A 57,671-nucleotide genomic window follows, 5' to 3' on the forward strand; every position below is an offset into this window, starting at 1 on the left:
GGCCGTGAGAACAACCCGCTGGCCAACGGTGGTGAGAAAGGCTACCGCTACGTCAAGCTCAGCGGCGCCACGCCCAGCCGTGCTGCGCTGATCGCCGGCGAATACGACTTCGCCGTCGAAGCCTCGATGCAGTGGGCCAAGAGCGGTGCCGCCAACGCCCCGGCTGCCGACGTGCTGGCGCTGCTCAGCAAGCTGCGCGCCGAGCTGGGCAAGGCATCCATCCTGCAAGGCCTGGACCCGGATCTGCAGAACGGCCTGGCCGCCCTGCCGTCCACCGTCTCCGGCGCCTGGGCTGACCTGGATGCCACGACCAAGAGCTACACCTCGCACACCAACCGCATCAGCGCCAACAGCTGCTCCTTCGTGCGCATGACGAAGTAAGGCTGCCTCCCTGGCCGCAGCCGCGGCCAGGGCCCCTCTCCGCCGGAAGCGTTGCGCTTCCGGCGGCCTCGTTTGACGAGTCCTCCGCCATGCCCGCGATCACGCATGCCGGCATCGCCGAGTGCTCCCCACGCCCCGACTCCAACACCCCGACTGCCATGATTTCTTCCCGCCTGACCCTGGCCCTGCTGACGACCTCCCTGACCCTGGCGCTGCCCAGCGCGCACGCCGACATCATGGTGGGCGATGCCACCGCCGCCAGTGCCGGTGCCGGCACCAACCTGCCCGAGCTGCTGCTGGTGATCTGGGATCCCGTCGCCAAGGTGTCGTATTCCAAGGACCTGGGCGTGCTCGCCTATTCCAGCCAATACGCCGCGGGCGACACCAGCAAGAACCTGTTCGTCCACGGCCAGCAGGATGCGGGCTACCAGAAGCTGTTCTCGCCGCTGAACGCCGATCCGCTGTTCCAGCAATTCATCGCGCAATCGGGCGGCGCCAGCCAGCAGATCTGGGGCATCCTGGGCGTGCAGACGGATGCGGAACTCGAAAGCCAGGGCGGCTTCAGAACCGCCTTCATGACGCTGAACACCGGCACGCAGGCCTCCGGCGTACGCAACCCGAACTACTCGACGCTGGTGGGCATCGACGAGAACGGCAATGCGCTCAATCCCGGCGCCATCTTCAACAACAGCGAGCTGGGCGACTCCGTCGGCAACTTCACGGCCTATGCCGCCAACCTCAACGCTGGCGGCGGCAACGCCAACAACACCCACCAGTGCGCGGCGGCCCCAACGCGTTGCACCGGCGCGAACGCCCCGCTCAAGGACGGCTCGAGTTTTGACACGATCGCGTCACCCGGCTATGCGGCCGTCATGTTCCAGGCCGGCGGCGCCATGGTGTCCAACGGACACGCGAGCATCATGAACCCGGTCGGCAAATCGTCCTGGTTCTACAGCGTCACAACCAGCAGCGACGTCAGCGACGTCGCCCCCGCCGTCGATGAGTTCGACAACGGCACCCTGGCTGGCGGCCACGATGCCTACTGGGGCCTGGGTGTGGCGCCGAACGGCGACTACATCCTCAGCTACACGCTGGAGGCGTCGATGACCCAGCCGCAAACCGCCGCCGGCTCGCTGCTGCGCCTGCGCACCGACTTCGCGGCCAGCTACGGCCGCGCCCGCCTCATCGCTGTGCCCGGCGGTGACACGCTCAACCTGGGCAGCAACATCAGCCCCGTGCCGGAGCCCGCGACCTGGGGCTTGATGGGCCTGGGCCTGGCGGCGCTGGCCCTGCGCGCGCGCCGACGCTGCTGAGCGACGCTCGCCGATCTCGGCGAAATCGACGCGATTGCGGTCGCCTTTTCACGACCGCTTCACCCGCCCTCGGGACACTGTTTTCATGGATGCCGGTTCGATGCGCGCCCGCCTGGGGGCGCGCTGCCTCTTGTTGTTTGCAATCGCTGTGGCGCTGTGTGCCGGCAGCCTGCCCGCCGTTGCGCAGAACGCCACGCAAGCGGCCCTGCGCTTCGACATCCTCGAGTTCGAGATCGAAGGCAACACGCGCCTGAGCGCTCCCCAGGTCGAAGCCGCCGTCATGCCGTTCATGGGCGAGGGCCGCGACATGGCGGCCATCGAAGGCGCGCGTGCCGCGCTGGAGAAGGCCTACCAGAGCGCCGGCTTCCTGACCGTCTTCGTCGATGTGCCCGAGCAGCGCATCGACGCCGGCCTCGTGCGCCTGACGGTGCTGGAAGGCCGCGTCGACAAGCTCTACGTGACCGGCTCGCGCTACTTCGACCAGGGCCGCATCCGCGCCGTCGCCGCCGAACTGGCCGAGGGCAAGGTGCCCAACTTCAACGTCGTGCAGCAGCAGGTCGCCGCGCTCAGCCAGACGGCCGAACGGCGCGTCCAGCCGGTGCTGCGCCCGGGCCGCGAGCCGGGCACGGTGGAGGCCGAGCTGAAGGTCAGCGACCGGCTGCCCTTCGGCGGCAGCGTCGAGATCAACAACGCGGCGGCCGCCGGCACCGAGCCGCTGCGCGCCGCCGTCAACCTGCACTACGACAACCTGTTCCAGCGCGACCACTCGCTGTCGCTGACCGCACTGACCGCGCCCCTGCAACCCAGCCAGTCGCAGGTGCTGGTGCTGAACTACCTCGTGCCGCTGGACGACGGCGCATCGCTGAGCTTCAGCGCCGTCAACTCCAGCAGCGACGTGGGCAGCCTGGGCGGCACGCGCGTGCTGGGCGAGGGCTCGACGCTGGGCTTTCGCTACGGCCTGAACCGCGTCGACACCCACGCGGCGCACGGCCTGTCGCTGGGCCTGGACATCAAGGACCTGAAGGAAGACGTGCACACCAGCGCCGGCACCATCGGTTCGCCGCTGCGCTATGCACCGCTGCAGGCGGCCTACAACGGCAGCTGGTGGGGCGAGTGGGGCCAGCAGCAGCTCAGCGCCAACGCCGTGTTCGGTCTGCGTCCGGTGTGGCGGCAGACCCGCACGGACTGCCAGCTGGCCGACGGCAGCTTCGGCGTGGCCGACCAGTTCGCCTGCAAGCGCCGAGGCGCCGATGGTGGCTTCACGACCTTCAAGCTCGACTGGCGAGGCAGCCGCCGCATCGGCCTCACCGAATGGGCGCTGCGCATCGGTGGCCAGCTGGCCAGCCAGCCGCTGGTCAGCGCCGAGCAGTTCTCGGTCGGCGGTGCCGACTCGGTGCGCGGCTATGCCGAGGGCGCCGTGTCGGCCGACTACGGCGTGCTGGCGTCGTTCGAGCTGCGCAGCCGCAACCTCGCGCCGGCGCTGCTGAAGGCCTTTGACGGCGCCAACCTGCCGCCGTTCACCGAGCTGGTCGTGTTCGGCTTTGGCGACGTGGCCCGCGTGGCACTGATCGAGCCCGAGCCCGGCCAGCCGCACCGCAGCACGCTGCTGGGCACCGGCGTGGGCGTGCGGCTGGGCCTGCAGCCGGGCTTGAGCCTGGCGCTGGACTGGGCGCGCCGCCACCGCGATGTCACGGGCCGCAGCCTGCCCACCGAGCGCGTGCACGTGCGTGCCGCACTGCGTTTCTGAGGCCGACGACCATGACGACGACCACCGCCCGCTGGATGCTCCGCCCGCTCGTCGCCGCCCTTGCGGCCTCGCTGCCGCTGTACGCGCTGGCGCAGTCACGCGTGACGGCGCCGCCCCCGCCGCCGCCCAAGACGCTGCCGGTGCCCGCCGCCGGCTGGCGCGTCTACACGAACAAGACCGAGACGCAGGCATTGCCTGGCATCAGCGCGGATGGCCGCGCGATGCTCATCCAGCAGAACAGCAGCCGCGCGATCTATGCGTGGCAGAGCTTCGACATCGGCGCGGACGCGTCGGTCACCTTCGACATGGCGCAGGCCGGCTCCAGCGCGCTCAACCGCATAGCCAGCGTCAGCCCCAGCCTGATCTTTGGCCAGCTCAAAGCGACCAACGGCGGTGAGATCCTGCTCTACAACCGCAACGGCATCCTGTTCGGCAAGGACGCGCGCGTGGACGTCGGCGCGCTGCTGGCGACGACGCTGACGCCCAGGGACGCCGACTACGCCAACGGCTTCGTCACCAACATCACCGGCGGCAGCCCCGCGCTGCGCTACGACGGCGCGGCGGCCGACTATGTCGACGCGAAGAACTTCATCCGCGTCGAACCCGGCGCCGAGATCAAGACCGGCGAAGGCGGCCGCATCCAGCTCTACGCCAAGCGCGTCGAGAACGCCGGTGCGCTGACCGCACCCGGCGGCCAGGTCGTGCTGGGCGCGGGCGCCGAGGTCTTCTACAAGCTGCCCACCGCCGAACCGCTGTACGCGTCGGAAGCCAACCCCAACGTGCCGGCGCTGCGCGGCCTGCTGGTCGAGGTGGGCCGGGCCGACATGACCACCGGCGCCGGCTCGGTGGAGCACAGCGGCAGCATCAGCGTGCCGCGCGGCAACGCGACGCTGGTGGGCCTGGCCGTCAACCAGGCCGGCCGCATCAGCGCCACCACCAGCGTGTCGCAGAACGGCTCCATCCTGCTGCTGGCGCAGGGCGACGCCGGCACCACCGACATCGACAGCGGCGCGGTGCTCGTGTCCGGCCAGAAGAATCTGTACAAGCAGGCCGTGCGCAGCGGCGTGCTGACGCTTGGCGCCGGCAGCACCACAGAGATCACCGCGGACAACAACGGCGCCGACGGCAAGCCGCTCACCAGCGATGACACCGCCACGTTCACGCGCTCGCGGCTGGACCTGGCCGGCGGCCAGATCACGCTGGCCCCCGGCGCCAAGGTCGTCGCGCCCGGCGCGGTGGCCGAACTGCGGGCACTGGACAAGCCGGCGCCGCTGGGCGACCTGCTCGGCAAGGACAACCCGCTGACCGCGACAGGCGGACGCATCGTTCTTGGCGCCGGCGCCAGCATCGACCTCTCCGGCACCACGGACACGACGGTCAGCGTCGCACGCAACTTCGTGACCACCGAGCTGCTCGGCAGCAACGACCTGAAGGACGCACCGCTGCAGAAGGACGGCCTGCTCTACCGCAACAAGGTCACGCTGGACATCCGCGAAGCCTCGCCCATCCTCGGCGACCTCGCCAGCTACCGCAACGCCGTGCAGCGCAGCGCCGGGGAACGCCTGGCCAGTGGCGGCAGCCTGAAGCTGATCGCCGGCGAGGCGGTGCGGGCCCAGGCCGGTTCCCGCCTCAGCGTCGACGGCGGGCAGGTCACCTACCGCGAAGCCTTGGTCTCGCCCACGCAGGTCTACAGCAGCGCCGGCACCGCCTACACGCTGAACAACGCACCCAAGGATCTGGGCTACACGGCCATCACCAACGCCGGCACCAGCAAGGCCCTGTTCGACCGCTGGGGGCCGGTGGTGAGCTACGGCACGGTCAGGCCCGCACGCCAGGAAACCGGCTATGTCGACGGCCAGGCCGGTGGCAGCCTGACGCTGGTCGCGCCGGTCGTCGTGCTGGACGGCAGCCTCAGCGGCGCGACCGTGCAGGGCCAACGCCAGCGCCTCGGTCGCGACGCGCTGGCGGCCGCCGGCCGGCTGGCGGTCGGTGCGGCCCGGCATGGCACCGACTTCGGGCTGACATCCGCCTATCTGGGCGCCGTGCTGCGCGGCTTCGAGCTGTCCGACGCCAACACGCCCAGGCTCGGCGGCGACGCCGCCTCGGGCATGTCGCTCGACGCGCTGCGCCAGTCAGGGTTCGGGTCCGTCGCCATCACCGCGACGGGCGACGTCAAGCTCGACGGCAATCTCTCGTTGCCAGCCTTGGGTTCGTTGCGCCTGCAGTCGGAAGACGGCACCGTGACGGTCGCCGGCAACGTGCAGGCCACCGGCGGCCAGGTCACGCTGCGCAGCCTGCGGGGCAGCGTCTCGGTCGCCGAGCCCGTGACGCTGGATGTGTCCGGCGCCTGGGTGAATGCCGCGCTCGATCCGCTGCTGGCCACATCCGCCCCCGCCGTCGCGATCACCGGCGGCAGCATCACGCTGCAGGCGGGTGCCGCGGTAAATCTGGCCCACGGCAGCATGCTGGACGTGTCGGGCGGTGGCCTGGTCGGCAGCAGCCCCGCCATCACAGGCGGCGCAGCCGGCAGCCTGAGCTTGTCGGCCGGCACGACGACATTCACCGCCGGACTGTCGCCGCTGGCCGGCGTCGAGCTGCGCGGCTACTCGTTGACGCAAGGCGGCAGCCTCAGCATCGCCACGCCCAACGTGCGCTTCGGCGACGCGACGCCCACCGCGGTCGATCCGCCGGGCATGCTGCGTCTGAGCGCCGACGTCCTGAACCGCGGCGGCTTCCAGACCTACAGCTTCGACGGCCGCGATTCGCTCACCGTCGAAGCCGGTACCACGCTGGCACCCCAGCTGCAGCTGTGGCAGGCCACCGCCGCCAGCCGCTTCCAGGCCAGCGGCAGCGCCACCTGGCGCGACAGCCTCGGCCTGGGCGCGCCGCTGCTGGGCTACGCCAGGCCAGTCAACCTCAGCCTGAGTGCCAGCGGCGTCAACGCGGCGAGCCCGCAGGGCCGGCTGACCATCGCCGAGGGCGCGACGATTTCGCTGGCGCCGACCGCCCGCCTCAGCCTCACAGCACGCAACCGGCTGACGATGGACGGTCGCCTCATCGCGCCGGGCGGCCAGGTCAGCCTCAGCCTGACCAGCAACGAAGGCGACGCCAGCCAGGCGCGCTACCTCTGGCTGGGCGGCCGCAGCGGCATCGACGTGGCGGGCCTGCGCCAGCTGCAGGTCAGCAGCGACGGGCTGCTGACCGGCCGCGTGCTGGCCGGCGGCAGCGTCAGCCTGGACGCCGGCGTCACCAGCGGTGCCGGCAGCTCGGCCTTCGCCACCAGCCTCGTCGTGCAGCGCGGCGCCCTCATCGACCTCGACGGCGCCGCCGGCCTGCTGGACGTGCGCGAACGCGCCGACGGTGGCGACCGCGTCAGCCGCCAGTTGATCGGCAGCGCGGCCGGGTCGCTGTCGGTGCGCGGCAACGGCACGGTGCTGCTGGAGGGTGAGCTGCAAGCCCACGCTGGCACGGCGGACCAGAGCGGCGGCAAGCTGCAGGTGCGGCTCGACGCCGGCTACGCCGACGTCAACGCGCTGCCGCCCATCCAGAGCCTGGTGCTCGCCGCGACCGATGGCCAGCTCACGAGCGCACTGAGCTCCGACCAGCTCGTCCGCAGCAACGTGACCCCCACGGCGCGCGTCGACGCGCCGTGGCTCGCCCGCTCGGGCGTCGCCGAACTGAGCCTGAGCGCCCGCGAGCGCATCGCCGTGGAAGGCGGCGTGGCGCTGGACCTGGGCCGCGCCATCGGCCTGGACACGCAAGCGCTGGCGATGACGCCGCTGAGCGGCCAGACGTCGGCACGGCTGTCCGCACCGATGCTGAGCTGGGCCAACACCCAGATCGCCGTCACGCAGGGCAACACCCTGCAGCGCGCACCGGCCACCACCAGCGGCGGCACCGGCGCCCTGACGCTGCAGGCCGGCGAGCGCCTGGACGTCAGCGGCCAGGTCGTCAGCCAGGGCATGGCCCAGCTGAACCTCGCGAGCGCCGGCGACCTGCTGCTGCAAAAGCCCAGCGCCAACGTCGCCGGCGACGGCCGCCTGAGCACCGCGGCCGACCTGCGGCTGACGGCGCGACAGGTGTTCCCGGCGACCGACACGGCCTTCGTCATCGACGCCACCGGCCAGCGCGTCGACATCGCCCAACCTGACAGCGCCGCGCCCGACCTGCCCTGGAGCGCCGGCGGCCGGCTCACGTTGCAGGCCAAGACCATCGTCCACGGCGGCCGCCTGCGCGCACCCGAAGGCAGCCTGACGCTGAAGGCCAGCGAGTCCCTGCAGCTGCTGGCCGGCAGCGAAACCTCGGTGAACGCCGATGGCCGCAGCTTCCTGTTCGGCAGTTGGAACGGCGAGCGCTGGCAGGCTCCGGGCAGCACGGCCGGCAGCGTCATCAGTGCAGCGCCGGCCAAGGCCGTCGTGCTGGACGCGCCCAGCGTCAACATCGCGCCCGGCGCCAGGCTGGACCTCAGCGGCGGCGGCCAGCTGCTGGGCTGGCAGTTCGTCGCCGGCCCCGGCGGCTCGACCGACATCTTCAGCGCTGGCGACGGCAGCTATGCGCTCATTCCCGGCGTCAGCAGCAGCGGCGCGGCCGACAACTCGCTGCCCGGCCTGCCCGCGCCGGGCCGCCAGATCCACTTCGGCAGCGCCGGCCTGACGCTGTCCGACGGCACCGTGCTGCGCGGCAGCTACACGCTGCTGCCGGCGCGCTTCGCGCTGCTGCCGGGCGCGCTGCTGGTGCGCCCCGCCGGCGGTTCTGCGCTGGCACTTGGCCGCAGCATCACGCGCGAGGACGGGAGCCTGCTGGTGGGCGCCAGGCTGGGCCAGGCCGGCACGTCCATGCTGGACGCGCTGACCAGCAACTGGCAGCTGCTCAGCCCGAAGCAGGCGCAGCGCTACAGCGAGATCCGCCTGGCCGGCGCCGACGCCTTCTTCAGCGCGCTGGCCGTGCGCAACGACACCGGCACGCCGGCGCTGAACCGCGACGCCGGCGCGCTGGTCGTCGCGGCACAGCAGGCCGACATCCGCGGCGCGCTGCGCTTCGCCGCCGCCAAGGCCACGACCGGTGAGGTGGGCCAAGGCGGCAGCGCCTATTTCGGCGCGGCCGATATCCAGGTCGGCGCTGGCCCCGCCGCCAGCGGCGGCCTGCAGCTCAGCGCCGCACAGCTCAACGCGCTGGGCGTCGACCACCTCGTGCTGGGCGCCGTGCCCACCGACCTGCAACACCCCGGCAACCTCGATGTGCGTGCGCAGAACCTGCGCGTCGGTGCCGAGCCCGGGCAGGCGCTCACCGCGCCGACGCTGCTGCTGGCCGCGCGCCAGCAACTGGACATCGCCGCCGGCGCCGCGTTGCAGACCCGGCCCGCCACCGCGGCCGGCGCGGGCACCTGGCAGCTGAACGGCGACGGCGCCGCCGTGCTGCTCAGCGCTCACACCGGCACCCAGCTGCAACGCACCGGCGCCACGCTGGACGGCGGGCGCCTGGTCATGGGCGACGGCGCGTCGCTGCAGGCCAGCGGCGGCCGCGTGCAGCTGGATGCCACCGGCAGCACGCAGCTCGCCGGCAGCACCGTGCTCAACGCCAACGCCTTGGGGCTGGGCGTGCCGCGCCTGCAGCTCGGTGGCAGCGAGGCGCTGGCCGACAACAGCCTGCTGCTTGGCGGGCCGCTGCTGGCCCAGCTCGGTCAGGCCAGCGAGCTGATGCTGCGCAGCTATTCCAGCCTGGACCTCGTCGGCACGCTGGCCTTCGGCGGCAGCAGCCTCGGTCGGCTGACGCTGGACACGCCCGCGCTGCGCGCCGCCGCGGCCACCGACGACGCGCGCATTGCCGCCCAGTCGCTGGTGCTGGGCAACAGCACCGGCCGCAGCGCCGTGGACGCCGCTGCGAACGGCCGGGTCACGCTGACCAGCGCCGGCACGCTGCAGATCACCGCCGGCAACCAGGCCTGGCAGGCCGGCCAGGTCGACCTGGCCGCGCCGGGCGGCGTGGTCATTGCCGGCAACAGCCAGCTGTCCGCCGTCGGCAACTTGGCGGCCACGGCCAGCGCCGTCACCGCCAGCGCCACGGGCACGGCGCCGGCCCGCAGCCGGTGGACCGTGCAGGGCAGCCTGACGCTGGCCCCGGCGCCGGCCACCGGCACGCCCGCGTCGGGCGCCGCCGCGCAGTTGCAGCTGAATGCGCAGCGCATCGCCATCGCCACCGACATCCTGCTGCCCGCCGGCCAGCTCGGCCTGACGGCGCAGGGCAACGTCGACCTCAGCGGCAAGCTCAGCGTCGCCGGCCGCAGCGACAAGATCGGCAGCGGCGACACCAGCGTCACGGCCGACCTCGCCGCCGGCCGCCTCAGCGTGACCAGCAGCGGCGGCAGCATCGCGCTGGCGCCAACGGCCACGCTGGACGTGTCCGGCGCCGGCCGAGGCGATGCCGGCAGCCTGAGCCTCAACGCGCCGCAAGGCAGCCTGACGCTGGGCGGAAGCTGGGTCGCCGGCGCCGCGGCGGGCGCCACGGCCGCCAGCCTCAGCCTGGACAGCCTGCAGCCGGTCGACCTGGCGGGCTTGTCCCACCAGATCGCCGCGGCCGGCCCGCGCGCCTTCGAGCAGCGCATTGCCGTGCGCAACCGCGGCGGCGACCAGTGGTTGCAAGCCGGCGCCCACCTCAGCGCGCAGGCGCTGGAGCTCAGCGCGGACGCTGGCTCGCTGACCCTCGCCGGCTGGCTCACCGCCCTGCCTGGCACGGCCGGCGGCGGCCAGATCAGCCTCAACGCGGGCCGCGACCTCGTCATCGCCGACGGCGCGCTGCTGCAGGCCTTGAGCGCGGGCACTGCCGGCGACCTCGACGCCAGCCGCATCAGCCTGAACAGCCTCAACACCAGCGCCGACGCCGATGCGCCGGCCAGCCGGCTGCGCCTGCAAGGCGGTGTCATCGAACTCGGCGGCGGTGAACTCAGCCTGCGCGCCGCACGCGATGGCCAGGACGTGGCCATCGACGCGGTGCAGACGCGGCTGTCCGGCGTCGGCAGCGTCGACGTCGAAGCGGTCAAGGTCTACAAGGACATCAGCGAACTCGTCGGCGGCCTGGTGCCGGCGCCGCCGGCGCCCACCCCAGGCCCGACACCCAGCCCCGCACCGAGTCCCACGCCCAGCCCGTCCCCGAGCCCGGTGCCTGCGCCCAGCCCCGTGCCGGCGCCGAGCCCGGTACCGTCGCCAGCACCGGTACCTGCGCCGTCGCCAACGCCAACGCCAACGCCAACGCCGACTCCGACGCCCTCCCCGACACCCGGGCCGGCGCCGGTTCCGACACCGACACCGTCCCAGCCCGCCCCCGGCAACGGCCCGTCGACCGGCGGCAACCAGCCTCCCGCGCCACCGCTGACGCCGCCGCCCAGCCCGACCGGCCCCGCCACGGGCAATGGCCCGAGCACGGGCAACAACCAGCCACCGGCACCCCCGACATCCGGCACGCCGCCTTCGCCAAGCCCGGCACCGACGCCCGGCCCGACGCCATCGCCATCGCCATCGCCGACGCCCTCACCCACGCCCGGCCCGTCGCCGACCCCGTCTCCTTCCCCGGCCCCCTCGCCTTCGCCCAGCCCCGTTCCGTCGCCGTCGCCTGGGCCGGCGCCGACACCCACGGACCCATCCACCGGCAATGGCCCGTCGACAGGCGGCACGCAGCCGCCCGCACCGCCGATGCCTCCCGGCCCGGCGCCAGCGCCCACGCCCGCGCCAACGCCGTCACCCAGCCCGAGTCCGGCGCCTGCGCCGGAACCCGCCCCCTCTCCCGCACCAGTACCAGCACCATCGCCTAGCCCGGCCCCCGCCCCAAGTCCAAGCCCGGCCCCCGCGCCCGTGCCGGCCCCGGTGCCTGCACCTGCCCCCGTTCCGGCACCTGCACCCGTTCCCGCGCCAACGCCAACGCCAACGCCAACGCCAACGCCAGCGCCTGTCCCTGCACCGGTGCCTGCACCCGCACCGGTCCCAACGCCCGCACCCACGCCGGCACCCAGCCCGACGCCGGCGCCCGCGCCGTCCGGCCCCTCCACCGGCAACGGCCCATCCACGGGGGGCTCGCTGCCGCCGGCACCGCCGATGCCGACCAGCCCGGTGCCCGCGCCGCCGACCACACCGTCCACCGGCAATGGCGCCAGCACCGACGCTGCGCTGCCGCCCCCGCCACCACTGGCATCGTCCGGCACCCCTGCCAGCACCGGCGGCACGACGTCGCTGCGCGCGCTGGACGCGGCGACCGGCCCGTCCACAGCGCCCGCCACAGGCAACGGCCCCAGCACCGGCAACACGCAGCCGCCCGCACCGCCGACCGCCCCGGGCACCGCGCCGACGCCAGCCCCCACGCCAACGCCAACGCCAACGCCAACGCCCACACCGGCACCGACGCCAGCGCCGACACCCGCACCGGCCCCGAGCGGCGCGCTGGGCATCGGTCGCGTCATCGCCGACAACGAGGCCTTCATGGGCAGCGGCCAGCAGACGGCGGCCAGCATCGTCGCGCGGCTGTCGGGCGGCGATGCAGCCACCGCGGCGCTGGTGCGCGTTCGCCCCGGCGTGGAGGTGCGCGCCAACGGCGACCTGACGCTGACGTCGGACTGGCGCCTGCCGACGCTGACGGCCGCGCAGACCGCCGCCGCACCACATGCGGCGGAAGCCGCGCTGACGCTGCGCGCCGCCGGCGACGTGCGCATCCAGGCCCACCTCACCACGGGCCTGCGTGAATCGCCGCTGAATGCCGGCGACTGGGTCGCCACATCCAACCGTGCCGGGGCCATCCGCATCGCCGCCGGTGCCGACCTGGCGGCCGCCCAGGCGATGGCCGTCAGCACGGACACCGCTGCCGGCTCGGTGCTGCTCGGCACGGCCGATGCCGATGCGCCGGCCGTGCAGGTGCGCAGCAGCGTGGGCCGCATCGAACTGGCGGCCGCGCAGGATATCCAGTGGCTCAGCGACAAGGCCACGGTGGCCACGCTGGGCGTGCCGGTCGGCCTGCCCACGCCCACGCCGCCTGCCGCGCCGGCCACGCTGGTGGCGCCCAGGCCGACGATCTCCGCGGTGACCACGCTCGACGCGGGCGACGGCAGCATGCCTGCGACCGGCAATGGCAACACCACCGGCAACACGCAGCCGCCCGGTCCGCCGGTGGAGCCTGGCGTGACGCCGACGCCGACGCCCACGCCTGCCCCGACGCCAGGGCCCACGCCTGCGCCTGCGCCCACACCATCTCCGGCGCCGGCACCCGGCCCCGCCACGCCGGACCCGCTGCCCGACGCCGCCTTCCCGTCGCTGCTGGAAAGCCTGGCACCGGCGCTGGACACCTCCGGCTTGCTGCCGTTCACGACGCAGGGCGGCAGCATCCGCGTCACGGCCGGCCGCGACGTCGTCGGGCAGGCGCCCAGCGCCTCGCAGCTGTACGCGACGAACTGGCTGTGGCGCGCCCAGGGCAGCCTGGACAACACGGTGGCCTGGTTCGCCCGCAGCGACCTGTTCTCGCAAGGGCTGGCCACGTTGGGCGGCGGCTCGGTGCAGGTGCAGGCCGGCCGCGACGCGGTGCAGCTGCATGCCGCGGCGGCCGGATCGGGCTTCCTGGCGCCGGCCGGCAACACCAGCGGCCTGCCGACGACGCTGCAGCAATTCGGCGGCGGCAGCCTGTCGCTGCAGGCGGGACGCGATGTGGTCAGTGGCCAGCTGATGGCTTCGCGCGGCATCGCCGTGACCGCGGGAGGCGCCATCCAGCGCCCGGCCGACGCCAACGTCAACAACGACCCCGGCCTGCAGCTCATCTACCAGGACGGCGCGCTGCGCGTGCAGGCCGGCGGCGACGTGACGCTGGCCAGCGTGCGCAACCTCGGCTTGAGCCTGCCGTCCAAGGCCAATGTGGAGGCGCTGGGCGAAGGCGTCGCCACGCCCCTGCTGGACCGCAACGCCAGCCTGCTGGTGCAAAGCGCCGGCGGCTCGGCCACCTACCTCGGCGCGGATCAGCCGCTGGAAGTGGGCAACAAGGGCGAACGCGCGCCGGGCCAGGTCGTGCCCGTCGACGTGCGTCTGCTGGCGCCGCAGGGCGGCGTGTCGGCCGCCAACCTGTTGCAGTGGAGTTCGGTGGCCGAGCCGGCCGACGTGCGCAGCTGGATGGCCGGCCGCGACACGGTCAGCGTGAACAACCTGCAGGTGTTGGCGCTGAGCGCGGCGCAGGCGCCGGCCGCGACGTCACTGGTCGAGCTGGCCACCGTCACATTGCCCGAGGCGCAGCGCCAGTCGCGCAATGCGCTGGGCCAGGCGCAACTGGACCAGAGCGCACGCGCGCCGGTGCTGCTGGTCTCCGGCGCGGCCGACGTGCTGCTGAACAACATAGCCTCGACGCGCCCGCTCACGGTGGACGCGGGCCGTGATGTGGGCGTGTCGCTGGTCAGCATCCAGCAGCAACCGGCAGCGGCGGGTCAGCCCGGCGAGGTCTCGCTGCTGCAGGCCGGCCGCGACATCCGCTTCGGCAACGGCAACGGGCTGGAGATCGCCGGCCCCGGCGACCTGCTGGTGCTGGCCGGCCGCGACGTGGACTTGTCCACCAGCACCGGCATCGTCGCGCGCGGCAACTTGTCCAGCAGCGCGCTGCTGCCCGACGGCGGCGCGCGGCTGACCGTCGTCGCCGGTCTGGGTGCCGAGGGCGACGACTATGCACGCGCCAGCGCGGCAGGCTTCCAGGTGCTGGGCGCGTCGGGCCTGTTGAACAAGCGGGGCCAGGCCTGGGTGCTGCTGGGCGGCACGGGCACGGCCGTGGCCTTCGACGCCGCGACACCCACACAACAGCTGGACTTGCTGCGCCAACGCTTTGGCGCGGCCACAGTGGACCGGCTCGTGGCCGAACAGGTGCGTGCGCAGCCGGCGCGGGCCGAAAGCGTCGACCAACGCACCCGCCAGGCGGCGCTGCTGGGCAAGCCGGTGGACGACCCGGCCGTGACCGCGGCGCTGCAGTCGCAGACCAGCCTGCTGCAGCCGGCCTGGTCCGCACTGGGCGACGCGGCCGCGCTGCAGCAGCTCGACAAGCTGAGCACCGCGCAGCAGTCGCTGCTCGTCAGCCGCGTGCTGATGAACGGGCTGGCCACGCAGGCCGCGCCGGCCCGCGCCTCGGCGCTGGCCCAGCTCGCCGCCTCCGCCGATGTCGCCAAGCTGGGCGACTATGTGGCCTTGATGAGCGGCCAGCGCGGCGTGGACGCGGCGGACACGCTGCGCCGCTTCGACGCGTTGCCGCTGGCGCGCCAGATCCCGTGGCTGAACCGCGTGCTGGTCGGCGAGCTGCGCAGCGCCGGCCATGCCGCCGCGGTGCTGGAAGCCGACGAGCGCTGGGCCGCCTATGCGCGCGGCTACCAGGCCATCAACCTGCTGTTCCCCATTGGCGCCGACGGCGCGGACCGCGCGGCGGCGCAGGTGCGCATGCCCACCAGCCAGATCAAGACGCTGCAGAGCGCCGACATCACGCTGATCAACCCCGGCGGCGGCGTCAACGCCGGCGAGGTGACGGCCGGCAGCAAGGCGCCGACGGAGCTGGGCATCGTCACCGTCTACGGCGGCGACGTGTCGGCCATCGTGCGGCAGAACTTCGACGTCAACCAGTCGCGCGTGTTCACGCTGGGCAAGGGCAACCTGCTGATGTGGTCCTCCGCCGGCAACATCGATGCCGGCCGCGGCGCCAAGACGGTGACCGGCGCGCCGGCCCCGGTGTTGCGGCTGGACGCCAACGGCAACCTGGTGTTCGACACCTCGGGCTCGTTCAGTGGCTCCGGCATCGCCGTGCTGTCGGCCGGCAACGACCTGGACCTGTACGCCCCCACCGGCGAGATCAACGCCGGCGAGGCGGGCATCCGCTCCAAGGGCAATGCCTTCCTGGGCGCGGAGCGGCTGGTCAACGCCAACGACATCCAGGTGTCGGGCACGCGCGCCGGCGCGACCGCCGATGTAGCCATCAGCGTGCCCATCGCCGTGCCGGTGACGCCCACCGGCGCCGCCCAGGCCGCCGCGGCCGCCGAGACCGACAAGGACAAGGACGAGCGCCGCCGCCGGCGCCGCAACCTGCTGCTGGAGTTCCTGGGCTTCGGCTCCTCGTGATTCAAGAAAGACGACCATGCGCAAAGCCCTCACCGCCCTTCTCCTGGCCGCGCTGCTGCCGGCCACCGCCCACGCCTGGTGGAACGCCGACTGGAGCGAGCGCGCCAGGATCACGCTGAACACGTCCAGACAGGGGCTGGAGACCAGGGAGGCGGCCAGCGGCGTGGCCGTGGCCGTGCGGCTGCACTCCGGCAACTTCGACTTCACCGCGGCCAAGGAAGACGGCAGCGACCTGCGCGTGGTGGCCAGCGACGACAAGACGCCGCTGAAGTTCAGCATCGAGCGCTTCGACTCGGTCAATGAACTGGCCGTGCTGTGGGTGCAAGTGCCCAGCGTGCTGCCGGGCAGCGACAAGAACCAGTTCTACGTCTACGGCGGCAACGCCAAGGCAGCGGCGGAAGGCGAAGGCAACGGCTTCGACGCGGCCACCGTCATCGCGCTGCATTTCAGCGACAAGCCGGCCGGTGCCGATCAGCTCGGCGCCGTGAAGCCGCAGGGCACGCTGGTGACCGAACCGAACGGCCTGCTCGCGGCCAGCGCCAGGCTGAACGGCGAGGCGGTGGTCTACGCGCTGTCCGACAAGCCGGTCGTCGACGCCGGCAACCAGCTCACCGTGAGCCTGTGGGTCAAGCTGGACGACGTGCAGCGCGCGACGCTGCTGAACTGGGGCGGGCTGACGCTGAGCCTGAACGGCGGCAAGCTGGCCGTGCGCGCGGACAAGGCCGAGGTCGCCGGTGGCGAGGTGCCGGCGGCACGCTGGACGCTGGTCGCGCTGCGGCTGGGCCTGGGCAAAGCGACGCTGTTCGTCAACGGCGCGCAGGTGGCGCAGGGCGACCTCGCCACGCCGGCGCTCGGCAACAGCCTGCGCCTGGGCGAAGGCGCGCGCGGCCTGATGGACGAGGTGCAGGTGGCCGCCGCGCTGCGCAGCGCCGACTGGATCGCTGTCGCCGCCGGTGCGCAAGGCGCCGAGAGCAAGCTGGTCGCGTCCGTGCGAGAGGCCAAGGATGCCGCCGAGGCCGACGGCGAGAGCCACGGCTACATGGGCGTGCTGGTCAAGAACCTGACGGTGGATGCCTGGGTGGTCATCGTCATCCTGGGCATCATGTTCGCCATCGCCTGCTGGGTCATGGTCAGCAAGGGCCTGCTGGTCACCCAGGTCGCCAAGGCCAACCGCAGCTTCGTGCTGAAGTTCCGCGAGGCCAGCGACGACCTGCTGCACCTGGAGACGCACGCGCCGCATCCGCAGTCGCCCATCTACCGGCTCTACCAGGCGGGCATCCGCGAGCTGGCCAAGCGCAAGGTCGGCGAAGTCGGCGCCAAGCCGCTGTCGGGTGCGTCGCTGGATGCGGTCAAGGCGTCGGTCGACGCCGACTACGTGCGCGAGAACGCGCACCTGAACTCCGGCATGGTGCTGCTGACCATCGCGATCTCGGGCGGGCCCTTCCTCGGCCTGCTGGGCACGGTGGTGGGCGTGATGATCACCTTCGCCGCCATCGCCGCGGCGGGCGACGTGAACGTCAACGCCATCGCGCCGGGCATCGCGGCCGCGCTGCTGGCCACGGTGGCCGGCCTGGGCGTCGCGATCCCGGCGCTGTTTGGCTACAACTACCTGGCGGCGCAGATCAAGAACGCGACGTCGGACATGCAGATCTTCATCGACGAGTTCATCACTCGCGTGGCTGAACTCTACGGCGCGCCCTGACCATGTCCGCCGACATCAAGGGCGACAACCAGCCCTACGACGACATCAACGTGACGCCCATGCTGGACCTGGCGTACGTGCTGCTCGTCGTCTTCATCATCCTGACGACCGCATCGGTGCAGGGCGTCAAGGTGAAGTCGCCCGAGACGCAGGCGGCCAACAACCTGGCCAAGCCGCAGACGCGCGCGATCACGATCACCGCCGACGGCGGCGTCTATCTGGACGCCTACCCGGTGGACATGGAGCAGCTGCGCACGTCGCTGGCCCAGTACAAGTCCGCCAACCCCAGCCTGCCTGTCGTGCTGAAGGCCGACGCGGCGGCGCAGTACGACAAGGTCATGCAGGTGCTGGAGGTGGCCAAGAAGCTGGACATCACCGAGATCGGCCTCGTCACCAAGCGCGCGGGGAGCTAGGCGATGCAAGTCAACCAGGACGCCAAGCCCTACGACAGCATCAACGTGACGCCGATGCTGGACCTGGCCTATGTGCTGCTGGTGGTCTTCATCCTGATGACGACCGCCTCCGTGCAGGGCCTGAACATCAGCATGCCCAAGCCCAGCAACAAGCCCAGCACCGAGAAGCACGAGCTGAAGATCGTGCAGGTGATGCCCGACGGCGGCGTGCTGCTGAACGGCGTGGGCGTGAGCCTGGCCGAGCTGGAGACGCAGCTCGGCGCCGCCAAGGCGCGCGACGCGCAGATGTCCGTCGCCATCAAGGGCGATGCGCGCACGCAGTACGCCAGCGTCATCGCCGTCATCGACCTGTGCAACAAGCTGCAGGTCAACATGGGCTTGGTGACGAGTCGGATCGGCACCTGATGAAGACCAGCCACATCAAGGCCCTCGTCGTCGCCGCCTGCCTGCTGCTGGGCGCGGCCGTGTGGTGGGCGGTGAAGAACATCAAGCCCGACGCGCCCAAACGCCAGGTGGCCAAGATCTCCATCCTGCCGGACACGCCGCCGCCCCCGCCTACTCCACCCAAGGACGAGAAGAAGCCCGAGCCGCCCAAGGACGAGCCCAAGCAGGTGATGCGGGAGGAGCAGATCAAGCAGGTCGAAGCCCCCAAGCCGGCGGAGGCCATCAAGATGGAAGGCGCGGCCGGCGACGGCCCCAGCGCCTTCGCGGCCGGCAACGTGGCCAAGGACTACGCCGGCGGCGCGCCAACCACGGGTGCCACCGGCGGCCCCGCGGGCACGCAGGCCGACCGCGCGCAGGAGCGCTTCTATGCCAACTCCGCGCGCCAGCTGCTGCAGGGCGAGATCGAGCGCCATCTGAAGGCCGATGCCGAACAGCTGACCGCGACGTTCGCGATCTGGCTGGATCGCGATGGCGCGATCCAGCGCTTCGAGCTGACACCCAGCGGCAACGACGCCAACGACACCGCGCTGCGTGCCGCCCTCGACGAAACCCGCCGCCAGTTCAAGTTGCCGCCGCCACCGGCGCTCGCGCTGTCGCAGCCGATGCGCTTTCGGCTCAGCGTGCGACCCCAAGCCTGATTCCGATTCCATCGCGACGCCATGAAACCCATCCTCACCCTGCTGCTCGCCAGCCTCATCGCGGCGCCCGTCAGCGCCCAGACTTCCGACAAGGAAGAGCTCGCCCGCCTGCGCGCGACGACGCAAGCCCTCATCGACGCGCTCGTCGCGCAAGGCCTGCTGACGCGTGACAAGGCCGAGGCCATCCTGAAGCAGGCCCAGGTCGCGGCCACGACGCCAGCGCCGCAGCCGCAGGCCGATGCGGCGGCGCCCAAGGTGCTGCGCATCCCCTACGTGCCCGAGACCGTGCGCCAGCAGATGCGCGACGAGATCAAGGCCGAAGTGCTGGCGCAGGCCAAGGGCGAGCGCTGGGGCCAGGCCGATGCGCTGCCGGACTGGGTCGGCCGCATCCGCATCAGCGGCGACCTGCGCGTGCGCGGCCAGAGCGAGTTCCTCGACAAGGGCAATGTGCCCGCCGAGGTCTACCGCGCGCAGACGGCCTCGCCCGCCTGGTCGCCCGACGTGGCCAACACCACCACCGACCGCCAGCGTCTGACGCTGCGCGGCCGCCTCGAAGTGGATGCCAAGCTCAGCGAGCAGGTGCTGGCCGGCGTGCGCTTGGCCACCGGCAGCACCGGCAACAGCGCCACGTCGACGTCGCAGACGTTGGGCAACGACTTCAACCGCTACACCATCGGCCTGGACCGCGCCTACCTGCGCTGGCAGCCGCCGCTGTTCACCAACGGCCTGTCCGCCGATTTCGGCCGCATGCCCAACCCCTTCTTCAGCACCGATCTGGCCTGGCCGGACGACCTGGCCTTCGACGGCGTGGCGGCCAAGCTCAGCCATGCCTTCACGCCACAGCGCGGGCTGTTCGCGACCGCCGGCGTGTTCCCCATCGAAGAGCTGTCGCTGAGCGCCAAGGACAAGTGGCTGCTGGGCGCGCAGGTCGGCGGCGAGATCGACCTGGCGCGCGGCGTGCAGTTCAAGCTGGCCCTGGCCGCCTACGACTTCCGCCACATGGAAGGCCAGCGCGAGACCAGCCCGCCGCCCAGCGGCCCGCGCAGCGGCGCGACGAACTACTTCGCGTCGCACTATGCCACCGGCCTGCGTCTGAAGGGCAACACGCTGATCAACCTGAACGACCCGACCAGCACGGCCGCGCCGACCTGGGGCCTGGCGGCCAAGTTCAGGCCTGTCAACCTGACGGCCAGCCTGCAGCTGGACGGCGTGCTGCCGGTACCGGCCGGACTGACGCTGGACTGGATCAAGAACACGGGCTTCGACGTGAAGGACATCGAGGCCCGCGCCGGCGTGCCGCTGGCGGACCTGCGCGAGAAGACCACGGCCGTGCAGGCGCGCTTGCAGGCCGGCGCGCCCAGGCTCTCGCGCCGTGGCGACTGGCAGGCCTTTGCCGCCTACCGCCTGGTGCAGCGCGATGCGTGGATCGACGGCTTCACCGACACGACCTGGCACCTGGGTGGCACCAACTACAAGGGCTGGAGCCTGGGCGGCAATGTCGGCCTGGACAGGAACTTCTGGCTCAGCGCACGGTGGACCAGCACGCGCAACCTCGACGACGGCATGCGCTTCCTGGCCGTGCCGGGCGACGCGACGTCGCTGAGCGGCAACCTCAGCAGCGCGCCGCTGCGCATCGAGGTGCTGCAGCTCGACCTGAACGCGAGGTTCTGATGATGAAGCGCCTTGTTCTCGCCCTGATGCTCGTCGCCAGCATCGCTGTTCACGCACAGGACACCAAGGTCTCCAAGGAGCGCGAGGCGCTGCGCCGCGCCCAGGCCGCGCTGCGTGCTGCGCAGGAGCAGCAGTCCGCACTGCAGGCCGACAAGGCCAAGGCCGAAGCCGGCGTGGCCGCCGCACAGAAGGACGCCGCCAGCGCCAAGGCCCAGGTCGCCAGTGGCGCCGCGCGGCTCAAGGCCCGCGAGGCCGAGCTGGACGCGCTGCGCGCGCAACTGCAGGCCGCCAAGGACACACAGCAGCAGGGTGACGCCAAGGCCGTCGAGCGAGAGCAGGCGCTGCAGCAGCAGGTCGTCGCCGCACGCCAGGAGGCCTCCGCCCGCCAGCAGGCCAACCAGGCGCTGACCCAGTTGCTGGAGCGCAGCACCCAGGCCCTGGCCGACGCCGAGGCCAAGAACCGCCAGCTGTACGCGCTGGGCCAGGATCTGGTGCAGCGCTACACCGGCCGCTCCACGCTGGACACCGCGCTGCAGCAGGACCCGGTGCTGGGCCTGACGGCCGTGCGTTTCGAGGATCAGGCAGAGAAGCTGCGCAGCGAACTCGACGCCAAAAGGATCACGCGCTGACGCTGCCGGGAAGCGGTGCCAGCCCAGCAGCGCCAGCTGAGCGCAGGCGCTCTGCAGGCAGGTGCCCTTCGGGCGAGCCGCGTGCCAGCGCACGGTGCCCGCTGAACGCCAGCAGCGCGCGCAACCCGCGTCGCGTTCAGCCTCCGGCGCCGACGACCAGGTGCAGCGTAGACGTCTGCACCCAGCTGGCGCCCTGCTGTTCCAGCACGGCGTAATCGGTCAGCGCGTTGCCGTATGAGTCCGTGCCGGTGGACAGCTGCTGCAGCTGGGTGTCGGCGGCCACGTTGATGACGTCGCCGCTGTCCAGCTTCAGCGTCAGCGCATGGTTGCTGTCGGTGATGCTGGTCAGCCCCAGGCTGGACAGGTCGATGCCGCCGGCGCCGCCATTGCGCAGGTCCAGCGCCTCGACGTTGTGGGCGACGTTGATCAGCGAGGCAATGTCGAAGCTGGTGCCGCTGGTCATGAACTTCAGCAGGTCGATGCCGGCGCCGCCGTCGGCCGAGGTCAGGTCGGCGGGGGACGCGGCGATCAACGTGTCGTCGCCATTGCCGCCCAGCATCGTGTCGGCACCCCCGCCACCCGTCAGTACGTCGTTGCCGTCGCCGCCGCTCAGCGTGTTGGCCGCGGCGTTGCCGGCGATGGCGTTGTCCAGCGCGTTGCCGGTGCCGTTGATGGCGGTGGCACCGGTCAGCGTCAGGTTCTCGACGTTGGTGCCCAGCGTGTGCGTGACCGAGGACTGCACGCTGTCCGTGCCGCCGTTCAGGCCTTCCGTTACCGTGTCGCCGGCGTTGTCGACCCAATAGCTGTCGTTGCCTGCGCCGCCAGCCATCGTGTCGGCACCCGCGCCGCCGTCCAGCAGGTTGTCGCCCGCGTTGCCGGTGAGCTGGTTGTTCAGGCCGTTGCCCGTGGCGTTGATGTTGGCCGAGCCAGTCAGGATCAGGTGTTCGACATTGGCCGGCAGCGCGTAGCTGACGGCCGACTGCACGGTGTCGGTGCCGCCGTTGACGGCTTCGTTGACGAGGTCGCCGGCGTTGTCGACCAGGTAGCTGTCGTTGCCTGCGCCCCCCGCCATCGTGTCGGCACCGGCGCCGCCGTCCAGCTGGTTGTCGCCGGCGTTGCCAGTCAGCAGGTTGTCCAGCGTGTTGCCGGTGGCGTTGAGGTTGGCGATGCCGGTCAGCACCAGGTTCTCGACGTTGGCGGCCAGCGTGTAGCTGACGGACGCGGAGACGCTGTCCGTGCCCTCGCCGGCGGCCTCGGTGATGCTGTCGCCCACGTTGTCGACGACGTAGCCGTCGTTGCCGGTGCCGCCGACGAGCGTGTCGGCGCCCGCGCCGCCATCCAGCGTGTCGTTGCCGGCCAGGCCCGTCAGCGTGTTGGCGGCGCCGTTGCCCGTCAGCACGTTGTCGCCGGTGTTGCCGGTGCCGTTGATGGCCGCGACACCCTGCAGCGTCAGGTCTTCCAGGTTCACGCCCAAGGTGTAGGTGATGCTGGCCTGGACGAGGTCGCTGCCCTCGCTCACCGCCTCGGTGACGGTGTCCGACGCCGAGTCGACGACGTAGATGTCGTTGCCGACGCCGCCGGCCATCGCGTCGTTGCCGGCGCCCCCGTCCAGCAGGTCGTCGCCGTTGCCGCCGGTCAGCGTGTCATTGCCGTTGCCGCCGGACAGCGAGCCGCCGGTACTGGCGATGACGAAGGCGGTCGGCGCGGCGGTCTTGTACGGGTTGGCGGCGGCCAGTTGGCTGACGGTGCCCCACTTCCACGCCAGGTAGCCGTCCAGGCGCTGCTGGTCGGCCGTCGACAGCGTGGTGCCGGTGACGATGACCTCGCTGTAGTCGTTGCTGGCCATCCACTGCCCGCCCCAGCTGTTGCCAATGCTCAGCGAGCCGTTGAAGCTGAGCGCCTGGTTGACGGTGGACACGACGTGCGTGGCCTCGGCGAGCGTCGTGTAGACGTTGGCGCGAGTGTTCCAGGACTGCAGCGTGCCGTCCACGGTCCAGGCGGTTTTCAGGTTGGTGTTGCTGGCGCCGACCACGTCGGTCGTGCCGTCGCCCTGCCCCGCGATCAGCAGCCAGGGGCTGCCGCCCACGCCGGTGGCCAGGGGCATGTAGAAGCTGTCGCCCGACTTCTGTACCCAGTAGATGCTGCCGCCCGAGGCGATGGTGGCCAGGCTGGCGGTCAGACGGTCGTCCAAGCCGTCCAGGCGCACGGTGGGCAGGCCGTTCATGCCGTCCACCACCAGCGTCGGCTCGAAGCCGCCGTTGCTGGCCGTGGCGTCGCGCCCACCGCCGCTCTTGTCGCGCCACACGGCCACGCGGCCGTCGGCGGTCAGGCCGCTCTCGGCCAGGCCTTCGCGCACGCCGTCGCCGTCCAGGTCCGCGGCGTCCAGCCACAGCGCCACGTTGGTCAGCTGGGTGGGCGTCCAGGCCGAGACATTGCCCAGCTTCAGCACGTCGTCGCCGTCATTGCCTTGCAGCGTGCTGCCACCATCGGCCGTGAGGCTGTCGTTGCCATTACCACCCAGCAGCGTGTCGGCGCCGCCACCGCCGATCAGCGTGTCGTTCCCATCGCCGCCGTCCAGCGTGTTGGACGCGACGTTGCCGGTCAACGTGTTGGCGGCCGCGTTGCCGGTGGCGTTGACGGCGGCGCTGCCGGCCAGCGTGATGTTCTCGATGTTGGGCTGGCTGGCCAGCGTGTACGTGACGCTGGACTGCACGGTGTCCGTGCCTTCGTTCGCGGCCTCGACCAGCGTGTCGGCGGCGTTGGTGACGACGTAGGTGTCGTCGCCGGTGCCGCCCGTCAGCGTGTCGATGCCCGCGCCGCCAATCAGCGTGTCGTTGCCGGCGCCACCGTTGAGCGCGTCACCGGCGCTGTCGGTCGCGGCCGGGTCGCCGAAGCTGAACACCGAGGCCGGCACCGACACGAAGGCGCTGGCGCCCGGCGTCAGCCACGACAGCTGCGCCACCGCACCGCCGTTGCCCTCGCTCATCTGCACCATGATGCTGTGCTGGCCCGCGCTCAGGTTCAGCGCCAGCGAGTCGATGTTGGCGAGGTTGACGTAGCCGCTCATGCCGTCGACGTACTGGCCGTCGATGTAGAGCGCCATGCTGTCGTCCTGGCTGATGCGGAAGGTGTAGTTGCCGGCCGTGGCGATGTTGACGTAGCCGGTCCAGCGGACGGAGAAGTTGTCGACATTGACGACGCCGGTGGCCGGCGAGCCATTGCCGTAGTTGCTGGCAATGTTGGCGTCCTGGCGCGTCAGCACCGGCGTGCCCAGCCAGCTCGTGTTGTTCCAGTACTCGGCGCGCAGACCGCTTTGCTGCAGGCCGGCGAAGTAGTTGGGGCGGCTGCCCGAGACCAGCATGTCGTCACCGTTGCCGCCGTTCAGCGTGTCGGTGCCGCCGCCGCCGTACAGCGTGTCGTTGCCGTCCATGCCGGCCAGCGTGTCGTTGCCGCTGTTGCCGACAACGAGGTTGGCCAGCGCATTGCCCGTGCCGGTGTGCGCGCCCGTGTCGGTGAAGCTCAGGCGCTCCAGCGTGGCGGCGAGCGTGTAGCTGGCCAGCGACGTCTCCACGCTGTCCAGGCCGGTCGTCTCGGTGATGACGTCACCCGCGTTGTCGACCACGTAGGTGTCATCGCCAGCCGCGCCCACCAGCGTGTCGGCGCCGGCGCCGCCGTCCAGCCGCTCGTTGGCCTGCGTGCCGGTCAGCGTGTTGGCCGCGGCGTTGCCGTACAGCTTCAGGTTGTTCTGGTTGGCCGCCGTCAGGTTCTCGACATTGGTCGGCAGGCGGAAGTCGATGCTGGCCTGCACGAGGTCGGTGCCCTCGGCGGCGTTCTCGATGACCGTCGTGAACGGCAGGTAGACGTTGTAGGTGTCGTTGCCGGCGGCGCCAGCCATCGACGTCGCGTTGGGATTGCCCGCGTTGGACGGCCCGGTGATGACGTTGTCCAGTGCGTTGCCGGTGACGTTGATGTTGTACGAGGACTGCAGGTCCAGGTTCTCGACGTTGGCCGCCAGCGTGTAGCTGAGGATGGTCGCGCTGTTCGTGGTGCGCTGCAGGTAGACCGTATCCGTGCCCTCGCCGGCGTTCTCGACGACCACCAGGTTGAGGCTGAAGTTGCCGAAGCCGTCGGCCTGCTGGTAGTAGTCGTCGTTGCCGGTGCCGCCGGCCATCGTCGTCGCGATGCCGCTGTAGACGCTGGCGTACAGCGCGTTGTTGGCGGTGTTGCCGGTGATGGTGCCGGCCGTGCGGCCGACGTAGTAGATGTTCTCGACGTTGGCCGACAGCGTGTAGCTGGCGGATGCGTAGACGGCGTCCGTGCCTTCGCTGGCGTTCTCGTTGACGAGGTCGCCCGCGTTGTCGACGAAGTAGACGTCGTTGCCCGCGCCGCCGGTCATCGTGTCGGCGCCCGCGCCGCCGTCGATGCGGTTGGCGCCGCTGTTGCCGAGGATGCTGTTGGCCAGCGCGTTGCCGGCGCCGTTGATGGCGGCGGTGCCGGTCAGCGTCAGGTTCTCGACGTTGGCGGTCAGCGTGTAGCCCACCGACGACAGCACGCGGTCCGTGCCGGCACTGGCGTCTTCGACGACGGTGTCGCCCACGTCGTCCACCGTGTAGGTGTCGTTGCCGGCGCCGCCGGCCATCCAGTCGGCGCCGACCTTGCCGTCCAGCGTGTCATTGCCGTTGCCGCCAAACAGCGCGTCCACGCGCGCAGCGCCGTTCATCACGTCGTCGCCGTCGCCACCGAAGACGACCGCGTCGACACGACCGGCGCCGCGTGCGGAGGCACCGTTGTAGGTCGCCGTCATCGTCTCGGCCGCGGCGGTGCCGAACGCGATCTTGCCGCCTGTCCAGGTCGGGTCCAGGCCGACCGTGCTCAGCGCGCCGCCGGTCATGCTGGTGGGCGTGCCCACGCCCCAGCGCGTGGCCAGGTAGTTCTCGATGACGCGCTGCTCGGCGGCGGACAGCACATGGTCGAACACCAGCAGCTCAGACACCTGTCCGCGGCTGGCCTCGCTTGTGCTGCCCTGGTAGCCGGACAGCTGGATCTTGCCCAGCCAGCCGTCAAAGGTGCTGCCGGTGGCGGCCAGGGCCACGCCGTTCTTGTAGAGCGTGCCCGAGCCCGCCAGGTCGCTGGCCGTGTACAGGATGGGCGTGCCGGCCTGCACGGTGGCGTTGGTCTGCGACACCCAGTTTTGGCCGTAGAGCTGGTCCTGGTAGCCGCCGTGCCAGCCGATCAGCGAGTTGTCGGTGGACGAGGAGACCAGGCGCGCGTTCTGCGTGCCGGTGAGCTGGCCCACGACGAACAGCGAGTAGTTCTGACCCACCCACAGGCTGCTGGTCAGGAAGTCGTTGCCGTCGAAGCTGACCGTGGGTTGGCCGTTCAGCCCGGTCAGGTTCAGCAGCGGCGACGCGCTGGACGTGCCCTGCGTGAAGTTGTTGCCGCTGCCGCTCTTGTCGACCCAGGTGCTGAGGTTGCCGTTGCCGTTGATCAGGCCGCCCTCGGCCAGACCCGACGATGTGCCATTGCCGTCCAGGTCGTTGGCATCCAGCCAGGTGATCTTGCCGCCTATGGTGGCAAAGGTCGGGTCGGCCGTCATGCCCCACAGCGTGCGCAGGTCCGACAGGCTGGGCAGCACCAGGCCGCTGATGTCGATGGCGAGATTGATGCCGCCAGGCGCGATCGCGGCCAGCAGCTTGCCGGTGTTGCCGTTGGAGAGCAGCACGTCCGGCGCGGCGTTGACGTTGGTGGTGTTGCTGTAGTCGCTGCTGTTCAGCAGCAGCAGGTCGTTGCCGTCGAGCAGAACCTCCAGCTTGCCCCCGCCGTCGGCGCCGACGAAGTTGACGGTGTTGACGTCGCTGGAGCGCACGGTGATGGTCTCGACCGTGCCGCCAAAGAAGTCCAGCACCTCGATGCCGCGCACCTTGGCCGTCAGCTGGTTGACGTTGGTGACGCCCAGACCATCGAGCTTGAGGCTGTCCACGCCGGTGCCCCCGTCGATGGACACGAAGTTCAGGTCGCTCACCGCGAGCGTGTCGGCGCCGCCGGCGGCGCTGATCGTGTCGGCGCCACCGCCGCCGACGATGTAGTTGTTGCCGGCATTGCCGGTGAGCACGTTCGCCAGCGCGTTGCCGGTGGCCGTGATGTTGGCGCTGCCGGTCAGCGTCAGGTTCTCGAAGTTGGCGGCCAGCGCCCAGCTGACGCTGGCGCGCACTTCGTCGGTGCCGCCGCCGGCCTGCTCGTACAGCGAGTCGCCGACGTTGTCGACGATGTAGATGTCGTTGCCCGCACCGCCCACCAGCACGTCGGAGCCGACGCCGCCGTCCAGCAGGTTGGCGCCGCTGTTGCCGGTGATGGTGTTGCCCAAGGCGTTGCCGGTGCCGTTCATGTCGCTGGCACCCAGCAGCACCAGCGTCTCGACGTTGGCGGCCAGCGTCAGGCTGATGCTGGTCTGCACGATGTCCGTGCCTTCGCCGGCGAACTCGACGACCAGGTCGCTGGCGCTGTCGACGACATAGGTGTCGTCGCCCAGGCCGCCGGTCAGCAGGTCGGCGCCCGCGCCGCCGTCCAGCACGTTGTTGCCGTCGTTGCCGGTGATCTGGTTGGCCACGCTGTTGCCGCTGCCGTCGATGGCGTCGGCGCCGGTCAGCACCAGGTTTTCGAGGTTGGCGCCCAGCACCCAGCTGATGGAGCTGCGCACGGTGTCCGTGCCCTCGCCGCTGTTCTCGGTGATGAGGTCGCCGGCGCTGTCGACGAGGTAGCTGTCGTTGCCCGCGCCGCCGATCAGGCGGTCGTCGCCCTCGCCGCCGTCCAGAACGTTGGCGCCGGCGTTGCCGGTGATCTGGTTGTTCAGCTCGTTGCCGGTGCCGTCGAGGTCGGCCGTACCGGCCAGCACCAGGTTCTCCACGTTGTCCGCCAGGCCGTGGCTGACGCTGGCCGTGACGGTGTCGGTGCCACCGCCGGCAGACTCGATGACGGTGTCGCCGGCGTTGTCGACGAGGTAGCCGTCGTTGCCGGCGCCGCCCACCAGGCGGTCGGCGCCCGCGCCGCCGTCCAGCGTGTTGTTGCCGGCGTTGCCGGTGATGACGTTGTCCAGCGCGTTGCCGGTGCCGCTGAGGTTGGCGCTGCCGGTCAACGTCAGGTTCTCGACCTCGTTCACCAGCACGTAGCTGATGGATGCCTGCACCGTGTCGCTGCCCTCGCCCGGGTTCTCGGTGACGAGGTCGCCGGCGTTGTCGACGACGTAGCTGTCGTTGCCGGAGCCACCGGCCATCTGGTCGGCGCCCAGGCCGCCGTCCAGCGTGTTGTTGCCGGTGTTGCCGGTCAGCACGTTGGCCAGGTCGTTGCCGGTGCCATTGATGTTGTTGCTGCCGGTCAGCGTCAGCGCTTCGAGGTTGGCCCCGAGCGTCCAGTTGACGGACGCGAGCACGGTGTCCGTGCCTTCGGCCACGTTCTCGGTGAGGGTGTCGCCGCTGTTGTCGACGACATAGGTGTCGTCGCCCACGCCGCCGATCAGCTGGTCGGCGCCCGCGCCGCCATCCAGCACGTTGGCGCCGCTGTTGCCAGTGATCTGGTTGGCCAGCGCGTTGCCGCTGCCGTTGAGGTCGTTGCTGCCGGTGAGGATCAGGTTCTCGACGTTGGCACCCAGCGTGAAGCTGACGCTGCTGCGCACCAGGTCAACGCCCTCGCCGGCGGACTCGATGGCGACGTCGCCCGCGTTGTCGACGAAGTACGTGTCGTTGCCCGCACCGCCGGCCATCGTGTCGGCGCCCAGGCCGCCGTCGATGAGGTTGTTGTTGCCGTTGCCGGTGATCTGGTTGTTGGCCGCGTTGCCGGTGGCGTCGATGCGGTCGGTGCCCGTCAACACCAGGTTTTCCAGGTTGGCGCCCAGCGTGTAGGTGATGGCGGAACGCACGGTATCCGTGCCTTCGCCGGCGTTCTCGGTGATGAGGTCGCTGACGTCATCGACGACATAGGTGTCGTTGCCCGCGCCTCCCACCATGCGGTCCGCGCCCGTGCCGCCGTCCAGCTGGTTGTTGCCGCTGTTGCCGGTCAGCGTGTTGTCCAGCTCGTTGCCGCTGCCGTCCACGTTGGCGGTGCCGGTCAGGATCAGGTTCTCGATGTTGGCGCCCAGCGCGAAGCTGGCCGCCGAGCGCACGGTGTCGGTGCCCTCGCCCGGGTTCTCCACGACCTGGTCACCCGCGTCGTCGACGACGTAGCTGTCATCGCCGGCGCCGCCGGCCATCAGGTCGGCACCGGCGCCGCCGTCGATGAGGTTGTTGCCCGCGTTGCCGGTGATCTGGTTGGCCAGCTCGTTGCCGGTGGCGTTGAGGTTGGCCGAGCCGGTCAGAATCAGGTTCTCGACGTTGGCTTCCAGCACGCGGCTGACCGAGGAGATCTCGGTGTCGGTGCCCGCGCCCACGTCTTCCACCACCACGTCGCCGCTGTTGTCGATGCTGTAGGTGTCATCGCCGCCGCCGCCGGCCATCGTGTCGGTGCCTGCGCCGCCGTCGATGACGTTGGCGGCCGCATTGCCGATGATGCTGTTGCTGCCGGCGTTGCCGGTGCCGCTGATGTTGCCCGTGCCGGTCAGCACCAGGTTCTCCAGCGTGGCGCCCAGCGTGTAGCTGATGCTGGAACGCACGGTGTCCGTGCCTTCGCCGCTGGCCTCGATGACCTGGTCGCCGGCGTTGTCCACGCCGTAGGTGTCATCGCCCAGGCCGCCGGTCATCACGTCGGCGCCACCCGCGCCGTCCAGCGCGTTGTTGCCGCTGTTGCCGGTCAGCTGGTTGGCCTGGCCGTTGCCGCTGCCATCGACGTCGGCCGTGCCGGTCAGGATGAGGTTCTCGACGTTGGCGCCCAGCGTGAAGCTGACGCTGCTGCGCACGAGGTCCATGCCCTCGCCCACGGCTTCGGTCACCGTGTCGCCGGCGCTGTCGACCAGGTAGCTGTCGTCGCCCGCGCCGCCGGCCATGCGATCGGCGCCGGTGCCGCCGTCGATGAGGTTGGCGCCGGCGTTGCCGGTGATCTGGTTGTCGAGTTCGTTGCCGGTCGCGCTCAAGGCGGCGGTGCCGTTCAGCACCAGGTGCTCGACGTTGGCGCCCAGCGCGTAGCTGATGGACGAGCGCACCGTGTCCACGCCTTCGCCGGCGTTCTCGGTGACGGTGTCGCCCGCGTTGTCGACCACGTAGGTGTCGTTGCCCGCGCCACCGGCCATCGTGTCGGCGCCCGCGCCGCCGTCCAGCAGGTTGTTGGCGATGTTGCCGGTGAGCTGGTTGTCCAGCTCATTGCCGCTCGCGTTCGCATCGCCGGTGCCTGTCAGCACCAGGCGCTCCAGGTTCGCACCCAGCGCAAAGTTGACGCTGGAGCGAACCGTGTCCGTGCCCTGGCCGCTGAACTCGGTGACGGTGTCGCCCCCGTCGTCGACCATGTAGACGTCGTTGCCCGCGCCGCCGGCCAGTGCGTCGGCACCCGCGCCGCCATCCAGCGTGTTGTTGCCGCTGTTGCCGCTGAGCTGGTTGGCCAGCTCGTTGCCGCTGCCATCGATGCTGGCGCTGCCCGTCAGCACCAGGTTCTCGATGTTGGCGCCCAGCGTGAACGTGACGCTGCTGCGCACGGTGTCCGTGCCCTCACCCGCGGCTTCGGTGGCGGTGTCGCCGCCGTTGTCGACGAGGTAGCTGTCGTTGCCAGCGCCGCCGGCCATGGTATCGGCACCCGCGCCACCGTCGAGGGTGTTGTTGCCGGCGTTGCCGGTGATGACGTTGTCCAGCGCGTTGCCGGTGGCGTCGATGTGGCTGGTGCCGGTCAGCACCAGGTTCTCGACGTTGGCGGGCAGCACCAGCGTGACGGCGCTGCGGATGGTGTCGGCGCCCTCGCCCGCGTTCTCGGTGACGGTGTCGCCGGCGTTGTCGACGATGTAGCTGTCGTCGCCCAGGCCGCCGGCCATCTGGTCGGCGCCCGCGCCGCCGTCGATGACGTTGTTGCCCGCGTTGCCGGTCAGGCGGTTGGCGGCGGAGTTGCCGGTGGCGTTGATGTTGGCGCTGCCCGTCAACGTCAGGTCTTCGATGTTCTCGCCCAGGCGGAAGCTGACGGTCGACGAGACCTGGTCGTTGCCTTCGCCCACGGCTTCGGTGACGGTGTCGCCGGCGTTGTCGACGACGTAGCTGTCGTCACCCGCCCCGCCGGCCATCGCGTCGGCGCCGGCCTTGCCGTCGAGCACGTTGTTGCCGCCGTTGCCCAGCAGCTGGTTGTCCAGCTCGTTGCCGGTGGCGTTGAGGTCGCCGGCACCTAGCAGCTGCAGGTTCTCGACGTTGGCCGTCAGCACGTAGCTGATGCCCGCACGCACGCTGTCATTGCCCTCGCCGGCGTTCTCGGTGACGGTGTCGCCCACGTTGTCGACGACGTAGGAGTCGTCACCCGCGCCGCCGCTCATCTGGTCGGCGCCCGCACGGCCGTCCAGCAGGTTGTTGCCGCCGTTGCCGATGAGGATGTTGGCGGCCGCGTTGCCGGTGGCGTCGATGTCGGCGCCGCCCGTCAGCGTCAGGTTCTCCAGGTTGGCGCCCAGCGTCCAGGTCACGGCGCTGCGCACCAGGTCCGTGCCCTCGCCGGCCTGCTCGGTGAGTTGATCGCCGGCGTTGTCCACCACATAGGTGTCGTCGCCCGCGCCACCGACCAGCACGTCGGCGCCGGCGCCGCCGTCCAGCAGGTTGTTGCCGGCATTGCCGGTGATGACATTGGCCAGCGCGTTGCCGCTGCCGTCGATGTTGGCGGCCCCCGTCAGCGTCAGTTGCTCGATGTTGGCGCCCAGCCGGAAGCTGACGCTGGACTGCACGAGGTCGATGCCCTCGCCCGCCGCTTCAGTCACGGTGTCGCCAGTGTTGTCGACGAGGTAGCTGTCGTTGCCTGCGCCGCCCGCCATCGCGTCGGCGCCCAGGCCGCCATCGAGGAGGTTGTTGCCGCTGTTGCCGGTGATGACGTTGTCCAGCGCGTTGCCGGTGCCGGTCCAGTCGCCCGTGCCGGTCAGCACCAGGTTTTCAAGGTTGGCGCCGAGCGTGTAGCTGAAGCCGGCGCGCACGGTGTCGATGCCTTCGCCCGCGTTCTCGGTCACCACGTCACCGGCGTTGTCGACGACGTAGCTGTCGTTGCCCGCGCCGCCCACCATGGTGTCGGCCCCCAGGCCGCCATCCAGCGTGTTGTTGCCGCTGTTGCCGAGGAGGGTGTTGTCGAGGTCGTTGCCGGTGCCGCTGATGGGCGCGGTGCCGGTGAGTGTCAGGTTCTCGACGTTGGCGCCCAGCGTGAAACTGACGCTGCTGCGGACCAGGTCTGTACCACCGCCGGCGGCTTCGATGACCACGTCGCCGGTGTCGTCGACGAGGTAGGTGTCGTCACCCGACCCGCCCAGCATGGTGTCGGCGCCCGCGCCGCCGTCGATCAGGTTGGCGCCGCTGTTGCCAACGATGCGGTTGTCCAGCTCGTTGCCGGTGCCGCTGATGTTGCCGGTGCCCGTGAGCTGCAGCTCCTCGACGTTGGCGGACAGCGCATAGCCCACGCCGCTCTTGACCGTGTCGTAGCCGGCGTTGGCGTCTTCGATGACCCCATCGCCGCTGTTGTCGACGACGTAGCTGTCGTCGCCCGCGCCGCCGGCCATCGTGTCGGCACCAGCCTTGCCGTCGATGAGGTTGGCACCAGCGTTGCCGGTGATGACGTTGTCGGCCGCGTTGCCGGTGGCGTCGATGTTGCCGGCCCCCAGCAGCGTCAGGTTCTCCAGGTTGTCGCCCAGCGTCCAGCTGATGGACGCGCGCACGCTGTCCGTGCCCTCGTTGGCCAGCTCGGTGATCTGGTCGCTGGTGTTGTCGACGACGTAGGTGTCGTCGCCCGCACCCCCGGCCATCTGGTCGGCGCCGGCCTTGCCGTCCAGCAGGTTGTTGCCGGCGTTGCCGAACAGGGTGTTGGCCAGCGCGTTGCCGGTGCCGTCGATGTTGGCGGTGCCGGTCAGCGTCAGGCTCTCGATGTTGGCGCTCAGCACGAAGCTGACGCTGCTGCGGACCAGGTCCGTGCCTTCGCCCGCGGCCTCGGTGACGGTGTCGCCGGTGTTGTCGACGACGTAGCTGTCGTCGCCCGCGCCGCCGGCCATCGTGTCGGCACCCGCGCCGCCGTCGATGAGGTTGTTGCCAGCGTTGCCGGTGATGACGTTGTCCAGCGCGTTGCCCGTGCCGCTGTTGCTGGCCGTGCCGGTCAGCACCAGGTTCTCGACATTGGCGCCCAGCGCGTAGCTAATGCCGGAACGCACGGTGTCCGTGCCCTCGCCGAAGTTCTCGGTGACGACGTCGCCGACCGAGTCGACCACGTAGCCGTCATCGCCCGCACCACCGGCCATGCGGTCGCCGCCCAGCCCGCCGTCCAGCAGGTTGTTGCCGGCGTTGCCGGTCAGCTGGTTGTCCAGCGCGTTGCCGGTGGCGTTGATGTCGGCATTGCCCGTCAGCGTCAGGTTCTCGACGTTGGCGCCCAGCACGTAGCTGACCGAGGCGTTGACCGTGTCGGTGCCCTCGCCCGCCGCCTCGATGACCACGTCGGTGGTGTCGTCGACGTTGTAGTTGTCGTTGCCGGCGCCACCGGTCAGCGTGTTGCTGCCGGCTGCGCCCGTCAGCACATCGTCGAACGCGCTGCCGATGACGTTCTCGATGCCGGCGAGCGAGTCGCCCTGCGCGTCGCCACCGCTGCCGCGGCCGGTGGAGAGGTTGACCGTCACGGCCGCACTGGACGCGGCGTAGGTCGCCGTGTCGAGGCCCGCGCCGCCGATCAGCTGGTCGGCGCCCGCGCCGCCCACCAGCAGGTCGTTGCCCGCGCCACCGTCCAGGCGGTTGGCGCCGGTGGTGCCGATCAGCACGTCGTCGAACGACGAGCCGGTCAGGTTCTCGATGGCGTCGAAGCTGTCGCCCACCGCGTCGCCGGTGTTCAGCGTCGTGTCGACCAGGCTGACGGTCAGGCCGCTCAGCGCGCCCGCGTAGCTGGCCGTGTCGCTGCCCGCGCCGCCGATGAGCTGGTCGCCCGCAGCGCCGCCGATGAGCACATCGTCGCCCGCGCCGCCCACCAGCCTGTTGACGCCCGCATCGCCTTCCAGCGTGTCGTCGAAGGCCGAACCGGTCAGGTTCTCGATGGCGACGAAGCTGTCGCCGGCCGCGTCGCCCGCGTTGGTCGATGCGTTGACCAGGCTGGCCTTGACGCCCGCCGTCGCGCCCGCGTAAGTCGCCGCGTCATTGCCGGCGCCGCCGATCAACTGGTCCGCGCCCGCGCCCCCGTCCAGCAGGTCGTCGCCGTTGCCGCCGTCCAGGCGGTTGTCGCCCGCGTCGCCCTTCAGCGAGTCGCCGAAGTTGGAGCCGATCAGGTTCTCCACGCCATCCAGCAGGTTGCCCTGCGCATCGCCGCCGTTGCCGGTGCCGGCCACCAGGTCGACCTGCACGGCCGCGGCCGAGGTCGCATAGCTCAGCGTGTCGTTGCCCAGTCCGCCGTGGATGACGTCCGCGCCGCCGCGGCCTTCGATGAAGTCGTCGCCGTCGCCGCCGCTGATGACGTTGGCGTTCGTGTCGCCCACCAGCGTGTCGTTGTAGTTGGAGCCGGCCAGGTTTTCGATGGACGCATAGCTGTCGCCGGCCGCCGCACCGGTGTTGGTGCCGGGTGCCAACAGGCTGGCCGTGACACCGGCCGTCGCCGATGCATAGCTCGCGGTGTCGCTGCCGTCGCCGCCGTCCAGCACGTCGGCCGCGTCGCCACCGTCCAGCACGTCGTCGCCCGCGCCGCCCACCAATCTGTTGATGCCGGCCGTGCCCGTCAGCACATCGTCCTTGTCGGAGCCAAGCAGGTTCTCGATGCCGCTCAGGCGGTCGCCCTCGGCGTCGCCGCCCCGGCCCGTGCCCGTGCCCGTGGCGAGGTTGACCTGCACGCCCACGGCGGACGCCGCGTAGGTCGCCGTGTCCACGCCCGCACCGCCGCTCAACTGGTCCGCGCCGCTGCCGCCGTCCAGCTGGTCGTCGCCGTCGCCACCGTCCAGCGCGTCGTTGCCGGCCAGGCCCGACAGTGTGTCGTTGCCGGCATTGCCGGTCAGCCGGTTGGCGCTGGCCTCGCCGGTGAGCTGGTCGTCGCCGCTGCCGCCGGCCAGGTTCTCGATGGACTGGAAGCTGTCGCCCGTGGCGTCGCCGCCGGTCACGGCGCCGGTGGTCAGGTTGATCTGCACCGCCACGGTGGCGGTGCTGTAGTCCGCCGTGTCGGAGCCGTCGCCGCCGATGAGCGTGTCCGCGCCCGCGCCACCGATCAGCACGTCGTTGCCACGGCCGCCATCCAGCACGTTGTTGGCGGCGTCGCCCAACAGCCGGTCGGAAAATCGCGAGCCGGTCAGGTTCTCGATGTTGGCCAGCGTGTCGCCGCCCGCGTCGCCGCCGGCGCTGGGCGTGGCGCCGCTGAGGTCCACCTTCACGCCTTCGTTGGAGTCGGCGTAGCTGGCGGTGTCGCTGCCGTCGCCGCCGTCGAGCTGGTCGGCGCCGGCGCCACCGACGAGGGTGTCGTCGCCCGCGCCGCCCTGCAGGCCGTCGTTGCCGGGGTTGCCGATCAGCAGGTTGTCAAAGCCGTCGCCGATCAGCGTGTCGTCGTTCTCGGAGCCCGCCAGGTTCTCGATGGATTGGAAGCTGTCACCGCGCGCCTCGCCGGTGTTCAAGCTGGGCGTGGCCAGGCTGACGACCACGCCGGCCTGCGCGTCGAGATAGCTGGCGGTGTCCTTGCCGTCGCCGCCCGTCAGTGCGTCGGCGCCCTCGCCGCCTTCCAGCTCGTCATCACCCGCGCCGCCGTCCAGCTTGTTGTCACCGGCATCGCCGATCAGCAGGTCGTTCAGCGCCGAGCCAGTCAGGTTCTCGATGTCCTGCAGCCGGTCGCCCGTCGCGTCGCCGCCGCTGCCCTGGCCGGTGCCCAGGCTGACATTCACGCCGGCGGCGGAGCTGGCGTAGGTGGCCGTGTCGTTGCCGGCGCCACCTTGCAGCGTGTCGGCGCCACCGCGGCCTTCCAGCACGTCGTCGCCCGCGCCGGCCTGCAGCGCATTGGCCAGTGCGTCACCGCGCAGCGTGTCGTCATGCTCGGAGCCGATGACGTTCTCGACCTGCGTCAGCGTATCGCCTTCGGACTCGCCACCCTTGCCGGTGCCGGCGGCCAGGTCGATGACGACGCCGGCCGACGAGCCGCTGTAGACGGCCGTGTCGGCGCCCGCGCCGCCCACCAGCTGGTCCGCGCCACCACGGCCTTCCAGCAGGTCGTTGCCGGCGCCGCCGTCGAGCTTGTTGGCGCCGCCGTCGCCACGCAGCTGGTCGGCCCCGCCGCTGCCGCCGAGGTTCTCCACGCCTTCCAGCGTGTCGCCGTCGGCATCGCCACCGCTGGCCGTGCCGGTGGACAGGTCCGCGCTGACGCCCGCCGACGAACCCTCGAAGCTGGCCGTGTCGTTGCCCGTGCCGCCCACCAGCTTGTCGGCACCCTCGCCGCCCACCAGCCAGTCGTTGCCGGCGCCGCCGTCCAGCTTGTCGTTGCCGGCACCGCCCGAGAGGCGGTCCGCGCCGACCAGGCCGTTGATGGTGTCGTTGCCCGCACCGCCGTCGATGAGGTCGCCCAGGCCGTAGGCCGGAAACACGACGCCCGCCTTGCCGCCGGCCTCGTAGCTCATATCGGCCGCGCTGCTCACGTCGCGCACGATGGCCGGCAGCGTCAGCTTGCCTTCCAGCACGGTGCCGCCCACATCGGCGGAGGCGGTGACGACCAGGTCGAAGGTGGTCGAGCTGCCGCCCGCCGTGTCGGACACGACGGCGTAGCGCACCATGACGCTGAAGCGCGTCGAGGTCGAGCCTTCAACGGGGATGCTCAGTTCCCAGCCGGTTGCGCCCTTGGTGGCGCCGACGACCTCGAAGCCATCCGGCAGGCCGCTGATGACGACGGACTTGACCAGCGGCGCGGACTTGGCCGACAGCGTGATGTCGAACTGGCGCGCCCAGCCCGAGCCCATGCCCTGGCCGCCGTCGCCGGCGATGGTGTCGTCGCCGGCCGTGCCGTGAATGACTTCGGGCGCGGCCTGGGCGGCGGCGGAGAAGTCGGTGGCCGACTCGGCCGAGCCACCGGAGCCGGTGATGGTGGTACCACTGACCTCCTGGCCCGTGACGTTGTGGAATTGGCCGGCCACCGTCAGCGTGGCTGCGGCAGGCGGCGGAGGCGGCGTGCCGCCGCCGGGGTTGCCCGCCGGTGCCGGCGCAACCTGGATGACCAGCGTGAACGGCCGCGCCTCGTCGTGGAACTCGGCCTTGGCCGCGCCGTCACCGTTGCCGGTGCCGGACACCATGCCGCTCTCCGCCGGCTTGGGCGGCGGGGGCATCTCGCTGCTGGCCTCGCGGGCCGACGGCGCGGGCGTGTCGTCGGCCGTCGTGTTCTTCTCGATGGTGCGAAGCAGCGTGTCGGTGATGTTGACCGGGCCGGCCTGGGCGATCAGCGTGGACGCCTCGGTGGCACCGTCGGAGAACTGCAGCTTGAAGTCGGGGTCGGCCAGCGCGCGCAGCGCGGCGCCCTGGAACACGTGCTGGCTGCCGTCGGCCATGACCAGCACCAGGTCCACGCCGGCCACCAGCACCTTGACGATGGCGGCGCGCGACAGCGCGAGCTTGATCGTGGCGTCCCCGCTGGGCGCATGGATGACGACTTTGCCCGCAGCGTTGTCCATCAGGTACTCCGTGTCACTTCTTCAATCGGCGCGTCGGCGCAGGGGATGCCGGCGCTGCGCAACAGCTGGGCGTCCGAGTCGCTGGCGGCCTCGGCGGCCAGCACGCGCAAGCCCTCCGACGCGCCCAGCTCCACCATCAGTTGCAGCAATCGGCGCTTGCCCGCACTGCCGTCGCCGGCCAGGCCGGTGCTCAAGGACGGCCCCAGGCGCAGATAGCCCACGCCCAGACGGCGCAGCAGCGCCAGGTCTTCCGGCGGCGACACGACGCGCCGTATGCCGACGCGCACGCCATGGCGCTGCAGCATCGCGGTCAGCGGGCCCAGCACGCTCATCACATTGCGCTCGCCGTCGATCTCGAATTCCACCCACAGGCGCGACGCCAGCGCACCGACGCCGGCGAGCGCTTCCTCGAAGCGGCTGACGAAGGTGGGCCGCTCGGCCGAGCGCGGCGAGATGCGGATGGCCACTTCGTCGCCATGCCCGGCGATGCGGGCCAGCGCCAGCTCGGCCACGCGCAGGTCGATGTCGGCGATGCGCGCCGTGCGCAGCGCCGCGGGCAGCACCTCGTCGGGGCCGAAGAATCGGCCTTCGGCGTTCTCCAGCCGCACCTGCGCGAGCTGGTGGGCGGCGGCGCCCTCCGCCGACGCCACGGGCGCCAGGCTCAGGTCCACGCGGCCGGTGATCAGCGCCTCGTCGATGAGGCTGCGCCATTGCGCCAGCGACACCGTCGGGCCGGTGCGCGTGGCGCGCACCATCATCCACGCGGCATCGTTGCCCTCGCCGGACTGCAGGCCGCGGTCCACGCGCGACATCACCGCGCCTATGGTTTCGCCGCCGTGGAAGGTGCTGGCCGCCAGCCAGCCCACGCGCGGCCGGTCGGTCAGCTCGCGCTGCTTGAGGCCGTGCAGCGCGTCGGCCAGCTCGCGCGTCCAGGCATCCAGGGCCTCGGTCTGCACGCGCGGCACCATGACCGCGAAGTCGGCACCGTTCAGTCTCGCGACCACGCCGCCGGCCGGGTCCAGCCGCAGCGCGCGCGTGCGCAGCAGCGTGGCCACCTGCTTGAGCAGCTCGTCGGCACGCTCGCGGCCGGCGCGCTGGTTCAGGCCGGCCAGATCGTCCACGCGCAGCAGCACCATGCCGCCGGTGGCTTCCTTGTCGGGGTCGTGCAGCAGCGTGGCCAGCCGGTCCATGAACTGCGCGCGCGCGGCCAGCCCGGTCACCGGGTCGACCGAGATCTCGGCATGCAGCTCGCCCAGACGCAGGTCGCGGTCGTCCAGCTGCGCCTTGATGCGGGTCAGCGCGACGTTGATGGTGCGTGACATGGCCGCCCACTCGACCGGGCCGTCCTGCGCCCGCTCGGCAATGCGGCCCTGGCCGGCGGCGTCGAGCTGGGCCAGCAGCGGGTCGCCGCCGCGCGTCCACCAGCGCGACACGGTCACGAGGCCCGCCAGCGTCGCCAGCGCGGCCAGCCCGTGAATCATGAGCAGCCAGCCGAGCTGATTCGACGTCAGCGCGCCCTGCAGCAGCGCGAAGCTGCCCACGGCCGACAGCGCGAAACCGCCCGCCACGGCCGCGCCGGCGCGTTGCGTCGCACTGCCAATGCTCACGCGTCGCCCCCTGCGGCGATCTGCTCGTACTGCGTGCCGAAGCGCTCGTCCAGGTTCTCGGCCACCAGCGACGCCGCCGCGACCAGGCTGGTGTCCAGCTTGTGCAGCGCGCGCTGCGCGTTGTCGCCGGCCTCGATGGATGCCGCGACCTGCGTGGCCAGCGTCAGCACCGGCGCCAGCGTGCCGGGCGCCGGATTGGCGTCCAGGTGACGGGCGACGGCCTCCACCACGGCGGTCGGAAAGCCCAGCTCGTCCAACCAGGCGGCGCTGACTTGGGCATGGTCCAGGCCGCAGGCTTCGTGCTCCAGCGCGGCCAGCGCCCGACCGCGCGCGTGGCGCGAGCCGGCCAGCACGGCGGGCAAGGTGTCCGGGAACGCCTGGCAGAGGATGAGGTGGCCCACGTTGTGCAGCAGGCCGGCAAGGAAGGCAGCTTCGCCGTCGCCACCCGCCAAGCGCGCCAAGCTGCGCGCCGCCTTGGCGGTGAGCGTGGCGTCCAGCCAGAACTGGCGCAGGTTGACGCCCGGCACCGCGACGAACACCGACTCCAGCCCGCCGCTGATGACCAGCGTGCGCAGCGTGTCGGTGCCGATGATGGCGACCGCATCCTTGAGGCTCGCCAGGCTGCGGCGGCCGGCGTAGTAAGGTGAGTTGGCGATGCGCAACGTCCGCGCGGCGAGCTGCGGCTCCTGCTCCAGTTCGTCCACCAGGTCGACGATGGAGGCGCCGGGGTCGCGCAGCTGGCTGATGAGGCGGCGCACGACGCGCGGCACCGAGGGCAGCTGCAGCCGGCCGCCGGCGGCGGCGCGGAGCTGGTCCATATGTGCGGTCATGTCCTTGGGCCCTTGCCGTCGGACAGCGCGTCACGGAGCTGATCCTTCTCCAGATTCCAAAGCGTCGAGTCCATGCGCTTGACGAGGGCGGCCTGCTGCATCACTTCGTCCTTGAGCCCTTCGTTGGACGCGGTCAGCGCGCCGATTTCGCGCTCCAGGCTGTCCACGCGCGCCAGCGCCAGCTTGACGTTGCCGACCAGCGCTTCCTGCGCTGGCAAGAAGTCCAGCATGCGGCCGACGCGCTCGTTGGAGGAGCCGCTTTCCTGCAGCATGCCCTCGGCAGCTGACGCGAGCCGCGCCATCGCCGGCACCACGTCGCCCACGCCGCCGACGGTGGCTGTCGTGCGCTCCAGCACCGCCTCCTGGCTTTGCAGCCGCTCGGTCAAACGCGCCGACGCACCGGCCATCTGCGCGACCTGCGGCACCAGCTGGTCGAGCCTGGCGACGACGTCGGCCAGACCGGTCGTGGACGCGCGGTGCTGCTCCAGGATGTCGGCCAACAGCGTGGCCAGGAAGCGCTCGCTGATCTCGACGTTCTCGTTGACGCTGCTCTTCTCGGCCAGCGACAGCACGTTGCCGCGCACGGTCTCGACCAGGTCGGTCGCCGCCTTGCGCACGGCCACCATCTGGAAGCCCAGCACGATGGAGCCGACCAGGCCGAACATCGACGCCGAGAAGGCCGTGCCCATGGCCGACAGCGGCTTTTGCAGGCCGCCGACGATCTTGGCGAACTCGCCTTCCATGTCGGCACCGCCGCCCGCGCTCTTGGCGATGGTGGCGATGAGGTTGGAGGTCTCGACCAGCGTCTCCAGCAAGCCCACGAAGGTGCCCAGCAGGCCCAGGCCCACCATCAGGCCGACCAGGAACTGGCTCAGCTCCTGGCGCTTGTTGAGGTATTGCTCCAGCGCCTCGATCTCGGGCTCCATCGCCGAGCTGTGGATGTAGACCTGGTGGCCCAGGCCCAGCTTTTGCAGCCGGTCCAGCATGCCGGTGACGAAGGCCGGCGGGCCTAGGCGCGGGTGCTGCTCGCCGCTGGCGTCGCCGTCCTGCAGCCAGCGCATGCCGGCACGGAAGACGCGGTCCTCGCCGAACAGCTCCAGCAGGTGGCCCACCATGGTCCACATGCCCCAGCACAGCACGGCGATGATGATGCCGTTGAGCAGCGGGTTGGACATGATCGCGAACGACACGAAGTGCCACATCGACGCGGCGCCCGCCAGCATGGCCAGCAACGGCAGCGCGACGAAGAAGACATGCCGCGTGCCGATGCCGTGGTCGCGCGGCGACTTCGGCCCGCGCGGCGGCAGCGGTTCGGACACGGTGGCGATGTGGGTGGCGCTCATCTCGGTTCCCTTGGATTCATTTACGGTCGCGAAGGGCCGTGTCGGTCAGCCCGCGGATGGGCGACAGCAGGTATTGCAGGACGGTGCGGCGGCCCGTGACGACGTCGGCGCTGACGCTCATGCCCGGCCCCAGCGGCTGCGCAAAGCGTTTGGCGCTGGCCGGGTCCACGGCGGCGACGACGCGGAAGTAGCGCTCGCCACGCTCGTCGATGAGGCTGTCGGCGCTGATCTCGGTGACGCGCGCTTCCAGCGTGCCGTAGGCCGTGTAGTCGAAGGCCGCCACCTTGACCCGCGTGGGCAGGCCCACGCGCAGCGTGCCGCGCTCGGCCGGCGACGCGCGGGTCTCGATGACCAGGGCGTCATCCTGCGGCGTCAGCTCCAGCAGCGTCTCGCCGGGCTTCACGACGCCGCCGACCGTGTTGCTGGCCAGCTTGTTGACGACGCCCGCCACCGGCGCCGTCAGCACCGTGCGGCGCACGCGGTCGTTCTCGGTCTTGATGTCTTCCTCCAGCCGGCGCAGCTCCACGCGCGCGTCGCTGAGCGCCGTGCGCGCCTCGCTGCGGAACTGGGCCACCGACTCGGCCTGGCGGGCGGCCAGCTCGGCGGCGGCCGCGGCCAGGCGGGGCAGCGACGCCTCGCTCTCGGCGATCTGCGTCGTCAGCCGCTCGACGCGGCCGCGCGCGTCCAGCAGTTCGCTCTGCGAACCGGCGTTGCGGCTGACCATGTTCTGCACCAGGCCCAGCTGCGAGCGCGCCACCTCCAGCTCGGCGCGCAAACCCTTGCCGCGCGCGGCGGCCTCGGCCGCCTCCTGGCGGCGCTGCGTGGCCTGCTCATCCAGCACGCGGGTCGTCTGCGCCAGCTTGGCGGCGCGGGCGGCGAAAGACTCAGACTCGGCGCGCACGGCCGGGTCGTTGACGTCGGCACCGGCGGGCGGCTGGAAGCGCGGCGCGCCGTTGGCTTCGGCGTCCAGCCGCGCGACACGGGCGGCCATGCCCGACAGCCGTGCGCCCTTCTCGGCGCGCGAGGAATTGGCCTGCAGGTCCGACACCGCCACCAGCGGCTGCCCGGCCGTCACGGCGTCGCCCTCGTGCACGAAGACCTTGGACAGGATGCCGCCTTCCAGGTGCTGCACCAGCTGCTGCTTGCCCGAGGGCACGATGCGGCCCTGCGTGTGCACGACCAGGTCCACGTTGGCCAGCGCCGTCCACAGCAGCAGCGCGGCGCAGACGCCAGCCGCGGCGTAGATCAGCGCGCGCGGGCGGCGCAGGCGGCGCGTCTGGCCCAGCGTGTTGTCGAAGTAGGACAGCAGCAGGTCCACCGGCACGTCGCGCGTCGTGGAAGCAGTCGTCATGGTTTCTCTCCCAAGCGCACGGCGACGGCAGGCGCCGGGGCGCTGGCCTGCATGTCGATGCGCGTGACGATGCGGTCGCCCGCGATGCCCTGGCCCAGCAGCTCGTTGCGCACGGCCATCGCGCGGATGAAGGCGGCGCGCTGGTTCTCGCTGAGGTGGATCTCGGGGCCGATGGCGACGACCTCCAGCCGCAGCGCGGGTGACTCGATCAGGCGCTGTTTCAGCGGCGCGAGTGCTTCGCCCAGCGCCTTGGCGGCGGCGGCGTCGACGGTCAGCGCGCCGGGCGCGAAGTCCAGCTGCAGGAAGCGCTCCGCCGGCTTGACCTTGGCCGTGGCTGCGCTGGCGGACAGCGCCGCCTCGTTGCCGGCCACGGCGATGCGCGTGCGCTGCGGCGCCTGCGATTCGATGACGGGCGGCGCGCCGCCCGCCCGCTCCTTCTCGGCCGCCGGCGCGATGAGCGCCTGTCGCGCACGGCCCAGCTCGGCCTGCTGCTCGGCGATCTTGGCGGCCATGCGCTTGGCCAGGATCTGCGCCGAGAAGCTCAGCGCGATCGCCAGCACGACGATGACGAACACCATCGCGATGACCACGTTGGTCAGCGCGTCCACGAAACCTGGCCAGTAATCCCCGCCCTTGCCGCCGCCGCCTGACATGGCCTACCTCCCCACGACCGTGCGCAAAGCGCCGGTCAGGTGGGCGACGCGCCACTCGTTTTGCGCGGCGCTGACGACGACTTGCACGATGTCCAGCCGGCTCTGGTGCAGGCGCTGGTAGGCATCCAGCACATCCAGCAGCTGGCGGTTGCCGCCGGTCAGCTGGGCGCGGAAGGCGTCCACGACCTTGCGGTTGGCGTCCAGTTCGTCGCGCACGGACGCGAAGCGCTCGGTGGCCGCGCGCAGGTTGGCGTAGCTGGTCTCCAGGTCCTGCACGACGCGGCGGCGCACGCCTTCACCGCGCGCCTGCAGCTCGTCGCGGCGCGCCTCGGCGGCGCGCATGCGGGCGTAGTCCGCGCCGCCATTGACCAGCGGCAGCGTCATCACCAGCATGGCCTTGCTGTCGCGCTGCTGGGCCTCTGAACCGGCCGCGTTGCGCGTCTGCGAATGCGTCAGCTCCACGGCCAGGCGCGGCAGGAAGGCAGCACGGTTGCCCTTGCGCTCGGAGTCGGCAGCCTGCTGCTCCAACCGGGCGGACTGCAGCTCGGCATTGCCGGCATCGGCCTCGGTCATCGCCGCCTCGGCGTCGGCGGGCAGGTACAAGTCCATCGGCGCGTCCAGCGCCAGGCCGAACGGCGTCACCGACGAGAGCCTCTGGAAGTTGCGCAGCGCCGCGGCCAGCGCCGCACGCGAGTCCGCCAGGCCTGAACGCACATTGGCCACGCGCGCCGTGATGCGCTCGCGCTCCGCGGGGCTGGCGCCGCCAGCGGCCACGCGGTCGCTGATGTAGCGCAGCAGCTCGTTCAGCTCTTTCTCGTAGCCCTGGCCCAGCTCGACGCCCACGCGCTGCTGCAGCACGGCGAACCAGGCTGAACCGGTGTCCAGCAGCGTCTGCGACTCGACGCCGGCCAGCTGCACCTCGGCCGATGCGGCCAGCAGCTCCTGGCGGGTCCACTCGTGGCGGGCCGTCTCGTCCACCAACGCCTGGCTGAGCACGGCCGAGTTGTCGTTGCGGCCCAGGTTGTCGGTGCGGTCCGGCGTTTCAAGATGCCCGCGCCCCACCGCGACGCGCGTCTCCAGCTTGGGCAGCAGCGCTCCGCGGGCGGCCTTGCGCGTGTAGTCAAAGCTCAGCGAGCGGTAGCGCGCGGCGGCCACCTCGGGGCTGTTCTGCCAGGCCAGTTGCAGCGCGTCGCCCAGCGACAGCGGCGGGCCGTTGCCGCTTAGCGCCAGCACCGGCGGCATGCCCAGCAGCTGCTGCAGGCTGGCGACGCGGGGACGAGCGGCGTCGACCGGCGCCGAGGCGGCGGCGGCAGGCGGCTCGGCCTGGGCCGCGGCCCAGGTGGGCGCCAGGCAGAGCAGCAGCAGGCTGCTCAGGCGACGCGGGGAGAAAACCATGGATCGCATTCCTTCAGGCGGACGTCGAGCGCGGCGCCGGCGTGCGCGGGGTCACCGCACCGGGCGCCAGCAGGCGCTGCGGAGGCGCGTCGGCCACCAAGCGGCCGCGCTCCAGCACCAGCACGCGGTCACAGATCTGGATCAACTCGGCGCTGTGCGTGGCGACGACGACGCAGCGCCCGTCCTTCCAGCCCGGCAGCGCCGCGAGAAAACCTTCCTGGGCCTGGCGGTCCAGCCCCAGCGTGGGCTCGTCCAGCAGCATCAGGTCCGACGTCTGGTGCAGCACGCGCGCCAGCGCCAGCATCTGCCGCTGGCCACCCGACAGCCCGGCGCCGTTGGGCCCCAGCTCGGTGTTCAGGCCCAGCTCGCCTCGGTCCAGCTGCGGGCCCAGGCCCGCCACGCGCAGCGTGCGCAGCAGCTCGGCCTCGCGGGCGTCGCCTTCGCCCGGCGCGACGACGTCCAGCAGCCGCCCGGCCAGGAAGCCCGGCTCCTGCGGCTTGTAGGCCACGGCACCGGCCAGCCAGCGGCGCGTCAGATCGTCCGACACGACACGGCCGCCCAAGGCGAACTGGCCCGACGTCGGCACCACATGCCCGGCCAGCAGCTTCAGCAGCGTCGACTTGCCGGCACCGGAGCTGCCGACGACGGCGACCAGTTCGCCCGGCTTCAGCGTCACGGTCAGGTCGGCCAGCACCGCAGGCCGATCCGGGTAGGCAAAGCCCACGCCGGCCAGGCGCACGCCCTCGGCCGCCGCGGCACCCAATGGGCCGCCCACTTCGCGGTCCGGCAGCGTCGCCGCGTCCAGTGCGACGGTCTGGGTCATGTCGCGCAGCGCGCGCATGAACTCCTGCCAGCGCAGCACCACCGGCGCGAACAGGCAGATGGAACTCACCAGCCGCCCGCCCAGCATGGTCGTGGAGATCAGCCCGCCAACACTGAGCGCCTGGGCTTCGATGCGGTAGACGCCGGCCACCAGCGTCAGCACGGTGCAGGCCGACATGCCCACCGGCAACAACTGCTGGCTGACCTGTTGCCAGACCCTGGCCCGCGACGCTGCACGTGCGGCGATGGCCGACGGTTCGCGCAGGCCGCGCTCGGCCACGCGGGCGGCGGCGACGGACATGACGCTCTCGCGCGCCATCAACACGTCCACCAGCCATGACAGCTTGGTACTGGAAGCCTGTGTGGCCACGCGTGAGCGGCGCGCCGCGGCAGCCTGCAGCACACCGCCCACCCCCAGCAGCAGCACGCCAAAACCGATCGGGATCAGCACCAGCGGCCCGGCGATGACGGCCAGCACGATGGCGAACAGCACGGCGAACGGCACGTCGGCCAGCGGCAGCAGGAACTGGGCGGACAGCACGTCGCGCGTGGACCCCAGCTCGCGGTAGCGCGACAGCAGCGTGCCCACGGCCAGTGGCCTGGAGGCCGGCGCGGCCAGCACGCCGCGCAGCAGGCGCTCGTCCAGATGCATGTCCCATCGCGCTCCGGCATGCTCCACCAGCAGCACACGCGACAGGCGCAGCACCAGCTCCAGCGCAAACAGCAATCCCATGCCCAACGCCAGCGCCCACAGCGTCTCGTGCAACTCATTCCCGACCGCCTTGTCATAGACAAGCATCGAGAACAGCGGCAGCGTCAACACGAAGGCGTTGACCAGCAAGCTCGCCAGAGCCAGATCGATCAGGTGACGACGGTTCGCGCGGAGGAACAGCAGGATGGCTTCACGCATGCGTCGGTAGCGACTCGTACCTCACGCTGGCGACAAGGGACCAGGCGGGATGGAAGAAAGAGGATTAAGAAGGCCTTTTGGCTATCCAATCGATGATATCCGCCGGAAAAAGCGCTGCATTGAAGGAAAATCCCGCCAAAACCCTGACTGATGTCAAGTTATACGGGCATCTGTGAGTTTTGACGCTTGCGCAAAACTGACCGCTCACCGGCCAACACGTTCAATAAATCAAGGCAAATGGAATACCCCGGCAATCTCTTCGTCGTCGCCGCACCCAGCGGCGCGGGCAAATCCAGCCTCGTCAAGGCCCTGCTGGAACTGGACGCCAAACTGGCCGTGTCCATCTCCCACACCTCGCGCGGGCCGCGCGGGCAGGAGCAGCATGGTCGCGAATACTGGTTCATCACGCCGGACGAGTTCCGCGCGATGGCCGAGCGCGGCGAGTTCTTTGAATGGGCCGAGGTGCACGGCAACCTTTATGGCACGTCGCGCGCGGCCATCGAGGCACGCATGCAGCATGGCGAGGACGTCGTGCTGGAGATCGACTTCCAGGGCGCGCTGCAGATCAAGCAGCTCTTCCCCTATGCCGTGCTGATCTTCATCCTGCCGCCCAGTTGGGACGAATTGCAGTCGCGCCTGAACCGCCGCGGCGACACGGCGCCCGACGTCATCGCCAAGCGCATGGCCAACGCGCGGGTGGAGGTGGCACAGGCGCAGAACTTCGATTTCGTCGTCGTGAATGCGGTGTTCGACACGGCAGTCTTCGACCTGAAAGCCATCGTCCACGCACAAAGGCTAAAATACGCGGCTCAGCGCCGGAACCGCTCGGCGGTCTTTCAAGCGCTCGATCTGCCCTGATCGCCGCAAACACCCTAGGAACACCATGGCCCGCATCACCGTTGAAGACTGCCTGACCAAGATCCCGAACCGCTTCCAGCTGGTGCTGGCCGCCACCTACCGTGCCCGCATGCTGAGCCAAGGCCACAGCCCCCGCATCGAGAGCAAGAACAAGCCTGGCGTGACCGCGCTGCGCGAAATCGCCGCTGGCGAAGTCGGCATCGAGATGCTGCGCAAGGTCCCGGTCTAATCCGTCACCCGCTGAACATGAAACGGGCGTCCTTGGACGCCCGTTGCCTTTTGGCCATCGGATAAATTCGAAGCATGGCCCAACGCTCCCTCACCGCCTGGTTCACGCTGCCTGGATTGCGCCAGCCGGCGCCGCCGACTGCGGCCGAGGCGGCTTCCTTCGACGCGCTGCTGCCCAAGCTCGGCTACCTGAGCAAGGCGGAGGTGAAGCGCATCCGCGACGCCTACCGCTTCGCCGACGAGGCCCACCTGGGCCAGAAACGCGCCACCGGCGAGCCCTACATCACGCATCCGATCGCAGTTGCCGGCATCTGCGCCGAATGGCGGCTTGATGCCCAGGCGCTGATGGCAGCGCTGATGCACGACGTGGTCGAGGACTGCGGCGTCTCCAAGACCGAGCTGATCGAGAAGTTTGACGCCACCACGGCGGACCTGGTCGACGGACTGACCAAGCTGGACAAGCTGCAGTTCTCCACCAAGGAGGAATCGCAGGCCGAGTCCTTCCGCAAGATGCTGCTGGCGATGGCGCGCGACCTGCGCGTCATCCTGATCAAGCTGGCCGACCGCCTGCACAACATGCGCACCATGGGCGCGATGGCGCCGCACAAGTCGCGCCGCATCGCCCGCGAGACCTTCGACATCTACGCGCCCATCGCGCACCGGCTGGGCCTGAACCAGACCTTCCGCGAGCTGCAGGACCTGTCCTTCCAGTACTTCCACCCCTGGCGCTACGCGGCGCTGTCCAAGGCGGTGGGCAAGGCGCGCGGCAACCGCCGCGACTTGGTGTCGCGCATCGAGGGCGAGATCCGCGCTGCCTTTGCCAAGGCCAGCCTGCGCGTGGAGGTGCAGGGGCGCGAGAAGACGGTCTATTCCATCTACAAGAAGATGCGCGAGAAGGGCGGCCTGTCCTTCGCCCAGGTCAGCGACATCTTCGGCTTTCGCATCCTGACCGAAGAGCCACTGCAGTGCTACACGGCGCTGGGCGTGCTGCACCAGCTCTACAAGCCGCAAGCGGGCCGCTTCAAGGACTACATCGCCACGCCCAAGGACAACGGCTACCAGTCGCTGCACACGACGCTGATGGGGCCGCTGGCCACGCCGCTGGAGTTCCAGCTGCGCACCGAGGGCATGCACCAGATCGCCGAGCAGGGGGTGGCCGCGCACTGGATCTACAAGAGCCGCGGCAAGCAGGCCTCGGCGCTGATCGCGCAGCAGGCCAATGCGCGCTGGCTGCAAAGCCTGATCGACATCCAGGACGAAACGCGCGACGCCAACGAGTTCCTGGAGCACGTCAAGATCGACCTGTTCCCGGACGCGATCTACGTCTTCACGCCCAAGTCCAAGATCATGGCGCTGCCCAAGGGCGCGACGCCGGTGGACTTCGCCTACGCCATCCACTCCGACGTCGGTGACCACTGCGTGGCCGCCCAGGTCAACGGCGAGGCTGTGCCGCTGCGCGCCGAGCTGAAGAGCGGTGACATCGTCGAGGTCATCACGGCGCCCGGCGCCAGCCCCAATCCGGCCTGGCTGAGCTTCGTGCGCACCGGCCGCGCGCGCTCCAAGATCCGCCATTACCTGAAGGACCTGGAGCAGGAAGAGTCGCGCGAGCTGGGCGAGAAGATGCTGGCCCAGGCCATGCGTGTCGAGGGCCTGGGCCTGCCCAGCCTGGAGCTGGACGACCCGGCCGTGGCGATCTGGCACGAACTGGCCACGTGGGCCGGCAGCGCCGGCACCGAGCAGCTGCTGATCGACATCGGCGCGGGCCGCAAGATCGCCGCCATCATCGCCAAGAAGCTGGCCCGGCTGATGGCCGATCAAGGCCAGAAACCGGACGCGCTGGCGCTGACGCTGGGCCGCTTCGGCGAGGCGCCGGCCGACCAGGGCAGCGTGACCATCGACGGCAGCGAGGGCGCGTCGGTGCAGCTGGCCAGCTGCTGCCGCCCCATCCCCGGCGACGAGGTGCGCGGCTACCTGGGCCGCGGCGAGGGCCTGATCGTGCACACCTGCGAATGCGCCGTCGGCAAACGGCTGTTCCAGCGCGACAGCGAGCACTGGATCCAGGTCGAATGGGCCGAGGAGCTGAGCCGCAGCTTCGAGGCCAGCATCTCGCTGCTGCTGAGCAACGGCAAGGGCGTGCTGGCCCAGGTGGCCCAGGCGGTGGCGCAGGCCGAGGCCGACATCACCCACATCGCCATGGGCGACGACGCGCCGCTGCGCGAGACGGCGGAGATGAACCTGCTGATCGCCGTGCGCGACCGGCTGCACCTGGCCGACGTGTTGCGCGTGCTGCGGCGCACGCCAGCCGTGCAGCGGGTGTCACGGGTCAAGCCCTGACATCGCTGTCGGCGCTGCGGTGACGGCACGGGGCCGCTCACCGCCTTGAGTGTTTCTGTCCACGTCCCCGGGTTAACCATTGTTTCTGGCCCCGGTATTGCGTTTCGGGATAGCAAATCGCCGAAATCGTATTTCTCCGCTTGTAACTCGCTGTTTAAGGTCCGCTCCGACGCCTGCAGTGGAGTGACCCGACGAGCTCTCCGCCGCGCAGATGGACCGCCCTGCCCCTGCAGGTCCGGCCGCTGCCAGGGCACCGCCCTTTGACTACAACGATGGCCGGAAAGACCGGCTCGCGGAGACCCCTCGTGACCCTGATCAGCACCCCCTTGCTGCGGCATGACCGCATCGCCACCGCCGTGTCCCTCGCCGTCGCCCTGCTGGCGCATGAGGCGGCCCTGGCCCAGCAAACCGCGGAGCCGGCAACGCAAGCGGCCAAGCCGGCCGAGGCCAAGCCCAAGGCACCGGTCAACGAGCTGGAGTCGGTGCTGATCATCGGCACGCGCCAGTCGCAGCAGTCCAGCATCAACCGCAAGAAGAACGCGGCCACCGCCCAGGACTCCATCGTCGCCGAGGACGTGGGCGCCTTCCCGGACCGCAACATCGGCGAGGCCATCTCGCGCATCGCCGGCGTCGCGCTGGACCGCGGCGACTTCGGCGAGGGCGTCAACGTGTCCATCCGCGGTAACGGCCCGGAACTGACCCGCGTGGAGCTGGACGGCATGGCCGTGCGCTCGGGCGCCGGCACCGACCTGCTGGGCGGCGGCGACGGTCGCGGCACCGAGTTCCGCGAACTGTCCTCCGACCTGATCAAGAGCGTCGACATCGTCAAGGGCTCCACCGCCGCAATGGTGGAAGGCTCACTGGGCGGCGGCGTCATCATCACGACCCGCACCGGCCTGGACTTCGACAAGCCCTTCTATTCCTTCCGCGCCGCCGCCACCAAGAGCGACCTGAACAAGCAGACCACGCCCAACTTCAACCTGGTGCTGGCCGACAAGTTCCTGGACAAGCGCCTGGGCGTGCTGGTCAACCTGAACCAGTCGCGCTACAAGAGCGAGCAGCATGGCGTGACGCAGGGCGGCAGCAACAACCAGCAGGGCCTGGTGCGCCTGGCGGACTTCGACGGTTCGCCCGAGAAGACCTTCACCTTCAACCCGAACACGCTGTCCAAGACCGACCCGGCCGCCACCGCCACGACGCTGGCCTCGCCGCTGATCGCCGGCGGCTTCTTCAACGCCGCCACGCCGCTGGAAGTGCTGACCAAGTCGGCCGCAGCCCAGACCAAGGCAGACTGCTTCGCCGCCTTCCCCTACCTGACGACGACGCAGAGCAATGCCATCGTCAGCGCCAACCGCACCGCCGCCTACACGCAGCGCGTGAACGAGCTGACGAGCTGCCTGAACCAGTGGAACGACTACACCCCGTCGCAGACGGCGGGCTTCCGCTTCAACTTCAAGAGCCAGGACGACAAACGCAGCGGCGGCGACATCCGCCTGGACTTCAAGGTCAACGACAAGCTGACGGTCTACACCAAGCTCAGCGCCAACACCCGGCACGTGGACGACATCGTCGGCTTCCTGGGCGTTGGCAGCAGCCCGCTGTTCAACGGGGCCGGCACCTTCACGGACAACGTGACGGCGAACACGCGCGTGCTGGCACCGGGCGTCGGCGGCTCGACGCTCCCCAACACCTACTCCTTCCGCACCAACAACGCGCCGCTGATCCTCGGCGCCACGACCAGCATCATGCCCGGCTACACGGTGGACTCGTCCCACCATGTGACCAGCTACTCGACGCCCAACGGCTCCTACGGCACCGACACCATCTTCAGCACCATCGACACCGATTCGAAGACGCTGATCGGCGGCGGCGAATACCGCGACGGACGCCTGAGCGCGCAGTTCCTGATCGGCACGACGAAGTCCACGGCCATGCGCTATGACCGCCGCGCGTCGTTCAGCTATCCCTACGGCGTCGGCAACTACGCGCTGCAGCCCAACGGCATCTGGGCCTTCACGCTGCCCGACGGCAGCACCAACGACCAGCTCAACTTCCCGGCCTACGCCCAGCTGACCCCCGGCGCACCGACGGCACTCTTTGCCGCCTCCGCCGTCAACCCGACGACGGTGCCGGCGTACACGACCGCGCAGCGCGCGCTGTACACCAACAACACGCTGCTGCAGGTCATCCGCTCCTTCGACACGGACAGCAGCGAGAAGACCGGCAAGCTCGACCTCGCCTACGACCTGCAGGACAAGCTGCCCTTCTTCACGTCGCTCAAGGGCGGCGTGAACTACCGCGACACCGGCGGCAACTTCTGGTCCGGCGCCGGTGGCACGATCAAGGAGCCCATCGGCACCTATGGCACGGCCGGCTTCGTGCCGGGTGTCTACATGCCCCAGGTCAACACGCGCTGGAACGTCATCGGCTGCGAGAACACGGCCGGCTCGCTGGGCGCGGGCGGCCAGCCCTGCGCGCCCGCCGGCTATGTGCCGAACAACCAGCTCAACACGGGCATCGGCGGCGTGGCGGCCGGCACCACCACGCTGACCCGTGCGCAGTACGAAGAACTGGTCCGCCAGACCATGACGCTGACCCCGGCCGGCCAGTTCTACGGCGGCTCCAAGGACCGCCCCGCGACGCTGATCGACGGCTGGAACCAGATCGACATCGACAAGCTGTTCGCGCTGGCCGGTGTGCCGGTGCGCCTGGATTGCTTCCGCAGCTGCACGGCCAGCGACGGCAAGGTCTATGACATGCCGGTGACCAAATTCTCCGAAAAGTCCAAGGCCGCCTACCTGATGACGGACTTCGAGACGGACCGCGTGCCCTTCACCGATTGGGCCCTGCCCTTCGGCATGGAGCTGGCGGGCAATTTCGGCGTTCGCGTCGTGCAGACCGAGGTGTCGGGCACCGGCTACATGACCTTCCGGTCCGTGCGCAAGACGGCCTCCTTCGATCCGCTCAACCCGAACGCGGCCGCCGGCCTGTCCATCGCCGCCTTCAGCCAGAACACCTCGGTCGCCGGCAAGTCCACCGACGTGATGCCCTCGCTGAACCTGGCGCTGTGGCCCATCGTCGACAAGCTCGCGTTGCGCTACTCCATCGGCAAGACCATCGCCCGCCCGCCGGTGTCCAAGCTGCTGCCGTCCGGCAACACCTGCACCTTCAGCGAAGTCATCGAAGACAACCCGGAGGAACCGGACGGCTCCTCCGCCGACCAGAACTGCTCCGGCACCATGGGCAACCCGGACCTGAAGCCGCAGACCAACGTCAACCAGAACCTGTCGCTGGAGTGGTATGCCAACCGCGACACCATGCTGACGGTGGGCGTGTTCCGCCAGCGCGGCCTGATCGGCGCGCCCACGCTGGTCGCACCGCGCCAGAACAACAAGGTGTTTGCCAAAAGCAGCGCCATCGACCCGGTCTCCGGCATCCCGCTGAAGGACATCGAGTTCGGCTTCAACCAGTGGGACAACGCGCCCGCGTCGACCCGCCGCGGCATCGAGCTGGGCATGAAGACGGCCTTCACCTTCCTGCCATCCATCCTGCGCTACACCGGCATGGACGCCAACTACAGCCGCGTGCGTTCGACCCAGGGCGCACCGACGCTGGATCTGATCAGCGGCGACGTGCTGCCGGTGGCCAACGAGCCCAAGTACTCGTGGAACGCCTCGCTCTGGTATGACGACGGCGGCTTCCAGGCCCGTGTCGCGATGCAGGTGGTGGCGGCGCGCTACTTCACGTTCTCGCCGAATTCGTCGAACAGCGTGGGCGTCAACAACTACCCGTCCATCGGCACGTCCAGCTACCGCCTGCCCTACAACCCCGGTGCGCCCATCTTCGGCAACCGCACCGCGTTCATCGACGCCAAGGTGTCGTACAAGTTCAAGAACGGCCTGGAGCTGTTTGCCGACGTGCGCAACCTGACCGGCGAGCGCACGCAGAGCACCACGGGCGGCTACCAGGACTATGCCGACGGTATTCCCAGCATCTACGGCGACGGCTACAACGGCCGCCGCTTCATGGTGGGCATGACCATCCGCAGCGCACGCTGAGCCCACGGAAAAGTCCATGACCCGCAGCGCCCGCCCTTTCTTCACCCGAAGCTGGGCGGCGCATGCCGGTCTGGCGCTTTCTCTGGCCCTGGCATTGCCGCCAGCGCAGGCGCAACAGGCTGCAGCCAGTGCGCCCGCAGCGGCGCCGAACACGCTGAACGCCGTCAAGGTCACCGGCCAGCGCGGCGGTGGCGTCGACCCGTCCATCGTCTCGGCCGCCAAGAGCAAGGTGTTGTCGCGCCAGTTCGCGTCCTCCTGCGCGTTCATGAGCGGCTACTCGGCCGCCGAGGACGAGGTCACGCTGGCCTACATGCGCGACTTCGGGCTGCAGGACAGCCCGTCCAACGAGGCCGAGCGCTTCAGCGACCTCAGCCCCGAAGGCAACGCCAAGACCGCCGCGGTCGGCAGCGCCGTCGAGGAGAACGTCGTCAGCACCCAGGGGCCGGACGCGATGGCGCCGTCGGTGGCCTGCTCGGCGGGCGACAAGCGCTTTGCCGCCGGCCGCAACTGGATCGCGCGCAAGGACAAGTCGCTGACGCAGGCCTTCGACGCCTACGAGGCCGGCAACTTCGTCGAGGCGCGGCAGCGCTTCGAGGAGGGCTGGGCCAAGCTGGGCTACGAAGAGGCGGCCATGATGCTGGGCCGCATCCACCTGCTGGGCCTGGGCACGCCGGCCAGCACGCCCAAGGCCATCGAATGGCTGCGCAAGGTCATCGACGCGCGCTACGACCCGGTGGGCGACCGGCTGCGCTTCGACCCGCAAAAGCCCGACAACATCAACACCCGCGTCGAGGCGGCGCTGCTGCTGGCGCGCATCCACCTGACCGGCCAGGGCATGAAGCGAGACCCTGCCGAGGCCTACCGCTGGTGGGCCAAGGCGCTGGACTACGGCTTCGAGCCCGCCGGCACGCTGCTGGGCCAGGCCAACCTCAGCGGCATCGGCACGGCGCCCGATGCGAAACGCGCGCTGACCTATCTGCAGGGCGCGGCCGAGGCCGGCCATGTGCCGGCGCTGTACGTGCTGGGCCAGCTCTACCACCACCAGTTGCCGCGCCAGCCGGAGGGCATCCCGCTGGACCTGCCGCGCGCCGGCGCCTACTACGGCGCCGCCGTCAAGGCCGGCCACCTGGAGGCCACCTACGCCGCCGCGCGCATGCTGGACCTGGGCGAGGGCGTGCCCGCCGCGCCCGAACGCGCGCTGGTGCTCTACAAGGACGCCGCGCTGAAGGGCCATGCCGACGCGCAGAACGCGCTGGCCACCTTCTTCTACCGCGGCGAAGTCGTGGGCCAGGACCTGCCGACCGCGCGCAAGCTGTTCCAGGCCGCCGCGCAGCGCCGCCACCCGGACGCGATGTTCAACCTCGCCGTCATGCTGGCCCAGGGCCAGGGTGGCGAGAAGGACTTGCCCGCCGCCTACGCTTGGCTCAGCCTCAGCAAGGCCATGGGCCACCCGCAGGCCGGTGCAGCGCAGGCCGCCGTGGCCGCCAAGTTGTCGCCCGAGGACAAGGCGCGCGCCGACGCGATGCTCAAGCCGCAGGCGCGGGGTAGCTGACCTCGACCACCTCGATCTTCTCGACGCCCACCGGCGTGACCAGCTGCAGCTCGTCGCCCACCCGCGCCTTCAGCAGCGTGCGCGCGATGGGGGCGATCCAGCTGACCTCGCCGGCCAGGCTGTCCGATTCGTCGATGCCCTTGATCGTGATCGTCTTCTCCTCGCCCTTGGCGTTGGCATAGGTCACCGTCGCGCCGAAGAAGATCTGCTCACTGCCGAAGTGCGCGCTGGGGTCCACGACCTCGGCGATGTCCAGCCGCTTGGTCAGGAAGCGCAGCCGGCGGTCGATCTCGCGCAGCCGCTTCTTGCCGTACAGGTAGTCGCCGTTCTCCGAGCGGTCGCCGTTCTTGGCCGCCCAGGAGACGATCTCGACGATCTTGGGCCGCTCCACGTCCAGCAACTCCATGAACTCGGCGCGCAGCCGTGCATAGCCGGCCGGCGTCAGGTAGTTGCGCGTGCCGGCCGGCAGGGCCGGCAACGACGGGCCGTCGCCATCGTCATCGTCGGCCGCATCGGATTCCTTGGTGAAGGCCTTGCTCATGCGAGCATTGTCGCCATGGACGCCTCACCTCGCTGCGGCCCGCTGGCCGGCCTCACCGTCATCGAAATGGCCGGCATCGGCCCCTGCCCGCTGGCGGGCATGCTGCTGGCCGACCATGGCGCGGAGGTCACCGTCATCGAACGCCCTGGCGGCCAGGTGCTGGACACCGGCACGGCGCTGGACCGCGGCAAGCGGCGCGTCTGTCTGGATTTGAAGACGACCGAGGGTCTCGCCGAGGCGCGTCGTCTCATCGAGGGCGCAGACGCGCTGATCGAAGGCTTTCGCCCCGGCGTCATGGAGCGGCTGGGCCTGGGGCCCGACACCTTCACGGCCAGCCACCCTCGCCTCGTCTACGGCCGCGTGACCGGCTGGGGCCAGACCGGGCCGCTGGCGCAGGCGGCCGGACACGACATCAACTACGTCGCGCTGACCGGTGTGCTGTCGGTCGCCAGCCGTGCGGGCGCGGCCCCCAGCCTGCCGGCCACGCTGGTCGGCGACATGGGCGGCGGTGCAATGTTCCTGGCCTTCGGGTTGATGGCCGCGCTGTGGGAAGCCCAGCGCAGCGGCCGCGGCCAGGTCGTCGACGCGGCCATGGTGGACGGCGTGGGCCTGCTGTCCAGCCTGCTGCATTCGCTGCGCGGCGCGGGCAACTGGAGCGACGACCCGGCGCAGAACTACTTCCTGCACAGCTCGCCCTTCTACGACTGCTTCGAATGCGCCGACGGCCGCTTCGTGTCGCTGGGCGCGCTGGAGCCGCAGTTCTACGCCGAACTGCTGCAGCGGCTGGGCTTCGATGATGTGGACGCCGCGGCCCAACAGGACCGCCGCCAATGGCCCGCGCTGCGCGAGCGCGTGGCCGCACGCATCCGCGACAAGACGCGCGACGAGTGGACCGCGCTGCTGGAGGGTACGAACGTCTGCTTCGCGCCGGTGCTGACGCTGGCCGAGGCGCCGCTGCATGCCCATGCGCAGGCGCGCGGCAGCTTCGTGCAGAGCGAGGACGGCCACTGGCAACCGGCCGCGGCGCCGCGCTTCTCGCACCGCTGATTCAGCGCGACAAAGAAAAACGCCCCAGAGGCAGAACCTCTGAGGCGTATCCATTTCTTCTTATTCTGGTGCGGCTGGCAGGATTCGAACCCACGACCCCTTGGTTCGTAGCCAAGTACTCTATCCAACTGAGCTACAGCCGCTGAAGCCTCACAGTATAGCCAGTTTTTTCAGGCCTCGGCAAGAGTTGGCCGGTTTTTTTGAAAATAGTTCAAGGCAGGCGCGCGGCGGCTTCGAAACAGCGCGCGCGGCGGGCGTCGTCGCCCTCCTGCTCGGCCAGCGCGGCAAGCGCCAGCCAGCTGCGCCGGCGCGCGGTGCTGGGCATGTTGCCGTCGTCGGCCACGGTCTCGAGCATCAACCGCGCC

At 70.7% G+C, this 57,671-nt stretch carries 26 protein-coding genes and 1 tRNA gene (2 of these 27 cut by a window edge); 16 read left to right on the forward strand and 11 right to left on the reverse strand.

From position 1 onward, the window contains the following. The 10 genes from AC1D29_RS00385 to AC1D29_RS00430 all read left to right on the forward strand — a co-directional run. Window positions 1-381, forward strand: partial view of a hypothetical protein gene (locus AC1D29_RS00385; protein ID WP_477893634.1) — the final stretch only. Its footprint begins 1,059 nt before the window's first position; only the last 381 of its 1,440 coding nucleotides appear in the window; its start codon lies off the left edge, out of view; the stop codon is at window positions 379-381. 158 nt (window positions 382-539) lie between these two features. Beyond that, complete coding sequence (locus AC1D29_RS00390; protein ID WP_477893636.1) at window positions 540-1,694, forward strand: PEP-CTERM sorting domain-containing protein; 1,155 nt, start codon at window positions 540-542, stop codon at window positions 1,692-1,694. A gap of 85 nt (window positions 1,695-1,779) precedes the next feature. Beyond that, the gene (locus AC1D29_RS00395; protein ID WP_477893638.1) at window positions 1,780-3,441 is read left to right on the forward strand and encodes a ShlB/FhaC/HecB family hemolysin secretion/activation protein; all 1,662 of its coding nucleotides are present in this window, start codon (window positions 1,780-1,782) and stop codon (window positions 3,439-3,441) included. 11 nt (window positions 3,442-3,452) lie between these two features. Further along, window positions 3,453-15,545, forward strand: a complete 12,093-nt coding sequence (locus AC1D29_RS00400; protein ID WP_477893639.1) for a filamentous haemagglutinin family protein — start codon at window positions 3,453-3,455, stop codon at window positions 15,543-15,545. A 16-nt stretch (window positions 15,546-15,561) separates the two neighbouring features. Next, complete coding sequence (locus AC1D29_RS00405) at window positions 15,562-17,247, forward strand: DUF2341 domain-containing protein (RefSeq protein ID WP_477893641.1); 1,686 nt, start codon at window positions 15,562-15,564, stop codon at window positions 17,245-17,247. 2 nt (window positions 17,248-17,249) lie between these two features. Then, a complete protein-coding gene (locus AC1D29_RS00410) occupies window positions 17,250-17,660 on the forward strand; it encodes an ExbD/TolR family protein (RefSeq protein WP_477893643.1) in 411 nt (136 codons plus the stop codon). Window positions 17,661-17,663: 3 nt separating this feature from the next. Beyond that, window positions 17,664-18,065: an ExbD/TolR family protein gene (locus tag AC1D29_RS00415; RefSeq protein ID WP_477893645.1), complete on the forward strand. Its 402-nt coding sequence runs from the start codon at window positions 17,664-17,666 to the stop codon at window positions 18,063-18,065. Beyond that, entirely contained in the window at window positions 18,065-18,742 is a 678-nt protein-coding gene (locus AC1D29_RS00420; RefSeq protein WP_477893647.1) for a TonB C-terminal domain-containing protein, read from the forward strand. The genes AC1D29_RS00415 and AC1D29_RS00420 overlap by 1 nt, the downstream gene beginning before the upstream one ends. 21 nt (window positions 18,743-18,763) lie before the next feature. Then, window positions 18,764-20,413, forward strand: a complete 1,650-nt coding sequence (locus AC1D29_RS00425) for a putative porin (protein ID WP_477893649.1) — start codon at window positions 18,764-18,766, stop codon at window positions 20,411-20,413. Window positions 20,414-20,415: 2 nt separating this feature from the next. After that, window positions 20,416-21,042 carry a hypothetical protein gene (locus tag AC1D29_RS00430; protein ID WP_477893651.1) on the forward strand — a complete coding sequence of 209 codons (627 nt, stop codon included), beginning with the start codon at window positions 20,416-20,418 and terminating at the stop codon, window positions 21,040-21,042. Between the two features lie 136 nt (window positions 21,043-21,178). Here the strand turns inward: AC1D29_RS00430 and AC1D29_RS00435 are convergent, their stop codons facing one another. From AC1D29_RS00435 to AC1D29_RS00470, 8 genes are read right to left on the reverse strand one after another with little or no spacing between them, the layout of a single operon-like run. After that, the gene (locus tag AC1D29_RS00435; RefSeq protein WP_477893653.1) at window positions 21,179-37,777 is read right to left on the reverse strand and encodes a PA14 domain-containing protein; all 16,599 of its coding nucleotides are present in this window, start codon (window positions 37,775-37,777) and stop codon (window positions 21,179-21,181) included. Next, entirely contained in the window at window positions 37,777-39,384 is a 1,608-nt protein-coding gene (locus AC1D29_RS00440; RefSeq protein ID WP_477893655.1) for an EAL domain-containing protein, read from the reverse strand. Before AC1D29_RS00440 ends, AC1D29_RS00435 begins: the two co-directional genes overlap by 1 nt. Next, a complete protein-coding gene (locus tag AC1D29_RS00445) occupies window positions 39,381-40,202 on the reverse strand; it encodes an HDOD domain-containing protein (RefSeq protein WP_477893657.1) in 822 nt (273 codons plus the stop codon). The genes AC1D29_RS00440 and AC1D29_RS00445 overlap by 4 nt, the downstream gene beginning before the upstream one ends. Window positions 40,203-40,210: 8 nt before the next feature. Next, window positions 40,211-41,557 (reverse strand): hypothetical protein, encoded by a 1,347-nt coding sequence (locus AC1D29_RS00450; RefSeq protein ID WP_477893659.1) that lies wholly within the window; start codon window positions 41,555-41,557, stop codon window positions 40,211-40,213. A 16-nt stretch (window positions 41,558-41,573) separates the two neighbouring features. Further along, window positions 41,574-42,908: an HlyD family type I secretion periplasmic adaptor subunit gene (locus AC1D29_RS00455; protein WP_477893661.1), complete on the reverse strand. Its 1,335-nt coding sequence runs from the start codon at window positions 42,906-42,908 to the stop codon at window positions 41,574-41,576. Continuing rightward, entirely contained in the window at window positions 42,905-43,561 is a 657-nt protein-coding gene (locus AC1D29_RS00460; protein ID WP_477893663.1) for a hypothetical protein, read from the reverse strand. Before AC1D29_RS00460 ends, AC1D29_RS00455 begins: the two co-directional genes overlap by 4 nt. Before the next feature lie 3 nt (window positions 43,562-43,564). Next, window positions 43,565-44,956 (reverse strand): TolC family protein, encoded by a 1,392-nt coding sequence (locus AC1D29_RS00465; protein WP_477893665.1) that lies wholly within the window; start codon window positions 44,954-44,956, stop codon window positions 43,565-43,567. A 13-nt stretch (window positions 44,957-44,969) separates the two neighbouring features. Continuing rightward, window positions 44,970-46,688 carry an ATP-binding cassette domain-containing protein gene (locus tag AC1D29_RS00470; RefSeq protein ID WP_477893667.1) on the reverse strand — a complete coding sequence of 573 codons (1,719 nt, stop codon included), beginning with the start codon at window positions 46,686-46,688 and terminating at the stop codon, window positions 44,970-44,972. A gap of 237 nt (window positions 46,689-46,925) precedes the next feature. On the opposite strand from AC1D29_RS00470, the gene gmk reads away from it, so the two are divergent. The 5 genes from gmk to AC1D29_RS00495 all read left to right on the forward strand — a co-directional run bounded on the left by gmk (window position 46,926) and on the right by AC1D29_RS00495 (window position 55,718). After that, a complete protein-coding gene (gene gmk, locus AC1D29_RS00475; RefSeq protein WP_477893669.1) occupies window positions 46,926-47,546 on the forward strand; it encodes a guanylate kinase in 621 nt (206 codons plus the stop codon). Between the two features lie 25 nt (window positions 47,547-47,571). Further along, window positions 47,572-47,775 (forward strand): DNA-directed RNA polymerase subunit omega, encoded by a 204-nt coding sequence (rpoZ, locus tag AC1D29_RS00480; RefSeq protein WP_025563690.1) that lies wholly within the window; start codon window positions 47,572-47,574, stop codon window positions 47,773-47,775. Window positions 47,776-47,849: 74 nt separating this feature from the next. Next, a complete protein-coding gene (locus AC1D29_RS00485; protein ID WP_477893671.1) occupies window positions 47,850-50,108 on the forward strand; it encodes a RelA/SpoT family protein in 2,259 nt (752 codons plus the stop codon). Window positions 50,109-50,413: 305 nt separating this feature from the next. Next, on the forward strand, window positions 50,414-54,166 hold the full coding sequence (locus tag AC1D29_RS00490) for a TonB-dependent receptor (protein WP_477893673.1): 3,753 nt from the start codon (window positions 50,414-50,416) through the stop codon (window positions 54,164-54,166). A gap of 16 nt (window positions 54,167-54,182) precedes the next feature. Then, window positions 54,183-55,718: a tetratricopeptide repeat protein gene (locus tag AC1D29_RS00495; protein WP_477893675.1), complete on the forward strand. Its 1,536-nt coding sequence runs from the start codon at window positions 54,183-54,185 to the stop codon at window positions 55,716-55,718. Here AC1D29_RS00495 and greB read toward each other — a convergent pair. Then, complete coding sequence (gene greB, locus AC1D29_RS00500; protein WP_477893677.1) at window positions 55,693-56,259, reverse strand: transcription elongation factor GreB; 567 nt, start codon at window positions 56,257-56,259, stop codon at window positions 55,693-55,695. The two genes, AC1D29_RS00495 and greB, sit on opposite strands and share 26 nt — an antisense overlap. 15 nt (window positions 56,260-56,274) lie before the next feature. On the opposite strand from greB, the gene AC1D29_RS00505 reads away from it, so the two are divergent. Further along, window positions 56,275-57,306 (forward strand): CaiB/BaiF CoA transferase family protein, encoded by a 1,032-nt coding sequence (locus tag AC1D29_RS00505; protein ID WP_477893679.1) that lies wholly within the window; start codon window positions 56,275-56,277, stop codon window positions 57,304-57,306. A 66-nt stretch (window positions 57,307-57,372) separates the two neighbouring features. On the opposite strand, the gene AC1D29_RS00510 is transcribed toward AC1D29_RS00505, so the two are convergent. Next, window positions 57,373-57,449: transfer RNA gene (locus tag AC1D29_RS00510), tRNA-Arg, on the reverse strand. Between the two features lie 68 nt (window positions 57,450-57,517). Beyond that, window positions 57,518-57,671: the 3' end of a heme biosynthesis HemY N-terminal domain-containing protein gene (locus tag AC1D29_RS00515; RefSeq protein ID WP_477893681.1), read on the reverse strand. Its footprint extends 1,094 nt past the window's final position; only the last 154 of its 1,248 coding nucleotides appear in the window; the start codon falls outside the window, past its right edge; the stop codon is at window positions 57,518-57,520.

The sequence above is a fragment of the Roseateles sp. P1_C6 genome (genome assembly GCF_056406315.1).

Coding starts and splice junctions, on each gene's coding strand:
- AC1D29_RS00450 (WP_477893659.1), bottom strand. CDS start 41,557: ATGAGCGCCACCCACATCGCCACCGTGTCCGAACCGCTGCCGCCGCGC.
- AC1D29_RS00465 (WP_477893665.1), bottom strand. CDS start 44,956: ATGGTTTTCTCCCCGCGTCGCCTGAGCAGCCTGCTGCTGCTCTGCCTG.
- AC1D29_RS00400 (WP_477893639.1), top strand. CDS start 3,453: ATGACGACGACCACCGCCCGCTGGATGCTCCGCCCGCTCGTCGCCGCC.
- AC1D29_RS00455 (WP_477893661.1), bottom strand. CDS start 42,908: ATGACGACTGCTTCCACGACGCGCGACGTGCCGGTGGACCTGCTGCTG.
- AC1D29_RS00425 (WP_477893649.1), top strand. CDS start 18,764: ATGAAACCCATCCTCACCCTGCTGCTCGCCAGCCTCATCGCGGCGCCC.
- AC1D29_RS00485 (WP_477893671.1), top strand. CDS start 47,850: ATGGCCCAACGCTCCCTCACCGCCTGGTTCACGCTGCCTGGATTGCGC.
- AC1D29_RS00405 (WP_477893641.1), top strand. CDS start 15,562: ATGCGCAAAGCCCTCACCGCCCTTCTCCTGGCCGCGCTGCTGCCGGCC.
- AC1D29_RS00435 (WP_477893653.1), bottom strand. CDS start 37,777: ATGGACAACGCTGCGGGCAAAGTCGTCATCCATGCGCCCAGCGGGGAC.
- AC1D29_RS00505 (WP_477893679.1), top strand. CDS start 56,275: ATGGACGCCTCACCTCGCTGCGGCCCGCTGGCCGGCCTCACCGTCATC.
- rpoZ (WP_025563690.1), top strand. CDS start 47,572: ATGGCCCGCATCACCGTTGAAGACTGCCTGACCAAGATCCCGAACCGC.
- AC1D29_RS00430 (WP_477893651.1), top strand. CDS start 20,416: ATGAAGCGCCTTGTTCTCGCCCTGATGCTCGTCGCCAGCATCGCTGTT.
- AC1D29_RS00420 (WP_477893647.1), top strand. CDS start 18,065: ATGAAGACCAGCCACATCAAGGCCCTCGTCGTCGCCGCCTGCCTGCTG.
- AC1D29_RS00495 (WP_477893675.1), top strand. CDS start 54,183: ATGACCCGCAGCGCCCGCCCTTTCTTCACCCGAAGCTGGGCGGCGCAT.
- AC1D29_RS00410 (WP_477893643.1), top strand. CDS start 17,250: ATGTCCGCCGACATCAAGGGCGACAACCAGCCCTACGACGACATCAAC.
- greB (WP_477893677.1), bottom strand. CDS start 56,259: ATGAGCAAGGCCTTCACCAAGGAATCCGATGCGGCCGACGATGACGAT.
- AC1D29_RS00390 (WP_477893636.1), top strand. CDS start 540: ATGATTTCTTCCCGCCTGACCCTGGCCCTGCTGACGACCTCCCTGACC.
- AC1D29_RS00460 (WP_477893663.1), bottom strand. CDS start 43,561: ATGTCAGGCGGCGGCGGCAAGGGCGGGGATTACTGGCCAGGTTTCGTG.
- AC1D29_RS00415 (WP_477893645.1), top strand. CDS start 17,664: ATGCAAGTCAACCAGGACGCCAAGCCCTACGACAGCATCAACGTGACG.
- gmk (WP_477893669.1), top strand. CDS start 46,926: ATGGAATACCCCGGCAATCTCTTCGTCGTCGCCGCACCCAGCGGCGCG.
- AC1D29_RS00445 (WP_477893657.1), bottom strand. CDS start 40,202: ATGGACCAGCTCCGCGCCGCCGCCGGCGGCCGGCTGCAGCTGCCCTCG.
- AC1D29_RS00470 (WP_477893667.1), bottom strand. CDS start 46,688: ATGCGTGAAGCCATCCTGCTGTTCCTCCGCGCGAACCGTCGTCACCTG.
- AC1D29_RS00395 (WP_477893638.1), top strand. CDS start 1,780: ATGGATGCCGGTTCGATGCGCGCCCGCCTGGGGGCGCGCTGCCTCTTG.